Raw genomic sequence first — 41591 nt, 5'->3', positions numbered from 1 at the left:
TGGCGGACTGGAATGACACTACAATGATTCGTTGCGAGGAGCGACTTCCGAGGAGTGACCCTCCACGGCGGGCAGGCGCGGCAATGACCAAAGGGAATGCTGAAAGCTCGCCTCGGAGAGGTGCGACCAAAGGGAGTGGTGGAACCGTAACCATCTCAGTTCTCTTCGCTCCAGTGCGCAACAGAGACGTCCCGCACGAAGAGCTCGGGTGGACCGGCATTTAAGGTAGGTTTTTAACTTATTATTCTGTTCGCTTGATACGGATGCGGCCATCGAAGATAAGCGGCACACCGGAGCTGTTCGAATAATAGCCGGAAAATTTGCCGAAAAGATTTTTTGCAGTCAGAGAGTCAATGACCATCAAACCCGAGTCAGCCAAAAAGAGTTTGTCTTCTGTCGGCTGGTCAAACCGTCCGAGCAATTGAGCGAAGGAGCTGTCAAGAAGGCCATATTGACCGGGCGCGGGTTCAGGAGGGAGTTGAACAAATAAGCGGCATTGAAGGTTTTCATCGAATCCAAAAAGCATTGCCACATTTGAATCGGCGCGCTCGCCGCGTGTCGAGACAAGCATCATCATCACGGTTCCGATTCCCGTTTCCAATTTTGTCTCTGTGCGCAGCTCGAGTACGGCATCACGAATATATTGCGTCCCTTCAACTTTGACTTTGCGCCGCCATTCTTCGGTCTGCATGAATAAGTCGAGTCGATACCGGCTTGTGCACGAAAGGGCGCACAAGACCGCGATTCCTATGAGAGAGCATACTGCAAGCCTGAATGGTGTTCTGTCGAATTTCTTTTTCATAATTCCTTACAGAGGCATCTGGAGTATGCGATAGCGTTTGTAGATAACAGAGCCGAAAGCCTCAAGTCCGCGGCAAATTAAGTCGTTGCTTTCCAGAACCCAGGAAAGCTCACCCCATTTGTAACCGTTGTTGTGCACGGCATCGGCAGTGGCAACATAGAGAATTGAATCAAGCCCCTTCTTCTGGTGCTCCGGCGAAACTCCCAAGGTGATGACGCGCACGGTGTCGACTTTGTTTCGGATTTTCGTATGCCACAGAAGTTTGAGCAGACCGAAAGGGAAGAGCTTGCCTCGCATAAAAATGAGCGCCCGATTGATATTCGGCAGTGAGAGGGCAAAAGCAACAGGTTTTCCGTCAATCTCGGCAATGATAACAAGTTTTGGATCGACAATTTGTTTGAGATTCTTGGCCGAATAAGCAAACTCGGCCTCGTCCATCGGAACAAATCCCCAATTTTTAGACCAGCATTCGTTGTAGAGTCGATTGATGAGCGCAACTTCGTTATCAAAATCGTGCATATTCATATTCCGAAGCGTGACACCGAGCCTTTTTTGGGAGCGTTCAATAATCGGAGCCACCCGAGTTCGATCCATCTCCGGCGGACTATGCTTGTATGCGAGCAGATCCATCACTTTTTTCATGCCAAACTTTTCCGCAAGAAGGGGCTGGTATGGTTTGTTGTATGTCATCATGACCATAGGCGGCGAATCGAAACCTTCGACCAGAAAACCGCATTCATGATTGGTCGAGAAATTCATTGGCCCCCTCATACGCTCCATGCCCTCTTTTTTGAGCGTAATCATGGCAACCTTCAGAAGCTTGGCGGCAATATCGGCGTCATCAGGTGTGTCAAGAAATCCGAAAAATCCGGTTTTCTCATCGTGAAAATCATTGTGGCGGTAGTTAACACAGGTCGCAATTCGCCCGACAACTGTTCCGTTATCCATTGCAAGAAAAAGCTTAACTTTAGCTGCGCGATAAAACGGATTTTTCTTGAAGTCAAAAAATTCCTTACGCTCGACATTGAGTGGAGCGACATAATTTGGGTCATCGCGATAGAGATGATTAGGGTAGGCAATAAACTTTTTGAGCTGGGCCGATGACTCGACTTCGACCACTTCGACACTGGACATAAAATTAATCTGTCAGCGGTTTCAAATGATGCCCTTCTCGCGTCCGACTTTGGCAAGCACTTCTATGACTTTATCTATCTGGGCATCGGTATGAGTTGCGGTATAGGAGGTGCGGATCATTGCCTGTCCGGGCGGCACAGCGGGCGAGATGACTGGATTGGTGAAGACACCGTTGTCAAATAGCGCTTTCCAGAAGGCAAAGCATTCCATATCTCCGCCGACGACAATAGGCACTACCGGCGTTTGTGAGTGGCCGATGTTGAAGCCGAGGGTTTTGTATTCTCTCTGCACGCGGCGGGCGTTGCGCCACAGATGCTCGCGCCGTTCCGGCTCGGTCTCCATTATATCCAACGCGGCCAAAACGGCGGCGGCGGATGATGGTGTTATGGAAGCTGAGAATATGAGAGAACGGGCGTGGTGTTTTATATAATCTATCACTTTGGCATCGCCAACAACAAAGCCTCCGAGCGAGGCAAATGATTTTGAGAATGTTCCCATTGTCAGGTCAACTCTATCAATAAGTCCAAAATGCTCCGCTGTTCCTGCGCCGGTTTTTCCGAGCACACCGATCGAATGGGCATCGTCGACCATCACCTTCGCATTATACCTTTCGGCAATTTCGACAAGCGAAGGGAGGTTGATAATATCCCCTTCCATCGAAAAGACGCCGTCGACTGCCACAAGAATCCCGCCGCGGGAATTGATATTTCGTACATTTTTGAGCACCCGCTCAAAATCTTCCATATCATTATGGGCAAATTTGTAGGTCTTGCCGTATGAGAGGCGGCAGGCATCGACTATACAGGCATGGACCTGACGGTCGATAATTACTGCGTCATTTTTGCCAACCATACAGGAGATGACGCCAAGATTGGTCTGGAAACCAGTTGAGAACACAAGCGCGGCTTCTTTTTGCATGAACTTGGCAAGTCGGCGTTCAAGTTCCAGGTGCAGGTCAAGCGTGCCGTTGAGGAAACGTGAGCCGGTACATCCTGAGCCGTATTTGTGGACAGCCGCAGCTGACGCCTCTTTGACTTTAGGGTGATTGACGAGGCCCAGGTAATTATTTGAACCGACCATGATACATTCCTGGCCATCGACAATAACGGAATCGCCGGGTGCGGATTGTATGGGATGAAAGTAAGGATAAATCCCAGCCGCCTTGATTTCATCGGCGGTAGTAAATTCATAACACTTATCAAAGAGATCGAGATAGCCTATCTCGGTTTTTTCCTCAGCCTGCACAGATGGCTCCTTCCCTACGGTTCAACTGATAAACAGCCATGTACGAAAGTGATTTATGACTGGTTTGTCAAGATAATAGCCTGACAAGGCCGAACCGGCTTTTAGAGCCAGTTTTGGCGAATCTATCAGTGTGATTTGCGAAAAGTCTTCATAAACTCGGCCAATTGGAGCGCGGAGTCGAGTGTAAGGGCATTATAGAGCGAGACCCGGATGCCGCCGACATCGCGGTGTCCTTTCAGGCCGATAAATCCGGCGGTTTTGCTTTCTTTGAGAAAGAGCTCCTCTAGTTGTTCGTTGGGCAATCGCATGGTAAGGTTCATCCACGACCGACTGTCTTTTTGAACGGTTCCGCGGTAGAAGTCGTCGTGTTTGTCCATCAGACCATAAATTGTGGCTTGTTTGTCGTGGTTTATTTTCTCAATTCCACTCAAACCGCCATTCGTCTTGATCCATTCCAAAACCAGTCTCATCATATAAATGGCAAAAACCGGCGGGGTATTGTAAAGCGAGTCGTTTTTGACATGGGTGCGGTAATCAAACATGGTCGGGTTGCCGTCTTTGCATTTAGCAAGCAGGTGATCGCGAATGATGACGACTGTGACACCGGCCGGGCCGATATTTTTCTGCGCGCCCGCATATATAAGAGAAAACTTTGAGTAATCAAGAGTACGTGAACAGAAATCCGATGACATATCGCACACAAGCGGCACTTGTTCGGTCTCGGGCCACCAGTGCCACTGTGTGCCGAAAATGGTGTTGTTCGATGTCATGTGAAAATAGGATGAATCCGATGGGATTTTGAATTCTTCAATTTGTGGGATATAGGTGTATGATTGCTCTTTCGACGATGCCACAACAGAGACATTACCAAGCAGTTTCGCTTCTTTGATTGCTTTGTTGGCCCAGACACCGGTGTCGGTATAGGCCGCACTTTTTCCAGCGGGGAGGAAATTCATCGGTATCATTGAAAATTGTGTCGATGCCCCGCCGCCCAGAAAAATAACATGATATTCTTTTCCCAATCCGAGCAGTTCACGCAGAAGATTCATTGTTGCGCTGTTTATCTCCTCGAATTCTTCCGTGCGGTGCGATGTTTCCATTATAGACATCCCGGTTCCGCGATAATCCAACAATTCATGCTGGACAGTCTGGAGAACTTCGAGGGGAAGGGTCGAAGGGCCGGGGTTGAAATTATGTACACGGTTTATTTTGGGCGGTCTGGTCGTTGTGGTTGTATGCATGTGTATTACCCTTTTCTAATATGAGCGACATATTCATCTATCAGCCGGTCGATAACTGTGCCGATACGGAGAAGATTTTCTTTGGTCGATGCGCCTATGTGCGGAGCCAATATAGTATTCGGCGCGTCAAAAAGCGGACTGTTTTCTGGCGGTTCTTTGTGCCAGACATCGTTGGCAAATCCGCCAAGTTTGCCGCTTTTGAGGGCATCGGCGACATCCTGCTCGACAATACATTCCCCCCGCCCGGTATTAATCAAATACGCGCCAGTTTTAAAAAGCGCGAGTGTTTTCTTGTTTATGAGTCCACGCGTTGATTCCACCAGCGGCGTATGGAGTGAGACATAATCCGATTCAGGCAAAACGTCCTCCAAATGTGTGCGAATCTCGGCGAAATCTGAAAAACGAACATCGGGATGCCAGGCCAGAAGCTTCATCCGGAACGCCCGTGCGCGGATGGCAAGTGCGGTTCCGATACGCCCCATACCCAGAATGCCGAGCGTTTTGCCGCCCAACTCAGTTCGGGTCAGTTCGGTTTTGAGCCATTTCCCTTCGCGGATCGATCTGTCGGCCTTTGTGATATTGTTCGGGAGGGCGATCATGAAGGCAAAGGCCAATTCTGCCACAGCGACAGTAGAGGCATCGGCTGTATTATGGGTTATTATATTCTTTTGATGGGCGTAGTCAATGTCGATAGTATCCATTCCTACACCGCCGCGAATGACCATTTTCAATTTTTCGGCTTTGTCAATAAAGTCGCGGGTGACTTTGGTTTTGCTTCGAACCAGCGCGATCTCGGCTTCGGGTAACTTGTTCTTGTCGTCTGTGACTTCTCCATATTTTTTCAACAGGGATGGCAGGCTTGAATCGAAGGCATCGGCGATAAAAATGAGCATCATATTCCTTTGGTAGTCATTCGGCCAGCAGGTGGACAATGAGTCCTGAGCGCAGTTTCGGTTCGAACCATGTTGATTTTGGGGGCATGACTTCGCCAGCATCGGCCACCCGAAGCAGTTGTTCGATGCTTGTCGGGTAGAGAGAAAAGGCCAAAGAAAAATCTCCCGAATCGACTAGTCGCACAAGTTCCGCGGTTCCCCGTATGCCACCCACAAAATCAATCCGTTTATCGGTGCGCTGGTTGTGTATTCCCAAAACAGGGCTGATAAGGTTGTCAGCCAGAATTGCGGCATCGATTGACTTGGTGTGATGGTTGGCATCGAAACTACCTTCCTTGGCGTTGAGAAGGTACCATTGCTTTTCGCAATAAAGCCCGAACTGGTGCGGTTTTGTGGGGGCGACAGCGACTGATGAAAGTTTCAGGTCAAATTTTTCCTTCACTCTTTCCAATAATGCTTCAGGTGTCAGACCATTCGTATCCCGAATCACCCGGTTATATGGCATGATATGCAGACCGCTGTCCGCAAAGAGGCCATTGAGAAAATAATTATAGGGCTCGTCCCCTGTGTGCCGAGGATTCTCGTCTCTCATCTGCCGCGCGACATCCGATGCGGCCTCGCATCGGTGGTGGCCATCGGCTATATAAAGTAATGGCAGTTTAGCGAATGCTTCAATGAGCGCTTTGATTGTTTCTATATCATTCACAACCCAAAATTCGTGGTTGACATCATCATCGCTTCTAAAATCCACAACAGACTTGGACGCACTAATTTTCCTGAAGATCTCAGCTATGGTTGGGTCTTGCTTGAATGTGGACAGAACTGGTGAGACCTGTGCCCGGCAGGCGATAATATGGTTGGCGCGGTCTTTCACTTTTTCAGGACGGGTGTGCTCGTGCTTTTTGACGATGCCGTTATCATATTCCTCAACCGATGTCAGCGCTACGAGTCCGGTCTGTTTCCGGCCGTTCATGGTCAGGCGGTAGAGATAAAAACAGGGCTGAGAGTCCTGGATAAATGTCTTATTGCCCATGAATCGGTCGAGGTTTTCCCGCCCGAGAGTATAGACTGTTTCATCATATGGGTCATAATTGTCAGGAAATTCAATATCGGGACGGTCGATGAGCAGAAATGAATAGGGTTTGCCTTCGGCAAGTTCGCGTGCTTCGGTTCCCGACAGAGTATCATATGGCGGTGTGGCCACACGCGGCGCAAGCGCTGGAGCAACTCGAAGTCCTTTAAATGGCCGAATAGTCGCCACGCATCTCCTCTTGTCAGACTAGTTACAAACTTATCAAATCTCTATATCAGAATGGGCAAGGAGCGAAATTTCAGTGGCAATATCAATAGGTTTTTTTTGTGGGAGATGGTGGAGGTGGAATCCTCTGGCCACCCGCCACAACTGGCAGGCACGTCGGACTGCACGAAGATGCAATGTGATGTCGGTTGGCTCTGCCCAACAGGTCAATATCTCTTCGTGATTGCCCCCTCCCACTTTTCAACTGTTGACAGCCAATACCCCCCTCGCTATATAAGCCTCATGAAAATTCTTCAACTCATAGAAGATTTTGGCGTTATCGGGGGCGCCGAGAATGTCATGTTGAATTTGCTCACCCATCTTAACAAAGACGAATTTGAGAGCCATGTTGCCATCGTCACTCCCAAATCAATACCTCCCCTTGCCGTAGCCACAGGCGCGACAGTTCATCTGATACAGGGTGACGGACAAATGAACCTTGAGGTGTTGCGTCAGCTTCGGGGCATTGTTCGACAAAACCAGATTGACCTTGTTCACAGCCATCTGCTGAAAATGAACAGCTACAACGGGCCTCTCTCGCGTTGGTGCGGCGTCCCCGGAGTCGGATCAGTTCATGGCATATTACCGCATGAGACCACTCCGCGCGCAAGGTTGTTCGCCAAATTTGCCGGGGCGCTTAATACCAGAACAGTTGTGGTGTCCAGATCGCTTGCTGACCAATATGTCTCAACATATGGGGTGAATCAGTCCAAGCTGGTTGTGATTAATAACGGATTTGACAAATCACGCATCGCGCCGCCATCAAGTGAAGCGATCGAAGAGTTTCGCAGACAGCACAATCTTCAGCCTTCGGCGCCGGTCGTCGTTGCCGTCGGAAATGTTAAAGAAGTGAAGGGATATAGTTTTCTCATCGCGGCTTTCGCCCGTGTTTTAAAATCAGTGCCGGATGCGAGACTTTTTATTGCCGGCGAAGACAGCCAGAACAAAAATCTTGGCCTGCTATCACTCGTGACTGATTTGGGAGTAAAGGACAGAGTCATCTTCCTCGGTTCGTTTGACAATATCGCGCTTCTCTTTTCGGTGGCGTCCCTCTATGTCTGTTCGTCGCTTCACGAAGGATTTTCTCTCACCACGGTTGAAGCGATGGCATCACAGTTATCGGTGGTCGTAACCGACTGTGGCGGTCCGGCAGACATTGTCCGAGACAAAGCCGATGGACTGATTGTACCGATTGCTGATTCTGAATCCCTCGCAAATGCCATGATCCGTCTACTGACTGATAGCGCGTCTGCAAAAAAAATGGGAATTTCCGGACGGGATCGCGCCGAGCGCAATTTCTCAATGGACAAGTTTATTGCTGAACACGAAATGCTCTATAAGGCCCTGATTGCCTCAGGGCGTTCGAAGTTTCTGGATTTTCTAAAATAAACTATCCGTAGACACTCTCGCGGGCTTTGGTCAAAGCTTCTTCCCGCCAAGTTTTATCGTGAAGGGACTGTTTAAAGAGCGCCAACTGCATGAGTGGTTCAAGACGCCAGCCGCGACTGACCACCTCTTTAGGCATCATATTGACTGTGTTAAACCCGAGCGTGCTGAGTGTAACGAGAAGACTGTTTGCAGACAGAATCGAAAGTAGTCGCGGGGCGGCAAAAATCTCCTTAGCGGCGGCTCCATACAGATGTCTCTTGCGAATCGACCCGTATTGTTTTGGAAGCGGCCGTGTGAATGGGCGGCTGAATTCATCGGGGCTGACTCGGATAAAAGGATAGTGTGAAGTCGGGATTCGTTTCATAAGATCGGCTCGCTCGAAGCGAAGGATTTCGTCCTGATAATTCCTGTCGAGTTTCAGAGACGGAGAAAGACTCATACAAAAATCGGCGAGATCATTGTCAAAGTAAGGACAGACGGACTCAACTTTCATGCTGAGCAATGTTTGCCCGAACAGCGAAGTACGCCGGCGTGTCCAATTGCTAAATTGGAAAGTCGTGAAGCGGTTGGCATTCTGCGGCAAATTGTCCAGCATGGCTGCTACACGCTCTATCAGTGGCGGGCCTGAAGGCGCTTTGCGAAGATAGAGACGTATCGGCGCTCCAAACATATCGAGAATCGTGGATGCCAATTTGTTGCTGTTGTGACATTCCTGGTTTATTTCGGGAGTTACATGATCGTCGTAGACGAGCATGTCGCCGCCCAGGCCGTCAAAGTTGACTCCGGCATTTTGTGGTATTTTGGACAGTAAAGGTAACAGCCAGCGATGCTGACTCGTTTCATAATCAAGCAAATGAAAGGCATGCCGGGCAAGTTCTCCTTCGAGTTCGGCGGGATAAATATCAACCAAGGTCTGTTTGAGTGAAAACTCACGGCACAATTCCTGAGTGACAATAGAGTCGGTGTCATAGTGGGCTCCGGCCAGCTGAAGCGCAGTCGTGAAGATTTCAGGCTGTTTGCCTGTTCTCGTCAATTCAAGCATAATCCGGCGGGAATCAAGTCCCGAACTGAGCAGACAGATAGGTTTATCGCTGAGTTCGTCTAACCGTCCAATCGACTGTTTGAGCAGGCGGATATTTTCGCTGATATAATCCTGGGGAGTCAGAGTCGAGTCGACTTTCCACTGGTCGTACCACCAGTAGCGAGTGGTGGAAGGACCCTCGCTTCTGAAACGGATAAAGCTTCCCGAGGGCACTCGCTTGGCGTCTTTGAGAAGTGTGTTATCGCCAAGCGGGAATCCCAAAACAAGGATTTCTTCGGCTGTCAAGTCATCGATTTCATAGCTGTCGCCGCTGTTGTAAATGGCTTTCATCTCCGAGGCAAAGACCAAATGTCCTGCAAACTGTCGATAATATAGAGGACGTATCCCATGACGGTCGGTACCAAGAATCAGCTCGTTACGCGAAGGCCGCCACAGCGCGAATGAAAAAATGCCGTTGAGGCGCTCCATCCCTTTTCCCTGTTGAACAATATGGATATAGGCCAGAATGTCAGCCGCAGAAGTCACTTTGACTTCTCCGCCACTGTCTCGGCTGATTTCGTCAGTCCATTGCGCAATATTGGTGATGTAGCCAGACACAAAACAGATTTCATCGTCGATCAAATTCCGCGAGGCGCTGCAAAAATTATCACGAGTATCAAAGAAGACGCGCGCCAAACCGGCATCATCAAGAATCTTTTTTTCGATGGTGAACGCCTGCGAATGCCAAAGAGGCGCAATCAGACACTTGAGTTCAGCGTCAATAGCCAAACCTCTACGTGAATAATCTACTATACCACAGATTGCTGACATATAAAACAATATACCTAATTCGCTTCCAATTAGCGTAAGGTTTGATTGATTTTTTGATGAATCTATGCCACTGCGCTCTCCGGGCAATGGATTACTTGTCTCTGCTGAGCAACTTTTATACGCCACAGGGGTACCGAAGTTGGACGGGATCAGTTTTTCAGCAGAATTTTGTCAAAGAGCTGGAGATATTGCTTACCCGTCGTTTCGAGGTTGAAATCGCTGATAACCCGTCTATATCCATTTTCTCCCATTATGCGGCATTCTTCCTCATGCTCAAGACAAAAGCTCATCCTGTCGGCAAGTGAATCAACGTCTTCAGACTCAATAAGAAAGCCGTTATAACCGTCTTTTATTGATTCCGGTAATCCACCAACAGACGTTGCTATTACCGTTTTTTTCATCAACTGCATTTCCAATACAACCAAGGGAAAACCTTCGCGTCTTGATGAAACCACCCCAAAAGAGGCCCCGCTAAAAAGCGAAGGTACATCCTGATTAGCTACTTCGCCGAGAATATGTATTTTACTCGCGGCAGATGAGCCATTTATTAACTTTTGGCGATCTTTTTCGGTGGACCGTCCTCCGAGTAGGACGAGAGAGACATCGGGAAACGTGTCGGATATCTTCTCGAAAGCTTTTAACAGTATATCCGTTCCCTTTACATCCACAGGGAAGGCATTGGCTATGATATACCGACCGTTAATTGCATAACTTCGGGACGGAACATTTTCCGCCCATCGTGAATCTACTCCGATATAAATGGCTTTACTGGTGGTGGGAATCGCTTGAAGCGCCCGTCTGGCTTCCTCGAGCATGAATTCGGAACATGCGATCAATGCATCGGCATTTCTGACGACTGAATTCACTACCGTCTTAACCGCCGGATGCTCGCGGATATTTGTGTGTATATCGCTTCCGTGGACGCACACAACATATTTGACCGAAAAAAGACGTTTGAGCGCAGGGAAATAGCTGTTGGCAATGCCCGGAAAATGGAGAACAACAATGTCAATATTATGCAGTTTAATGAAACGCCTTAGCTTCAAAAGCGTTGGCAGAAAATAGACTGCCCAGGCAATGGCCGCCTTTATTGTTTTTGTCTTTTGGTACATAGGGCGTTGGAAGAGTGAATAGACCGACACCAAACCATCATCATATTTCTTTTCAATTGAATCAGAATCGCCATCGATAAGGATCAGACACTGATGTCCGTTCTGGGATAGCTGATGACAAATTCTCTCTACTGCCACGACGACACCTCCAACGTAGGGCTTGTACCATGGAACGACGGTAAGAATATTCAGGCGGCTGCTCCTCTTGTAATGACCAGTAAGACAAAAAGTTACTACTTTTTATACTTTTTTGAGTAGAACAAAATATGACTTTAAATGGAGCGAAAATTGGGTCATAGAGAACTAATTACCCTGCGAAGCTGGACAGAGGGACAGCAATCCCCGAATCGATGATACCAGTATGACCTCACAGTCTCGTGAAATACGTAATCTCACTCTACGAAAGAAAATCTGATTTTGATTTCTTGCGATTTTCATCAAGAGAAATGGCATGGCCGTAAATTGACTTAAGTGTCTGCGACATTGTAAAGGCCGGGTCATCAAGCTTTCTCTTTGCCTCTCTGCTTAGTGAACGGGCATGCTCGGGGTTGGCCAGAGATGCATGATAGCTGCTTTAACACCTTGTGCATCGCCTGCATCGACAACCAAACCGTCCACGCCGTCGCTGATATATCCTTGGGCGCTCCTTCGATCGGCTAGAGCGCTTCATCTCTGTATTTGGATATCGTGCTCCCGGTGTTTTTTGGACGAAGTTCGAACATTTTTTGAAGAAAACACGGAATACTAATTTGGACTCGGCAGGGCAAACTATTTTTCTGGGGAATGCCTGTCCGCCTTTGGAGGAGAATTGTCCTGCCTCGGTTTCCGTCCCGCCCGCAGGAGGGGTCTGGGAAGGAATGCGGGCGGGTTTTTGAACCTTTCCTTTTTCGTTTCCGAATTTCGTGCCAGCGAAACTGGCGCGCCGCCTTTTTTAGTTTCCTGATTTTCTTCGGTTACAATCTTTACATAACATCTGGCAATTTTTTGAAACAGTTTTTCCGCCTTCGTGCCAAGGTTTTATGTGATCGGCCTCCATTTCTTCTATTTCAAAATGCTTTTTGCATTTTACGCAGATGCCTTTTTGCCTTTCGTACGCTTCTCTCTTTTGCTTTTCGGTAAAGGCGCGAATGTTTAGATATTTTTCATTTCTGGTCAAAACATATTCATAGATACCAGACTTTTTGGTCACATCTTCATCTTGCATTAATTCGGTTATTTCTTTTTCCAGTTTCTTTGAATCACATTTTTTATTTTTGAATTGGTTATACAAATCACCCCACGGCACATTACTCATTTCTCGGCGATAGTTCGTAAAAATCTCCCGCGTCCATGCGATCACTTTTTGAAAATATTCCCACAATTCGTCAGCACTTTTGTCGTGCTGATGTTTGGCCATATAGTCCTCAATATTGCCGCCATTGATCCACGAAAGCGCGGTTTCCAAATACTCTTGCCTAATTGGTGAACCGCTCACTAACTGCCCGCCATCATTTGCTAAGAGATAGGCTGCACAATTTGTTTTGCTAAATTTGAGTTTGGCGTCTGATAGCCATGGCCCAGTATAAACCGCGTTGCGAATTTCTTGATCAGTTAATTTTTCTCCAGCAATATTGATAATCCTAAACCAGTCCAGCCGTTCTTTGTCTGTACCTTCGCAGAAGTAAATCATCAGTTCATAATCCAAAATTTCATACTGTTCTTCTTTTGTTAGATTATGGAAAAAGCGATCATTGAGAGAAAAATCACCAGTAACATATTGCCCAATGCTGATAGTGCGCTGTTGGCCGTCCAGCACTTCGTAGCCACCATCTTCTCTAATCATCCAATACATCACATTCAGCGGAAAGCTGTTTTTGATAGTTTCTATCACGGCATTGCGCTGCTTTTCCTTGTACACAAATTCGCGCTGATATTTTGGCCGAATATCCAGTTTGCCGCTATAAGCTACCACGCCCTCCTCGGCACTATCTTTGTAGCCGACAATCACTTCGCGAATTGGTATTTTATGTAGATCAATTTTCATACTATTTTTTTACTTTCTTATTTTTAATTAAAATGCGTTTAAATAATTTTTTACTATTAAGATAAATCGCATTCGCAAACGAATACACACCGTCTGCACCAACGGACCCCACATGTCCGATAATCTGAAACTGATCAGGATTATATTTATCAACAAAAGTCACTGGCACACCCATCACTCCAGTATAATTCTCTGGGATTTCAGCCACTTTTGAAACTTCAATCGCATCATAATTATCGTACTTCGGATATTCTTCCGGAGTATATTTTTTATATAAAGTCAGTTCTTCGTGTCTTTTTGTGGTGTCTAAATTTGTGAACCACATAATCCGCCCCATGCTAAAATACTTCACGCCGTTTACAATTTTTTTTCTCGATTCTGTTGGTATATCGTAATCCATTGGGACTTGGAACCATTTTGTCCCGTTGTTGTCATAACCAAGCCACAATCTGTTTTCTTTTATCAGTTTAAAAAATTCTTTATATGTAATTGCGTTCTGATCACCAAGAATTATAAACTTCCTTTTATACTCGACCAACTGCTCCACATATTCGCGGAAGAGCGAGAATGGCGGGTTAGTTACAACAATATCTGCTTGTTTGAGTAGTTCTATACACTCCTCACTGCGAAAATCACCGTCACCCTTAAGTGGGGTGGCGATATTGGCATCATTTTTCAAGAGCCACTTCACATCAGCAAGCCCCACCGCGCCGTCTGCGTCGGAATCTGTCACTTCATTGAGCTCGATCTTGAACGGCTCTTTGCCTTTCGGTTTTAAGCCTTTGACTTCAAAGAGCGGCAACTGTCCTCCGGCAATCGGTGAGTTTGTATAACTGGTGGAGATTAACTTTTTAAGACCAAGAGCGTTAAAATTGGCGGCGAAATATTTGAAAAAATTACTTTCAAATGGATCATCACAATTGCAATAAACAATTTTACCTCGAAACTGTCCTTTGTAATGCTTCAATTCTTTTTCAATATCAATAAGCTGAGTATAAAACTCATCTTTTTTCGCCTTGTTGGCTTTGTGTAAATTACTATTTAATGATTTCTTTACCATAATTATTTTCTGGTTATCAGATCATACGCCAAACTTGCGAGCAATCCGATGGCATGATTCTTTAACCGCTTAAGTAATGTCTTCGAGTGAAATTTTATAGACATCGCAGCCGATGGCTTAAGCATCGATTCCAGACCTCCAATACTGTCATCAGGAGATTTTATCATGAGTCGGGCAAGCCGGTAAGGTCTATTGAGAGGTTCGGCAAGGCCATAGTACGATGTACATAAGAACGAATATCCGGCGTCCCGCGCTATATCCTGCAAACAGAACGGATATCCGCCCATCGGAACAGCAAATGCGGAAACGCGAGACTCAAGATTTTCCTCGATACACTTCTTTGATTCAGACAGTTCATTTCCAATCTCTGATCTCGACAATCGATTGAGCAGGCGGTGGGTCAGGCCGTGTGATTGCGAACTGATTCCCGCTCGGTTTAGTATAGCAAGCTCTTCCCATGTCAGATACCCCGTCTTGCCGACACGGGTTGGAATTACAAATAACTCCGCAGGCCAATCATGTTGTTTCAGCAGAGGCGCGGCGATCTCCAACACGCTCTTGTGGCCGTCATCAATGGTCAGAATAACTGGCCCTGCTGGCAGCGCCCCCGCGCCCTTGCCATACTGTTCAATTTGGGAAAATGAAACAGCCGTGCACCCATTGACTTTAAGAAACTTCAGATGCTCCTCAAATAGCGCCTGTGTTGTGATATAGGCCCTGTCCTCATCCTTAATCCCCGGTTGAGTCGACTGGTCTATGCCGAAATAATGGTAACACAAGATCGGAATCCTGATTTTGTGCTCGTCGCTTTTGGGTTTGTTCATGAGCGCGATTCGCTCCATGTGGTCTGTTTGCTCTTGGTGAAAAATTGATACCACGATGAAATCAGAGCGAGATTCGATGAAGTAAAAAAGTAGATGAGCTTGATAATTTTATGGTTCGATTGCTGCCTCCGTTGAAGGTATCCAATGTATGCGACTGTATAAAACAGAATCTGGACAATTAGTATTGCTATCCATACACTCGACGAGCTTTTCAAGGCAAGGAGGGCTGTACTTATAAACGCGGCGATCATGAAAAACGGAATGAACCAACGAAGCAATTTATGGCTCAGTAACTGCACACTATAAAAGCCAAACCTAAACGGATTGAGAAGATGATATTTGTACGCCAGCGCATTTATTCCCCCAAGCGTCATACGCGCTCTCCGGGTAAACTCGCGCTCGGCCGAGGGAATCATCGGGACCAGCGAACGGGCCTCGCGTATGTGTACACCCCTACTTCCGCGCTCCACTACTGTCATCGGGATGACTATATCATCAATTAGATGATCCGGAATGGCTTCGAAGTATTCTTTTCGCACCGCGTAAAAACAGCCGCTCGCCGAGACTATGCTGCTCACCGCGGATTCGGTGTCTCTCAGCCACATTTCATATCGTACATACGCCCCTTGCGCTGATTCCGTCCGTGCGCCATCGGGGCTGACCCATAGATCCTCGCTTGAGGCTAACCCGATCCTTGTGTCATAAAGAGCAGAAACAAGATTTTTCACTGAATCTGGTTCGAGCATTGTCGTCAGGTCGGTGAAAATAACAATGTCATATTTCGCCGCTGCAATTCCCCTCTTTTGAGCCGCAGTCTTGCCCATTCGCGGTATTTGCCGTATTAACGATACCCGGTTATCCGGATACGACTCAACAACTGCATCGGTCCCGTCCTGCGAGCCGTCGGATATTACTATCACCTGGAGCTTGTCCGCTGGATAATTGGAGGCGAAAGTATTATCAAGTTTCTGTGTTATTGCCGAAGCCCCTTGGTAGGCGGCAATGATAATTGACACTGGCGGCGCGAAATTGCCATTCGACGGCTTAAGAATCGGCTTTTCTTTGGGCATTAGCCGCAGCAGGATCGGATAGCCGATATACGTATAGAAAATGAGTCCAATGGAAACGAAAAAGATAACTTCAGCCATGTATTCGTCCGGTACGAAGTGTTGTTCCCTTTGGTTTCGGCTTTACCTCACATGCCGCGCGCCAAACCTGCACCTGCAATTTTGCGACCCTATCCCAATCATATTTTTCTAAGACCATCGCTCGCCCGTTTTCCCCAAGTCTTTCACACGTGGCCGGGTTGTCAAAGAGCGCGAATATTTCTTTGGCGAATGATTCAGGCGAATCGGCTATGATTATATCGCGTCCAGCAGTCACATCCAAACCTTCGGCCCCGATAGTAGTCGAGACGACAGCTTTTTTCATCGAAAGCGCCTCGAGTATTTTCAACCGGCTGCCGCCACCTATACGGAGCGGCACAATGTAGACTGCGGCTTTGGCAATATACCCGCGTACGTCGTCGACAGTCCCGGTGACCGTAATTCTATTATCGGCTTTCGCCAATGCAATTATTTTTTCAGGCGGTTTTCGTCCGACAATCCAAAGCCTTGTCCGGGGACGCTGCTCTAAAATCCGCGGCCAAATATCCTCATGAAACCATACTATTGCGTCCTGATTTGGCCGCCAGTCCATTGAACCGGTAAAAACAAGTGTCTCCGGCTCTATCGCAAGGGACGATGGCGTAAAAAAGTCGGTCTGGACGCCATTCGGGACAACCACGACATTTCGGGCATTATAGCTCTCTGCGAGGCGGCCTTTATCTTCTTCCGAAACTGCGATGACCATATCAAATAGACGACACAGGCCTTCTTCGAATGAGCGCACTTTGTCATACTGCAATCCAATATAAAAACGCTTGAGCGGATGTTTCTCTTCCTCATGATACCTCTGCCAAATGACCGCTTCCATATTGTGCTCGGTGAGGACCAGGGGCAAGCCCGATTGGTCAGGCACTGAGGTGGCAAGGGAAATTGAATCGCAATGAATCAGGTCGAATTTTCCGGTCGATGCCAGCTCGGCCACCATATCGACATACGGTCGAAAAACATGTTTATCGACTATAAACGGTCTACTGGAAAAGAGATTTTTGAATATCCCACCATAGAACCCGGCGCGGGATCCCGGAGGATGAGACACATATTCCACCCCGGCGCAATGACGGCGCATTTCAGCAAGCCTCGCAGAATAGTTCTCATCATGAACCATTGTCGCAAGTGTTATGTGGACGTCTTCATCCGTTGACGCATGCTTTATAAGATTAAACGTTCGAAGCCGCGCGCCAGTATTGGTCGGATAGGGAATGTCACCTGTGAGAAAGAGTACGTTCATTCGTTGACAATCCGATTGTTTCCTGATAGGCATGCAGAAACGCCTGCGCGTATCGATCAAGACTATAGTATTCGCTGACACGGTTGCGAGCCGCAACGCCTAATCGTTTTCTGAGATTGGAATCGATAAGAAGTTTCCGAACTGCAGCCGTTAGCGAGTCAGATGTCCCCGGTTTGACCAGTAGTCCCGACCGGCCGTCTTCGATTGCATCAGGACATCCGCCCACAGAACTTGCGATGACCGGCAATCCGTACGACATCGCCTCAAGTAGCGCCATTGGAAGTCCTTCAGTCAGCGACGGTAGCGCAAATATATCCAAGCCTTTATATACAGCGGCCATATCTTTTTTCCAGCCTGGGAAAAAAACAATATCATGGATACGGAGTTGAAGAGCCAGCCGTTTTAGCTCCCCCATCAGCGGTCCATCTCCAATTATGACGTAGCGCGCCTCAGGATGACTTGTGCGAAGCCGCGCCGCGGTATCGAGCAGGAAATAATGTCCCTTCTCCACACTCAGACGCCCGACGGCTCCGATGAGAATTTCATCCGATTCAAGGTAAAGTTCGTCGCGGAGTTGAATATCCCTACCTATCGCGCTCACCGGTGGTATCTCCACGCCGTTTTCAATAAGGAGGAGCTTTTCTTTGGGGATTCCTAACCTCATCAGCTCGGCCAATTTAGGTTTTGAAACGGCAACCACTTTCTCGACGTATTTCAATAATCTGCTCTCAAGGTATTCATAGCATTTGACGCGAAAAGTGTGCGAAGTCCAGCCGTGGGCAACCGACAATATCGGAATCTTGCGTCCGCGTCGTGCCAGAAGGCCGATTACCAGAGCGCGGTAATCATGGACTACAAGGAGCGCAGCTTTCGTTTCTTTGATTATCTGCCGCAGTGACTGTATGGCCGACAAGTCAAATGAACCGCTGATGGATATCGGCCGGATCGGGATTTTCATTTCGGCAGTAGTCTCAAGGAGCTGGTTCTCGGTCGATTTGAGGACAAACGAAGAGAGCACAAACTGAAATTCGGAGCTTGTGATTTGTTCGATACCGGAAAGTATCAGCTTTTCGGGGCCGCCGACCAAAAACCCGCTTCGGACATGGAGAATTGTCTGCACCATTGTCTTTTTCTCTTCAGCTCTCTTGCTATAACTCGTGCTTCAATCTACGAATAATGACCTCTTGGTCTACTTTAGTAACGTACGAATGTGTCGGCAGGGTTAAAAGTCTTTTTGCAATCGATTCGGCATTTACCGCGCTTTCAGGATGAATATCCTCCGCAAAGAGGCTTTTGTCTCGGATAACTGCAAGCGGCTCTTTATACATACGGCTCACCCCATATCCCTGAAGCTCCTCAAAGAGCTGGTTCCGCTTTGCATCATCGCTGACCAATAGTGGAAAACGCAAAAACAGCGATTCCGTAGGCTCCGAGCCGTGAGGCATGGCAAACAAAGCCGTATCTTTATCCTGTAGCTCTGTGATATAATTCATAGCCAGATTGGCCCGGTCACGGTTTATTGTGTGAAGCCGCTTCAGCATTTTTTCTGCCAAGACTACCGCCGCGCGGGGCATTTGGGCTGGTGTAAACGACGGATCATAGACCGTCTCACCGAGTGTGACAAATGGAAGTTTCCCTATTATCCAAAATAAGGACGGACGGAGCATCAGGCTTATCGCAACCGCCTCAAGAAACACTTTTATATTGGCTTTCACCGAAGCCCTTCGAATCGAATCAACTATATGTTCAAACCTCTGTGCCAAGGCTTTATCCTTTGTAATTATTATACCGCCGCGAATGGAAGTGATCGCTTTTCCTTTACTGAGGCTGAAAAAACCGACATCTCCAATCGTTCCTGCGTACCGATTATTCAACTTAAGACCCATTGACTGCGCGGCGTCTTCGATAAGAAAAATCTTATGCCGCTTTGCAAGACCCTGAATCTTATCCACATCCGCGCTCAGGCTAAAAGGATAGACCAGAAGAATCGCAAGCGTTTTCGGGGTTATTGACTGCTCAAGCTTGGTCAGATCGTATTCAAAACTATTCACATGAAAATCAGCAATCCTAATCTTCAGTCCGGCCTGTTTTACCGCTGACGGAACCGAGAAACAGGTATAGCCCGGGACGATGAGTTCGTTTCGCGCATCAGCAGTAGCCGCCTGAAGTCCTTTGAGAATTACCGTTAACGCCGAACGCCCAGAATTAGTCAGAAGGCAATAATCAGTCTCGAAATACCGCTTGATCTTTTCCTGAAAATCGTGATGCACATTCTTAAACGTAAATAGACTTAAACCGACCAACAGCACATCGCCAAATGATATTTTCGTCCCAGCAGGGGCGACAGTGCGATGCCTGGCCTTTGGGATTGAAGCGCTGTCGTGTTTTGCGTGTGTGATAGTCTCGACCGGCACGGCTATGGGAGATTTTTAGAGATTGACGGCCCAATCAGACGGGTCAGCGGCAAAGGCATTTTTTTCCATAGCGCTATCGCCGTCTGGTACTTTTTATTGTTTGGATTCAAAGCCGGGAGTTTACCCGAGGCAAGATAGGGATATTCCCAGTACAACTGCTGTTCTTGACAATTGAAATGACGTTTAAAATCGGCCGGGCCCGATTCCTTGTTTGACCGCCCAAAATCGCACAGCGCAAGTCCGCCCCTGATGGCATCCTGTGTCGCTTCCCACGACAATAAATAGTTGGCCAGAAGCGCGCGATACGCTTTGGGATACCCGCCCCAGATCTGAAATAACGTATCCTTCCAGCTTATCGTCAGTTTGCATCCGGCGATATTATTATCTTTGAACGCAACATACATCGCGGCCTTCTCGCCAAATGCCTTGAGCACTTCTTCAAAAAAACTCTTGGGCAGGACCGGTGTCCCATGTTCTTTCATGGCTATGGCAAAGCCACGGTAAAAATCATTCAAAATATTCTGGCCGCGCTCCACTCTCAATCCATGCTCGTCTACTTTACGAATTCTGTTTCGAGTCGCTTTACGAAAGGCTGCGAACGTGGCCTCTTCGGTTTCAGCCAGCGGAAGCAGAAAGGTGCATTTTTCCAGCTTCACCGGGTGACTATCCCGAACAGGCAGACAATTGCGGAATTCAAGATGGTTGACTTTCAGTTCTTTCGCCAGAGCGATGGCATTGTCGTATAAGACATCGGCGGCGCCTTGTGAATTAGCTGACACTCCGCCATAGTTGAGAAATGGCATCGAGATGAGAGAATCGCCGAAGATTCTGCTTCGACAATGAGTCAAAGGCAAAATGCCGACAATTTCACCGTTTTGTGTGACAGCAAGGTTGCGCGTTGTATGCCCAAGGGATTTTTCTAAAATATCCCGCCAGACAAAGAGATGATACAACGTCGCGGTTTCGGATTGTATCACAAAAGCATCCCATCTTTGCGCGTCCGTCCAGTGAGGGTGAAACTCTAACGTCTGGTTGCACTCGCCTGAGATTCTTTGCGATGTTTCCGGTGTGGATTTTTCTATAGTCATATTGTACTCTTATACCCTAAAATAAGCCTGCTGTGGCAATCTCCGGAGCGGCTAATGTTGAATCGGGCTGACCAAGAAGCGCTTCGGCTTTTTTCTTTTCTACTTTTTCTCTGACAATAATACTGCATGTCCGCGCCAGAAGGCCCATCAAATAGAGATGTGGGTAATATGTGCTTGTAATAAAACAGCCTGAGACAATATATCCCACAAGCCCGATATCCACCGCATGGATGTACGAAGCGAGAAAGCTCTTGTCCTCGCCAAGGTCTCGCAAGCTCTTCAGACTTTTCTTGTTTTCCCTAAAGGTCACAACCATGATATAAATAAATGCCGCGAGTCCCAATAGCCCCATCTCGGTGCCAGCTTGGACGAAAATATTATGGGGCTCCCACCAGATATTAGCCGATGCCTCGGTGCGGTAGGTGCCCCCGTATGCAGTGGAAAAATTGCCAACGCCCATACCAAGGATGGGCCTGTCGATAATCATATGAAGCCCTGCGGTCCAGAGAGTAAGCCGTATGTTTGCTGATTCATCCTCCTCATAATTGGCTGTCGATACAATTCGGTCGATATACTCATCCGGTAACAATGGTATAAGACCCGCAAAAAAAATCAAGCCGGAGAGCGCAATAAGCAACTTGTGTTTGCTGCGCCAGAAAATCATTCCGAAGACAGCAATAACACCCACGAACGCCCCGCGCGCGCCGCAGATTACCAAGGAGACAACAAAGAGGGCGCAGAGTGAACCCAATATGAATTTGTGCCAAACCGTTTTTACAGCGGCTATTAAATAGTATGCGAAAGGGAAAAGCACCAAAACACCGAGGCCAAGCTCTGAGGCATTAGCAAGAAAGCCGGATGAAAACCCGCCGACACCGTGAACGTTATCATCGGAACCGGTCATGATGGGCCGTGATGACTCCAAATGCAGCGGGCCGATATGAATCCCGTATCCACCAAGTCCCGTGGATACATTTTTCCCTATAGTCAAATACGTCCAGATCTGAATAACGCAGACGAAAGCGACGCAGCCCAATACCACATAGGTAAACGTTTTCAGATTCTTTTCAGACCGTATCATCTGAGAGGCAAGAACATAGAATATTACAAATTTACTGAACTCGGTAAAGAGATTGACTGACTCGCTGAGATATATCGATGTGAAAATGGACAAACCCATTACCCCTAAAAATCCAAAAATAGCCCTATCTATTTTTTCAATCGCGTATCCACGCCGTGTGAACACAAAACTGTTCAGTATCCATAAGACGATAAGAAGAGCCAAGAGCCCGGCCTGGAGACGAATCGCTCCCAAGGCGTGGATAACGTCGGCTGGCCGGAGATAGACCATGATGACATAGAGTATAAAACCCCAGTAGGGCTTTTTGAGCATGACTATCACAAATAATACCGCGAGCACGGTCCCGATAGAAAGCAGAAAATCTACATATAATCCCACAGCGGTCAGCAAAAGCGTTGCCGCGGCCAGCACACCGTACCAGATGAATTCCTTCGTTACAAGCGCTTTATTGTCCATAAATGTCACTGCCTAAAAGTCATCTTTACGTTTAAATAGCGATCTCCGATGGCTCCAAAACCATTGACCAGTCGTCACACAAGCCGTTCAAAACATTTAACCAGTTTGCCAGTGAGATATTTACGGTCATATTGCTTGATATACTCCCAGTTGGCGCTCACTGCAAGCTCTCCGCTTTCTTTTTTACGCAGATATTGACGCAGTGCCTCGACTATGCCGTCAATATTATCCGATGCCGCAAAAGTGCCTGATCCGCTTTCGACGATAATATCGGCCGTCTCCCCCGGCCAGCCAACCAAAAGAATCGGTCTTCCGCTCCGGAGGAACTCAAATAGTTTACCTGGAATTATCTTATCGCTGGTTCCCTCGCCTCCCCCCGATGGCATGAGTAAAAGTAAATCCGCCGCCATCATTGCCCGCACTGTCTCCTTGTGCGGTTTGAAGCCGACAAGCTCGACATGGCTCGCAAACGGCTCACGGCTCAAGGCATGCTTCCACATCGGCAACAGGTCGCCTATAAAAGTTACACGGAGCTTCTGATGGTACCGTTTATCTTTAAGAAGCGCCTCCAGAGCTTTTAGAAATTGTTCAAATCCGGAATTGTCATACAGCGTCCCGATATTGACAATGTTCAGATATTCCTTTTTCGAATCGTGGTATATCTCTTCAGCATTGTGCGCGCAATAGTCTGACTCATCATAACCGTTCGTGATTACTTCATGCTTGGTCACCGGAATCTTCGGAAACGATTCTTGAGACAATCCTGAAAAGCGGCTGCCCACATTGACAATCAACGAGGCCCGGGTGAGAACTTTTTCCTCCATCTTCCTCTCCCGAAACTGTCTCCGAGGGGTGGAACTATCACGAATAAAATTGTCCGTCCAGGGATCGCGGAAGTCAACAACCCAGGGTTTCTTAGTCAGCCTTGCAAGCCAGCCCCCGACAAGATGATTGGTTTCGGGTGGGGATGTGCTAAAAATCAGATCAACCGACTCTTGTCGTATCGCATGTAATCCGGTCTTGACCGCGAATGGAACCCAGCCGATTCGCTCATCGGGAACATACATCCGGCTATGTGTCATATGGCTCAGGGGTGACAACACAAGCCGCTTCAGTAGCGCTCTGGCCGAAAACCTAACCGGTTCATGGCGGCCTCCATTCTTTGGAGCCGGTGAGACCGATGAACCATTGGAGCTTTGATTACCGTACGCCCGGTCAAAAATCATCTTTTCAAATCTTTTCGGTTCGAGGGAGTAGGCTCTGTAAATCGGTGTGTTCTGGCCAAGCTCTGCGAGCAGCGATTCGTCGAATGAACCTTTCGGGGGATTTTTCACAGTCAGGATAATCGGCTGCCAGCCAAAATCGGGGAGGTACTTGGCAAATTTCAACGGGCGATAGACCCCGCTGGTTCGAGCCGGCGGAAAATCGTAGGCTATAATCAGGACTTTCTTCATATACGGACACTTTGCTCCCTTGCCAGAGCCCGCCATTGTCCCTTTGCCGAAGACCGGCTAAAGCACAACTTTGCGTGCGTAGAAAGCCTCGGCGTAGTGAAAAGGTGACGCCGACTCAAGTCCTCTAAGTCGCAGCAGGGCATAAAATGTCTCTGAGGTAAACCAGTGTTTTCCACTCTGGCTTTTGAACGCTTGCAGTAAATACTGTACCTTCCTTTGACAGATATCATGATCAAGTCCCACAAACAGATTGGGCGAACCAAGATCGGCATCGTATTTAGGAATCTCGTATTCAAAGATAGTATGATCCCGAAATGTGTTCCACGTCAGGTTGGCAATTTCCCTATGGTCCTGATGCAGATCAGCTCTGGTGTGAGTGAAGATCAGATCGGGTTGAAAGCCGCTCTTAATCCTCTCAAAGTAGTCTTTTATCTCACTTCCATTATACGGGAAATGGCCGTCTCTATACCCCTCCACGCGAACCTCTTTTTTCTTCACATCAGCCAGAAAAAGCTCAGCGCTAACCCGGGCCTCGGACTCTCTTTCATCCGTGCCGCTGAAGACGATCCAGCAGACTTCAAGCTTCGGATATTCCTGCGTAAGACGAAGTATCGTCCCGCCACAGCCGATTTCGATATCATCGCTGTGCGCCCCCAGACAAAGTAGCCGGAATGGCTCAGATTTGGGAGCCTGAAAGGAGAATCTATTCATCTCTTTTCTTAATACTGCCGTTTTTGGGAGATGATTTCCATGCCTCCCACGGCGTGTAGCCTTTCGAATACATGTCATCGAACATCTGCTTATCTTTGAATGTATCCATACATGCCCAGAAACCGGTATGGGTATATGAAATCAACTGCTGGTCGCCGATAAGACGTTGAAACGGCTCATTGACCAAATCTTCGCCGGGACGTAGATAATCGAAGATGTCTTTTCTCAAAATAAAATAGCCGCCGTTTATCCATAATCCGGACATCCCGATCTGATGAATCTTGGATACCAAACCATTTTCCCCCATTGCCACAACATGAAAGCTCTGCGATGGTTGTACCGAAAGAAAACTGGCGATTTTATCGTGCTTATGGAAATGATCAAGCAGGTCACTCAGCCGGATATCAGAAAGTCCGTCTGCATAGTTTGCCAGAAAGGCCTCTTCCCCTTCAAGATAGGGCTTTACCGCCAGCAGACGTTGCCCAATATTGGACTGCAATCCGGTATCGACAAAAGTGATATTCCAGTCTTCAATATCGCTGTTTATCAGGCTAAGTTCTTTGCCGCCATGGGTCATCGTAAAATCATTCGAAAGACATTCGTTATAATTCAGAAAGTATTCCTTAATAGTATCCCCTCGATAGCCAAGACAGAGGATGAAGTCCTTATGGCCATAATGGGCGTAATATTTCATGATATGCCAAATAATCGGTCGATAGCCGATGGTAACCATTGGTTTTGGAATTGTATCGGAAAACTCACGGAGGCGGGTACCAAGCCCGCCACAGAACAGAACAACCTTCATAAACCCTCGTTTATCTATCTTGCGCCAATCTATACAAACCGTCTTAGTTTCTCAAGTCCATAAAATGGCTGGGTCCAAACCGGTCGGAGTGGACTTTTTCGCTCGGACGGATATTTACGGTATATATCGGCAGAATATGGAAGAGTTCAATTGTGCTTGCGGAAAACAGGTTTCACCGGCCGGCCATGCAAATACTTCTCGATTCCCTCGTCGAGCGCCTTTTTATACACAAATAGCGCGTCCCCCATTCGCTCAAGGGTCTTATCAATAATCTCGTCGGTATGGGAAAAACTGACAACCAGCGAAGGCGCCAGAATACCCCGGGCAATCGTCTCCTGCAAAAAAAGAGTCCGAAATGCCTGCGAAGGCCGTTTCTGTTCATCTCTGGTGGCATAAGTGAGATTCGATGGCTTGCCTATGACTTCAAAACAACCATCCAGTTTCAGTTCTCTAATGATTGCATTGATACCGGCTGTAAGCCGCGTTCCGACTCCATGGAGATGGTCAATAACATTCTCGGTTTCGTATACTCGGAAGACTTCCAAGGCCGCCGCGAGGGCGGTGTGTTCGGCCCCATGGGTTGTTGAAAGGAGAAAAACCCGCTCTTTATCATGGCCGATTCCACCCAAATCCATAATTTCCCGCTTGCCAGTCAAAGCCGCAATGGCAAAACCGTTCCCCATCCCTTTACCCCATGTAGACAAATCAGGCTGAATACCATAGACTTTTTGTGCGCCGCCTAAAGACCAGCGAAAGCCGGTTATTATCTCATCAAGAATAAAAACAGCCCCGTTTTTCTGGCAGAGGCGCTGAACGACCTGGAGGAAATTATTCTGAGGCGGTGTTGTCGTTTCGGCTTCGAGTATAACACAGGCAATCTTCCCCGGATAAAGCGCGAACAGCTTCTCCAGTGACTCAGGATCATTGTACCTGAAAGAGTGCGTCAGGTCCCTTACCGACTGTGGTATTCCCGAATTCATCGGAGTACTGCCAATAAACCAATCGTTGGTAGCAAAGAATGGATGATCCGCGCAGACGGCAACCATGTCCCTGCCGGTATAGGCACGGGAGAGCTTAACAGCCCCGGTGGTCACATCGGAGCCATTCTTGGAAAACTTAATCATTTCCGCGCCCTCAAAGAGCGACAAAGCCTTTTCGGCGCACTGAAGTTCGATTGTCCCCGGGCGCGAAAAGTTACTTCCCAACTGCATCTGGCGGTGTGCCGCTTCGATTACGGATGGATACGCGTGGCCAAGTGTGACAGTTCTCAGTCCCATCCCATATTCGATGTATTCGTTGCCATCGGCGTCCCAGACATGACAGCCCAGACCCTTTGTCAGATAGATTGGAGAGTCGACTGGATACTGATCGTCAGCTTTGGCATAGGTATGCCCTCCGCCGGGTATGAGCCAGTGAAATTTTTCCTGCAACCCCAATGACGCGTCGAAACAGAGTTTATCTGAATTGATGGCAGGAAGATTAATCTGAAGTTCCGGTTTTGACATAAACGCCTATTGAACAGCGGAGATTTTTCTTGAAGTTGCCAATGATTGCAGTTGTCTCGGTTTCGTATTGAACCGGTCTATTATCTCCTGCGGGATATGTCCCAAATCGGAGCCGCGAAGATAATCCATCATCGTCGTTCCCGTGCATGAGGAATCAATATTATGCGCCCCGTGCGAACCGAGAGCATCAGGATGATGAATGAACTTCGGTTTCAAATCCGCAAGCACAGCGGCATATTCCTCGACCGGCATTTTAAACTGGGCCGTGCGCGGATCCAGCGGCGCAAACGCCGCTTCGGCCATATTGCGGCCTAATTCGCACAGAGCCGTTGCCACCCCACGAGGAGAATAGACAAGAATTTGGCCGTTGTACAATTGTTTGCGGCGCTCGTCGTCGTTAAATGCGGCATCAAAGTAAATCGTGTTCATAATAACTCAGCCTTCTATTTCCATGCTTTTTCAATCGGCAGATTTGTCTATTTTTTTTGTGAGCAGTCCATGTTCTATCAATCTATCGGCAACGCCTCGAATTAGCTGATACGGCAAATTCGACCTTTCGGCAATATCCAAAAGCGAATGACAGCCATCGGATAGGTTAAGCACCCAGAGCATAGCAAGCTCCTCGGTTTTGGCCTCGGTCAGACCGCCCATAGATCGATACAGACCCCGTTTACCCAATTGCGGTTCGCAGAATGGATTGGTATTGAGATAGGTATAGTTGCTCTCAAGTAGATCAATAACTTCAATATACTTGTCGAGAGAATCGGCAAGAGCTTCGGCTGTAACAAATCCAGGATTATCATCCGATGTATGGTACTCCGGATAGCGTCCATGCGGTGTCCGAGTCAATGAACCTACCGCGAGATTGAATCCGGGCGAACAATATTGCCGTTCGTCATACCCATAGGGCGAAAAATCATGTACCTCATACTGCTGACCGCTGTGACTGAGCGTATGCATGACTGCGCGATCTATTTCGGCCTTACCCTGACGGCTTTTCTTGTAATGCATTTTCCCGTTATCCCCCACACATGCAACAACCAACCCATGTTTGATTTTTTTTGTGTGCTCTTTTCGAAGTGCAAGCCAGGTAATTGCCCCGATGGTGCCCGGAGCAAAGAGAAACCGACATGAATACCGCCGACTGTGTCTTTTGCTGATTATACCAGCCAATTCAGTCAGAAGAGCGAGACCCGAAAGATTATCGTTGCACAGCGAAGGATGGCAAATATGTGCGGAGAAGAGCGCTTCCTCGTCTGAATCCCCTTGGATAAACAACTCGCCAAATGTAAGATGTCCCGGCTCAAGTGTCGAATCAATGACCACTTCGTAGTCTCCTTCGGACAATAACTCAAGCTGTCTATGTGGAAGACAGAAACCCCAGGTTGGCTGGTAATACGATGTCCGGTATGGTATCGCATTCGGCTTGTTTGGCAGAGTATGGCAGTGCTTTTTTAATTCAGCGAGAGAAATGATTTTATTGACCGGTATGCTGTAGCTTACTACATGAAGGTTGTTAATTTTGAAATCGACTATCTTATTTCCGTCCGGCGCTTTGATATAGGCATCGCGGATATTCCATTCAAGCGGCACCGTCCAATCGAAAACCTGCTGACCGGTTGGGATCTCATGAATTTCAATCGGAATTCGGCCTTTGAGAATATTCAGGCTTTCTCTTACCCCATTGCCAGTGATGCTTCTGCAAATGGGATACAGTTCTTTTATCAGAGCGTGCATCCGCTCTCCCGTTGTACCTGTACCTAAGGAAGTAAATGTGGATTTTGTACTCAGCGACATACTCATTGTCTAACGATCGAAATCAGGATAACTATTGTCCCGTTCTGATATAATGTTAACTGTCTCAGGCCATGTAATGGCAAAGGCCGGATCATTCCATCTCAGACCACGCTGGCATTCCGGATGATAAAACTCCGACATCTGATACTGCAATTCCGTGTTATCCGATAAGGTGAAAAATCCATGCGCAAATCCAACCGGAATATACAACATCGTCCTGTTTTCGGAAGTAAGATTTATTCCAAAATGTTCTTTATATGTCGGCGAGTTTTCTCTCAAGTCGATGATGACATCAAAAATCGAACCCATCGTACACCTGACAATTTTCGCCTCGGCGAATGGTTCGTTCTGCCAGTGCATCCCCCGCAAAGTGCCTCGTTTGGCATTGAATGAAATACTGCTCTGAACCAAATTCGGATTCAGGCCATTATCTTTGAATTCATTGGTGCACCAGACACGAGCGAAAAAGCCGCGTTCGTCCGCTCGAAGTTCGAGAGTGACCACATATGCCCCGGCCAGCTTAGTCTGTGTAAAGTTCATAATATTGGGCACGTGCAGGGCATGGACTCGTAACCAAAGAAAAGATGGATTCCAGCTTTCGGGGCTGTTGCAAAACCCTCTCCAAAAATTTCCTGCCCGTCATTGTGAGGAGCGAATTCCGATGAGCGACGTGGCAATCTCATATTTGTCTTCTCTTTTTTCTGGCGTACGTTCCACCAAGGCGGACTTGAAAGACTCGTGCACCAGCCTCTTTCCCTCTCATCCCCTAATATACCGTGACACTCGGAATTGGTATAACAAATTTACCGCCCCACTCTCTGATAAAGGCATTCTGCTTCATAATCTCATCCTTGAAATTCCAAGGCAGAATAAACAGATAATTCGGGCGGCTCTCCTTAATTTTGTCAGGATGAAGTATGGGAATATGCGTCCCCGGCAGAAACTTCCCCTGCTTATAGGGATTGCGGTCCACGGTAAAATCAATAAAATCTGTCCGGATTCCGCAAAAATTCAGCAGTGTATTCCCCTTGCCGGGCGCTCCATAACCTGCAATCGTTTTCCCTTCGCGTTTCGCCGTAATAAGAAACTCAAGAAGTCTCCTCTTTGTCTCTTTAACCTGTTCGGCAAAAATCGAATAGCAGTTCATGGTCATAAAACCGGCCATCTCTTCACGCCCTAACAATTGCGTTACTCGATATTCGACAGCCTTGCTGGAATCGTCGGTATGACAGGCATAGATGCGCAGTGAACCGCCATGTGTGGAAAGCTCTTCGACATCAAACAATCGCAGTCCGTGGGTTGCCAGAATTTTATCGACGGTGATAAGTGAAAAATATGAGAAATGTTCATGATAGATCGTGTCAAATTGATTCTCTTCCATCAGACGCATCAGGTGCGGAAATTCCATCGTCAGCACGCCCTGGGGTTTGAGCAAAATCTTTATGCCTCGGACAAAATCATTGAGGTCCGGCACCTGGGCAAAAACATTGTTGCCTAAAATCAGATCGGCATGAAGCCCTTCTTGTGCTAGTGCCTTCGCAGTCTGTTCGCCGAAAAAGAGAACTCTGGTATCCACACCCCGCTCGACGGCGGCTTTGGCAACGTTGGCAGCCGGCTCTATCCCCAAAATAGGAATGCCCAGTGGGAGAAAGTGCTGTAACAGATAACCGTCGTTGCTTGCAAGTTCCACAACATGACTTGATGTGGTCAATCCAAGCCGTTTGGTTATCATCTCGACATACGTCTTGGCATGCTGCACCCAGCTTTCGGCATACGATGAAAAATAGGCATATTCGGTAAAGATATGTTCACGCGGGACATAGTCATCGAGTTGAACCAGAAAACATTTTTCACAGACGTAAGCATGGAGGGGATAAAACAATTCCTGCTTATTGAGGTCCTCTGCTTTGACATAGCTTTCGCACAACGGCGACATACCCAGATCAACAAACGTATGACGGAGCGGAGCCGCGCAGAAGCGGCAATTCATTATTTCATCGACCGTGTGATTTATTTTCGTGGTTGACTGCACAAGTTCTTTCACTGGTGTCCCCTTTTCCCATCTTTTATATTTCTCTTACCTGCTATGTGTGAGCCGCGGCGGTGACTTTTATTCCCTCGGGCTGGCTCCAGCGAAGCGAGGCATCGAGGTGGCCATCGCTCATCAATGATTTAATTTGATCGATACGTTTATATGTCGGCCCCTCAAAATCATCGACTGTCAGCTGAATCGATTTGAAGGCGTCATAGAGTTGTTTGGCTCCGGCGCGGGCTGTCCATTGCGGACGAAACTCCGGCATAAGCTTTGCAATTTTTGTGGCGTCCACCCTATAGTTGCGGCTGTCCGGTCCGGCGTCCTTTGCAAATTCCACTTCGCAATCCGGCACCGTTTCTTTGACAATTTGAGCGATTTCAGAAATGCGGTAATTCTCATCCGAGCGGCCGACATTAAAAGCCTGATTGTGAACGACATCGCGGGGCGCATGCAGCGCGGCTATAAATCCGCGGGATATATCTTCAATATGAACAATCGGCCTCCAAGGGCTGCCATCGCTCTTGATATGAATTTTGCCTGATGCAACCGCCCATGCCGTCAGATTATTGAGCACAATGTCAAAACGAAGCCGCGGTGAAACACCATAGGCAGTCGCGCTTCTCATGAATACCGGACTAAATGTTTCGCCGGCCAGCCGTCGCAGGTCAAGTTCCGCTCTGACTTTCGAAATACCATAGGGCGTGACCGGATTAAATGCCGCCGATTCATCCAACAGACGGTCATCCGATGCCCCATAGTTGCTGCACGATGATGAGAAAAGAAAGCGTCCCACTCCGGCTTCCTTGGCCATAGTGGCCAAACGAAGCGTACCGAGGTGATTTATATCATAGGTAATATCAGGGTTGAGGTCTCCGAGCGGATCATTCGATAGCGCGGCCAAATGGATAACAGCATCAACACCGTCAAAATCCTCTACCTGAGCATCGCGAATATCTCGGGTGATCGATGGAACATCAACTATCCCATCGCTGAAAGTGCAACGGCGATAAAAATCGCTGTCCATACCAACGACTGTGTGTCCCGCTTTAATGAGCATTGGAACCATTGCCGAGCCGATATATCCCTTATGTCCAGTAACAAGAACTTTCATAATTACCCTCGCCGCCTTTACTGTCTTACCAAAAGAGTTGGTCACTTTTCGATTTTGGAATTATTTTTTTTTCGATGGCTTCACACTCATTTACCCTGGCCAGATGACCAGCGTAACCGTATTCACATCTGCTTGAGAACTGTCAGGAGTTCCGTCGCCAGCTTTTGTCTGTCCCAGAACACATGTTTGGTCAAAAAGAAAAAGAGTTTAAGCTTCTCCTTGGAATCCATGGACACCCGAGCGACTGAGTGAAAGTGCTCCCAATTGAGCCGCCAATAAATAAGCGCGATACGCTTTTTGGAAAGGGGATCGTAAAACTTTTTTAATTCTTCCAGACTTTTATTAAGCGTGGAAGACTGTTTCCCCACCCGCCGGAAAAATAAGAACTCCGGCAATTCAAAATATTTTCCTCGCAGAGCCAGTTCACCCATAAGCGTTATATCGGAAGCAATATGATTTCCCAAAAATCGGGTTTGTCTGAGTTGATCGATCCGGATAAGTCCGGCCAGGGCATTTGCCAGTCGGACATTCAGCATGAATTTTATAAAGCGCTCGCTGGATGAGGAATCGCGAAGGTCAAGCCGGTCATCATATTCCTGAAAGATAATTCCCTGCTCGTCCATCAGTTTTGTCCTACCGTAGACGAGCACAACATCGGGCTGGCTTTCCAAAACCTCGATACAACGCTCGAGAAGTTCCGGAGCGCAGACATCGTTTGCCGTGGCAAATTTGAAATATTTCCCGCGCACCTTTTCAAAGGCACAAATATAATTATTGACCGAACCGATATTTTGTTCGTTGCGAGAATACCGTACGCGAGAGTCCTTTTCTGCATAGGCCAGGCAAACGGCATCTGTCCCATCGGTTGAAGCATTGTCTGTAATGATAAGTTCGAAATCTTTGAATGATTGAGAGAGAATCGACTCGATGGCTTCGCCGATAAAGGGCACGCCATTGAAAACAGGGAGCGCAATACTGACTACGGGCAGCATCACTCCTGCATCAGGTTGATCGGACATTGAAGAACTCATCGAAGAGAATTCTTTTCCCTTATTCTCGCTATCAGCATATTCACGATCGGACATCAGTTATCTATCCTAAGGTATTGAAATTTCTCTAAAGAATGGCAATTATATCTCAGTTCCTCAAATCGCTTATGCGCATTATAATGCATATTGCCGTTTTCCGTTAGCGCTTTCATCTCATTCGTATTCTTTTTCTATTCCCACAGTTCTAATTGTCGACGTATCTTCACATTTTCTGTAACGGTTCAGAGTCACTCTTCGGGCTTTTCAACCTTAGCGCTGAAATCCATCGCCTGTCTTCACAGATTAAAACAACTTATGTGCCGCCTAACGCAGGTGGCGCAGGGCAAAGAAACCTAAACCTGAACTCGAAGAGCCTTCAAGATTTTGTACCCGTATGCTCTTGCTTTGGTTGGGAGAACAGAGAGGAAATCTTTTAATGCCGGCGGACGCCAAACAAGTATCAATCCGGTATATACAAGAATCCCGAAGGGGACCACAACCAGAATTTCTATAAGTGGCGCAACCTCCACCAGTCTGAGCGCCAGTCGGGCGCCATAGATTGCCACAGCCATCGCAAAAGTGCAGACACTGTACGGCGCAAGAGCCTTTATAAGCCCCAGGGTCTTTAACTCTATCAGGCGAAAAGCCATAACAAATCGAGCCCCGGTCAGAGGAATGGTGACTAATGAATAGGCAATCGAGATTCCGATTATTCCCCACTGTAATCCAATCGCCAGGGCGGTGATTGTCGCAATCCCGGACACTATAGAAAATTTAAACAGCCACGAAGTCCGCCCTTTTGAGAGTATGACGTACGTTGCTGGAGTAACAATCGCATTAAATATCCCTACCGGCGATAACCAGATGATGATAGACACTGCGGGAAGCCATTTCTCTCCCAAAACAACATGGACGAACGGCGTCGCAATCACCATCAATCCAACAATCATCGGCAGTGTAATAAATGCTATCCCGCCCACAGCTCGCAGAAAAATATTTTGCGCTTGTTGATTGTCATCCTGCACGCGCGAAAAGGTAGGAAAGAGAACACGGTTGATGATTGGCGAGATTGACATGGGTGGATAGAGACAGAATCTATAGGCCATTGTGTAATACCCAAGGCTTGCTTCTCCAAGCCATTTTCCAATTATAAACTTATCCGAGTCGCGGGAAAAATATTCTATAAGATGAAACCCCGTCATATTGAGGCAGAAAGCCGCAACCTGTTTAACTTCTGACCATGTGAATGTAAAATTGGGTTGCCATCCCGACACTTTCCACATAAAAACCGATGTCGCGGCTGTGCTTATAACATTTGAAATGACCAATGCCCAGACCTCATAGCCCATATACGCCATAACAATGGCAATGACTCCCTGAACCAACGCCCCAATAAACGCGGCTTGGGCAACCAGGTCAAAGCGCATATCCCGGTTGAGCAAAGAGCCAGGGATAGTTCCAGCGACGGTAATTACAAATGATAGACCCATTACCTGGATAATTGGTATCAACGTCGGCTCACCGTATATCGACGCCAGTAATGGGGCCGCAAAAATCAAACCGAGGGAAAGCACGAGAGAAAACAGAACATTGAGGATAAAGAGCGAGTTAACTAATGCGCGAGAGAGCATCTTCTGCCGAATTATGACGGCCGATGTCCCAAGGTATTGGAATATCATGATAAAACTTGTAGCCACAGAAGCCATTGAGAGCAGACCAAAATCACCAGGGGAGAGCAGATTTGCCAGTACGATGGAAACAAGCATACGCACACCCTCAGTCGTGACTTGCCCGGCTCCGGTCCATCTCAACCCCGAGAAAATTTCTTTACTCTTTAGCTCATCGGTGATCGATGAATGATATTCAGACAAATCAGGTGGCTTCGTCATATCCCCTTTGGAACTGGTGTTCATAACTCAGAACTCATCTTATCTATCCTCACTGGCCGGGGCTGTCAAAAATTTCCCGGACATCCCTCACTGTTCAAGTTGCCGCCAATAATCAAAGCAAATGGCCAGCCAGCTACGAGATTATACAAGCAATAGTTGACTGACAAGCTCAATAAAAATAACCAATTCCAATAAGATAATCGCCTTGCGCGATGCAGATTATATGACCTCGGCTCTTTCCGCCGGTTCATGATTAGTCGCCAGAAGATCAAGACACAGCTCGCGGCCAAGAATCGCGGTTGAGGTGGAATTTGATAATGTAACTCGCCGAAGCAAATAGCGGTGCGCATCCGGGGTGTTATTGCCATGGGCAGCTGTGACTGCGTAACTGAACTGATGCTTGGCAAGCAGAGAATACAGCCCTTTGTACGCCATGAGGTCAACCCCGTACGGATAGGCAAAACCCCTGACGGGCTGGTCAATGCGATTTTCTATGTCCTCTTTTGATTTCACTATCTCTGTCTCAGCCTCGTCCGGAGTAGAGTGGCTGAGGTTGGGGTGGGAGGCAGTATGCGCACCAAATGTTATTCCTCCCGCTCTCATTTCCTGTACCTGGACCCATGAAAGCGAAGGTCTCAGAGAGCAGGTATCTGGAGGCGATTTTGATACCAATGACCCTAATTTCGATAAAATGGTTCGACATTGGCTGCTTTCTTTCATTCTCAGATACTGCTCTGCTACTCTAAAAAACCATTTTCTCCAGTTCGGGGTATTTGTTCGGGCAGGGCATACCAAACTTCTGTCAAACTCAAAGATTTCCAACAATTCTTGTGGCTGAACACCCCTGAAATCAGACTCGGCGCACAATTCGGCCAGTGTTAACCACCAGGGTCTTGAAAGATCATTGATCCAGTCCGTCATGAGGTATATTGTGGCCGGAATCTGGTATTCTTTGAGTAACGGATAGGCAACGGTATAGGCCGACGCATAGCCGTCATCTATGGTTATCGCAACCGAATCTTCTCTAAGCCCCCCCTCGTGATCAATTTCCCTCATGGCGTCCTCAACCGTTATCACGCGATAATAGCGCTTGATCACTCGCAAATGGGCTGCAAATTGCTTTTTTGAAGGGCACTCAAGGCTCAGCCGGGAGAAAATTTCATTCTTTGTCCCGTTGTAAAAATCATGATACATAAGAATAAGTAATCGCTTCTCGTTTGTCCCACGGATTACCTTGTGGAGGGCATAGTACCCTCCAAAAAACAGAATATTTTTCACAAGACGCTTTACCAATTGACATCCTCTAAGAATTATAGACCTTCAAAGATTAGCTTCTGAAACCTGCTCCAGAATGGAAACTTACCCCTCTTTTTACCCTTTTACCATCATTAAATGGTATTTTGTCACCAAAATAATGGTTTCTCACATTACCCTTGGTTCAATCCAAAGAAAGGTCATGTAACTCAATCAAACCTCGCTCAATAGGACGTTTTTTTGCACTTTCCACGTCCGCGACTGCTTCTTAATTTCTAAACAGCCGTCGAATTTGTTATAAGTTGACGCAGCGCAATGACCAGCACAGACACGAAGCAGCGATTCTTCATGCGAAATGCCGAGGTGAAAGACAAAAAACAATGGAACAGACCGCCAACCCGATGAAAATCAGTAAACAAAATGCCGCGACAGCACCGGCTCTGATAGCAGGAACGGGATTATCCGCGCTCGGCCTTTTGCGCTCACTCAGCCAGGCAAACATTCCCTGTTTCTGCCTCTCGCCTGATTTGGGAATTGTGAGATATTCACGCTGGAGCCGGCCCTTGCCTTCTCAGGTTGGCCATCTCAACGAGGATATGCCCCTTGCTCAGTATCTTGAGCATTTCCCTGCTGACCAAGCCGTGCTGTTCCCCTGTAGCGACCATTGGACAGCCGAGGCCGCGCGGCTACCGCTCCACATCCGTGAACGCTTCAAAACCATTGTTCCGGAACAGGACTCAGTAAATATCTTCCTCGACAAGGGTCTTCTCGCCACAATGATGCAGGACCAAGGCTTGGCTCACCCCAGAACTTTTATTATCACAAGTGAACGGGATTTTTCTGACATCCCCGAAACTATCTTTGAGCAATCCTTCCTTAAACCGCGCGATTCACAATCATTCTTCAGACATTTCGCCAGAAAAGGATTTTTTGTGCGATCAAAAGATGACGCCCTCAAACGATATTCCACCTTCGCTGATGATGGTTTCGAGATGATACTTCAGGAGTACATTCCCGGCCCGGCCCACTCCCATTATTTTATCGATGGCTATATCGGACGCGATGGCCTGGTCAAAGGTCGTTTGGCCCGACGTCGGCTTCGTATGTTTCCTCTCGATTTCGGCAATAGCACCTATCTGCGAAGTATCTCTCTGACCGATATTAGCCCAGCAATAGAATCTCTTGATCGACTCTTCGCCGCCGTTAATTATAAAGGAATATTTTCCGCCGAGTTTAAATTTGACGAGCGCGACCAAACCTTCAAACTAATAGAAGTCAATATCCGCCCATGGTGGTACATCCAATTCGCTTCAGCCTGTGGAGTAAACGTCGCTCTCATGGCCTATAATGACGCCCTTGGAAGAAACATTAAAACTGTTTCGGGGTACAAAATAGGAGAGGGATTAATTCACTCCTATTACGATATACACGCTGCACGAGCGCTGTATAAGCGCGGCGAACTGACTCTCATCGAATGGATACGTTCATGGCTCACGTCAACCCAGTCCGATTTTAGCTGGAGTGATCCGCTTCCAACAGCTGCCTTCTGGAGTGACAAACTCGCATCGAAATTTTGGCGTCTTATAGATACAAATGGAACCTCGTGAAAAACCAAAACCGTCCCCCTCGCGCACACAGGTGCCTTCCGCTGCGGCCAGTGAAAAAAAAGCCACACCTTTCGCCTGATGATCGGAATTAAAAATAGATGACAAAAAAGCGCTTTGGCGCGCAGATAATTTGCGCGACCCTCGAAGAGTTAGGCGTTTCCACTCTCTTTTGCATGGCCGGAACACAAAGCTTGCCTCTCCTCGAAGCTCTGCGAACCTCAGGTCTGAGAACCATCCAGGCTACAAATGAGCTCGCGGCCTCTTTCATGGCCAATGGCTATTTTCGCGCTTCGGGAAAAGTAGGTGTGCTCACAACAATCCCTGGACCCGGATTCACCTATGCCATCAGCGGTTTGGCCGAAGCCAGAATGGATTCTTCCGCCTTGCTCTATATTGCAATCAAATCCCTCGATGACACGACAGACAAATTCCAGAGCCAACATCTCGATCAAAAAGCCATCGCCGCACATCTGGCCAAATCTGTTATCGAAATTACAACGATCGACACCTTGCGCGAATCGCTTCAGACCGCTTACGCCCTTTCTCTATCAGGCGAGCCGGGACCGGTGATGGTCGAAATTGACGCACAGCTCTTTTCACAATCATTCCCGTTTTCTCATCTTGACACAATCGAAGAAACATTCTTGTCAATCGACAACGATGCCGTTGATGGTCTGACTAAAGCATTGAGCGCAAGCCGCAAGACGATAATCTTTGCCGGACAAGGGTGCGCCAATGCCTCACTGGCGCTGCTGGAACTTGCTGAGCTTCTCCAAGCCCCGGTTCTCATGACCTCATCGGGTCGCGGGGTGATCTCAGAAAATCACTGGCTATCGCTTGGCTATGACTGTTCCTCTGGAGCCACCAAAACCATTAATCGACTTTTGGACGAATGCGATCTGATTCTCGCCCTTGGATGTAAATTCAGTCACAACGGAACCGGCGGCTTCTCACTTGAGATTCCCCCGGAAAAGCTTGTGCATATCGATGCTTCAGCCAAAGTTTTAGGCGCGCATTATCCCGCCAGCCTCTACGTTCAGGCGGATATCCCCACCCTGCTCCCGAAACTTCTTTCCAAACTCAACAACTTTGTTATTGCTCCGTCAGGATGGACGAATAGTCAAATTGCGGCCTGTAAAGCGGAAATCGAAGACGAGCAAATCTCGACAATGAAACATGCCCCACTGCTTTTTAACATAACGCCAAATAAGACGCAGGATTTTTTTCTCGCCCTCAACCGCCTCTTACCTGACGATGCCATTTTAGTTACAGACTCGGGACTGCATCAGAATTTAGCTCGAACTTTTTTCTCGGTGCGTTCTGCGCGCGGGTTAGTGATACCATCGGACTTCCAATCCATGGGCTTTGGCCTCCCCGCCGCCCTCGGAGCCAAGCTGGCCGCTCCGCACCGTCAGGTCGTACTTGTTCTTGGCGATGGCGGACTGGTCATGTCGGCAATGGAACTCATTACCGCCGTACGGGAGAGAATATCAATAACTGTTATTGTTTTCAATGACAGCAGCCTTGGAATTATCCGAATGCAGCAGATTGAACAGTACGGAAGTGAATTTGCCACAGCAAACGACGGCTGTAATTTCAGACAATTAGCCGAATCGATGGGCGTGTCATATATGAAGCTCGAAGGAAAGTTGGAATCCAATCTTCGTTCCGCTCTCGCGAATCCGGGTGTTACAATGCTCGAAGTCCCGCTTGTGGATTCTCCGCATCTGGCTGGAGTCGGCCGCAAAGCCCTCGCAATGCAAACAATAAAAAATGTCCTCGGCCCGAACATTCTTCATCGAATCAAATCAGCCCTCAGACGATAAGCTGCTCTATCTTGTAGCGATTCCGCCACGGGCGGACTGTGGTTCAGCGATTCTCCATTCCCCGCCTCCACCACCCTCAATTATTTATCCGCATTAAATTTCCGCCAAAAAAAATAAACCTACCGCACCACAATTATCTTCCCCTTCAACCCATTCTCGGCGATAGACCACAAATAGACACCGCTTCCGACATTCACACCCGATTCATCTGTGCCATCCCATTGAATTTCGCTTTGACCGACATCACTCCATACCCTGACCGGTTCACCCGAGATTGAACTGAGCACCAAAGTCGTGCCCAACGGAATCTCGTTAAAGACAACATGCGATGACTTCGCAAAATGAAACGGATTCGGATACGCAAATGTCAACGGCTGGACCGTGAATGTTGCAGTCGCGCTGTACTGATAATCATTTGCGCGGCTTCGCCAGAAATAATTTGTGTTAGAGGCCAAAGCCGTTTCAACTTTCCATTCGGTCATGCCACCGTCTCCCTGTCCCACAACAGAGCTTGCGACCAGACCAAAAAAGTTTGAGTCGGTAGCAAGATCAAACTGGTAAAGATTATTCAAACTCTGATCGATATTGTTCACCCGAAAATGCGGCTGGGATGTATTGACCACAGAACTTGGCTCTGGTGACAGAAGTGCAACCTGCTGGTCTTTATTATCCAGAATAATATTAAACGAGGCCAAAGCCGATGAAACATTCGAGACAGACGACGCATTGGCCAGCTCATCATACACCTTCACCGCCGTGAAATATTTCATTCCTGGCTGCAGTCCTTGGATGATTAACCCCTGTTGAGTCCCCGACGCCAATGGCGCCGGGGGATTGGGGAGCAGACTTGCCGAAGTAAAATTTACTGGAGTTATCGTATCGCGGGAATATCGAATCTGATAGGCGCTCGCCTGACCGTTCAGACCATCATCGCCGACTGTTGTCCAGCCAAGCAATATCTCGCCGACCAGGCTTCCGCTGGAGGCGGTAAGGTCGTTAATTCCTGCTGGGGGAGTCTGGTCGCCTGTAGTCGCGCCGCTGATTACATTCGACAGACCGGAAATATTTGGGACTTCATCTGAAACTTTAATCGCAAAATAATATGTAGTTGATCCGGTGAGACCAGTAACAACAAATGTCTCGGCGCTTCCCGCCGCTTTCGGAACAGCCTCCCCGGTAACCTGAGTGGCCGTCGCCCAATTGGCGTCTGTAATTGGCGATGTTGAACGGCGGATGTCGTACGATGTTGCTGTGCCCGTCGTGCCATCGTCACCGACAGCCGTCCAATTTAACTGTATGCTTGTCTGGGTCGCATTCGATAGCGAAAGATTGTCAATGGCCGAAGGGGCAATTGTCTCCACAGTGGTTGCCTTTGTGACAACATTTGAGAGAACAGACCAGTTGGGGACTTCGTCGGCCGTCTTGATCGCAAAATAATATGTTGTCGATGGATTCAGTCCAGTCACCGTGAATGTTTCCGCGAGTCCAACGGATTTTGGAGTAGGTTCGCCGGAAACCTGTGATGCCGATGTCCAATTGGCAACAGTGATAGTCGCCGTTGAGTAGCGAATGTCATAGAAAGCGGCCTGACCGCTTGCGCCGTCATCACCCGGAGCCGTCCAATTGAGCGTCACCGAATTAGGCGCCGAGCTTGAGGCTGTAAGAGCGGCATCGGCATCAGACGCGCTCATCGCAAGAAAAACAAAGGCAAATGCAAGAAGCATGACCAGCTTGCGACAGAACCGGTGCATCAGTGAAGGATGATTTGTAGAAGTATCAGAGTTTTGGATCATAAATTGACTCCTTAGAAGAGTTTCAAGGTGGATTCTTGGATACAATCCATGTATGTCAAATTTCAGGCCAACATTTCGCCCATGTTCCAATTGCCTGTCGGGTAACGGATTGACGGAAAAAAATTTCACTTGGCCGATTTTACGCCACAATATCACTGTTCAATTTTTGAGTGATTGGTCATTCGAAATGCAGACTCAGGCAGAATCAACTACTCTCCGACCACGTCGTTGCGGGCATAATGATCAGAAAGTAGGGCGGGTCCGTCCGCGAACCCGCTAATTCCTCCATATTCGTTCCAGTCCGCCGAAGGCGGAGAATCCATCTTCATCTTCGTGCGGGCCGTCCTCCATTGGCGGATTCGAAAATCTCTAGCCTGCACAGATTTCCAGACGTGCAGTCAGGCGCCCCCGCCTGACTGTCTTCTTTGTGTCGGGCGAGGGATAGCATCCCCAGCATGGGGCGCCCGACAC

The 41591-nt window shown here is 47.8% G+C and carries 34 protein-coding genes; 4 read left to right on the top strand and 30 right to left on the bottom strand.

Features of this window, described 5'->3' with window-relative positions:
* The coding region (locus tag SGI97_01125; protein ID MDZ4722506.1) for a hypothetical protein at nt 1-224 on the top strand (224 nt) is incomplete at its 5' end.
* A gap of 17 nt (nt 225-241) precedes the next feature.
* Here the strand turns inward: SGI97_01125 and SGI97_01120 are convergent.
* The 6 genes from SGI97_01120 to SGI97_01095 all read right to left on the bottom strand — a co-directional run bounded on the left by SGI97_01120 (nt 242) and on the right by SGI97_01095 (nt 6576).
* A complete protein-coding gene (locus tag SGI97_01120) occupies nt 242-802 on the bottom strand; it encodes a hypothetical protein (protein MDZ4722505.1) in 561 nt (186 codons plus the stop codon).
* Between the two features lie 6 nt (nt 803-808).
* Nucleotides 809-1936, bottom strand: a complete 1128-nt coding sequence (locus SGI97_01115; GenBank protein MDZ4722504.1) for a GNAT family N-acetyltransferase — start codon at nt 1934-1936, stop codon at nt 809-811.
* 21 nt (nt 1937-1957) lie between these two features.
* Nucleotides 1958-3181: a pyridoxal phosphate-dependent aminotransferase family protein gene (locus SGI97_01110; protein ID MDZ4722503.1), complete on the bottom strand. Its 1224-nt coding sequence runs from the start codon at nt 3179-3181 to the stop codon at nt 1958-1960.
* 125 nt (nt 3182-3306) lie between these two features.
* Nucleotides 3307-4422: a 3-phosphoserine/phosphohydroxythreonine transaminase gene (serC, locus tag SGI97_01105; protein ID MDZ4722502.1), complete on the bottom strand. Its 1116-nt coding sequence runs from the start codon at nt 4420-4422 to the stop codon at nt 3307-3309.
* A gap of 5 nt (nt 4423-4427) precedes the next feature.
* Nucleotides 4428-5318: a hydroxyacid dehydrogenase gene (locus SGI97_01100; GenBank protein MDZ4722501.1), complete on the bottom strand. Its 891-nt coding sequence runs from the start codon at nt 5316-5318 to the stop codon at nt 4428-4430.
* Between the two features lie 13 nt (nt 5319-5331).
* Nucleotides 5332-6576: a DUF1015 family protein gene (locus tag SGI97_01095; protein ID MDZ4722500.1), complete on the bottom strand. Its 1245-nt coding sequence runs from the start codon at nt 6574-6576 to the stop codon at nt 5332-5334.
* Nucleotides 6577-6855: 279 nt separating this feature from the next.
* On the opposite strand from SGI97_01095, the gene SGI97_01090 reads away from it, so the two are divergent.
* Nucleotides 6856-8001, top strand: a complete 1146-nt coding sequence (locus SGI97_01090) for a glycosyltransferase family 4 protein (GenBank protein ID MDZ4722499.1) — start codon at nt 6856-6858, stop codon at nt 7999-8001.
* A gap of 1 nt (nt 8002) precedes the next feature.
* Here the strand turns inward: SGI97_01090 and SGI97_01085 are convergent, their stop codons facing one another.
* From SGI97_01085 to SGI97_00975, 23 genes are all read right to left on the bottom strand, one after another.
* Complete coding sequence (locus SGI97_01085; GenBank protein MDZ4722498.1) at nt 8003-9853, bottom strand: asparagine synthase-related protein; 1851 nt, start codon at nt 9851-9853, stop codon at nt 8003-8005.
* Between the two features lie 149 nt (nt 9854-10002).
* A complete protein-coding gene (locus SGI97_01080) occupies nt 10003-11151 on the bottom strand; it encodes a glycosyltransferase family 4 protein (protein ID MDZ4722497.1) in 1149 nt (382 codons plus the stop codon).
* A 745-nt stretch (nt 11152-11896) separates the two neighbouring features.
* Complete coding sequence (locus SGI97_01075) at nt 11897-12988, bottom strand: DUF262 domain-containing protein (protein ID MDZ4722496.1); 1092 nt, start codon at nt 12986-12988, stop codon at nt 11897-11899.
* Nucleotide 12989: 1 nt separating this feature from the next.
* Nucleotides 12990-14048 carry an adenine-specific methyltransferase EcoRI family protein gene (locus tag SGI97_01070; protein MDZ4722495.1) on the bottom strand — a complete coding sequence of 353 codons (1059 nt, stop codon included), beginning with the start codon at nt 14046-14048 and terminating at the stop codon, nt 12990-12992.
* A 2-nt stretch (nt 14049-14050) separates the two neighbouring features.
* Nucleotides 14051-14872 (bottom strand): polysaccharide deacetylase family protein, encoded by an 822-nt coding sequence (locus SGI97_01065; protein ID MDZ4722494.1) that lies wholly within the window; start codon nt 14870-14872, stop codon nt 14051-14053.
* Entirely contained in the window at nt 14869-16020 is a 1152-nt protein-coding gene (locus SGI97_01060) for a glycosyltransferase (GenBank protein MDZ4722493.1), read from the bottom strand. The genes SGI97_01065 and SGI97_01060 overlap by 4 nt, the downstream gene beginning before the upstream one ends.
* Nucleotides 16013-17266, bottom strand: coding sequence for a glycosyltransferase (locus SGI97_01055; protein MDZ4722492.1), 1254 nt, complete (start codon nt 17264-17266; stop codon nt 16013-16015). Before SGI97_01055 ends, SGI97_01060 begins: the two co-directional genes overlap by 8 nt.
* The gene (locus SGI97_01050; GenBank protein ID MDZ4722491.1) at nt 17241-18389 is read right to left on the bottom strand and encodes a glycosyltransferase; all 1149 of its coding nucleotides are present in this window, start codon (nt 18387-18389) and stop codon (nt 17241-17243) included. Before SGI97_01050 ends, SGI97_01055 begins: the two co-directional genes overlap by 26 nt.
* A 25-nt stretch (nt 18390-18414) precedes the next feature.
* Complete coding sequence (locus SGI97_01045) at nt 18415-19536, bottom strand: DegT/DnrJ/EryC1/StrS family aminotransferase (GenBank protein ID MDZ4722490.1); 1122 nt, start codon at nt 19534-19536, stop codon at nt 18415-18417.
* Nucleotides 19537-19682: 146 nt separating this feature from the next.
* Nucleotides 19683-20768, bottom strand: coding sequence for a FemAB family PEP-CTERM system-associated protein (locus SGI97_01040; GenBank protein ID MDZ4722489.1), 1086 nt, complete (start codon nt 20766-20768; stop codon nt 19683-19685).
* A 16-nt stretch (nt 20769-20784) separates the two neighbouring features.
* Nucleotides 20785-22305: an O-antigen ligase family protein gene (locus tag SGI97_01035; GenBank protein MDZ4722488.1), complete on the bottom strand. Its 1521-nt coding sequence runs from the start codon at nt 22303-22305 to the stop codon at nt 20785-20787.
* A gap of 74 nt (nt 22306-22379) precedes the next feature.
* On the bottom strand, nt 22380-23759 hold the full coding sequence (locus tag SGI97_01030; protein MDZ4722487.1) for a glycosyltransferase: 1380 nt from the start codon (nt 23757-23759) through the stop codon (nt 22380-22382).
* A gap of 57 nt (nt 23760-23816) precedes the next feature.
* Nucleotides 23817-24470, bottom strand: coding sequence for a PIG-L deacetylase family protein (locus tag SGI97_01025; protein ID MDZ4722486.1), 654 nt, complete (start codon nt 24468-24470; stop codon nt 23817-23819).
* Nucleotides 24463-25275: a glucose-1-phosphate cytidylyltransferase gene (locus SGI97_01020; protein ID MDZ4722485.1), complete on the bottom strand. Its 813-nt coding sequence runs from the start codon at nt 25273-25275 to the stop codon at nt 24463-24465. Before SGI97_01020 ends, SGI97_01025 begins: the two co-directional genes overlap by 8 nt.
* 146 nt (nt 25276-25421) lie before the next feature.
* On the bottom strand, nt 25422-26780 hold the full coding sequence (locus SGI97_01015; protein MDZ4722484.1) for a glutamate-1-semialdehyde 2,1-aminomutase: 1359 nt from the start codon (nt 26778-26780) through the stop codon (nt 25422-25424).
* Nucleotides 26781-26786: 6 nt separating this feature from the next.
* Nucleotides 26787-27209, bottom strand: coding sequence for a hypothetical protein (locus tag SGI97_01010; GenBank protein ID MDZ4722483.1), 423 nt, complete (start codon nt 27207-27209; stop codon nt 26787-26789).
* A 30-nt stretch (nt 27210-27239) separates the two neighbouring features.
* A complete protein-coding gene (locus tag SGI97_01005; GenBank protein MDZ4722482.1) occupies nt 27240-28517 on the bottom strand; it encodes a DUF4910 domain-containing protein in 1278 nt (425 codons plus the stop codon).
* 69 nt (nt 28518-28586) lie between these two features.
* The gene (gene rfbC, locus SGI97_01000) at nt 28587-29117 is read right to left on the bottom strand and encodes a dTDP-4-dehydrorhamnose 3,5-epimerase (protein MDZ4722481.1); all 531 of its coding nucleotides are present in this window, start codon (nt 29115-29117) and stop codon (nt 28587-28589) included.
* Nucleotides 29118-29343: 226 nt separating this feature from the next.
* The gene (locus tag SGI97_00995) at nt 29344-30567 is read right to left on the bottom strand and encodes a class I SAM-dependent methyltransferase (GenBank protein MDZ4722480.1); all 1224 of its coding nucleotides are present in this window, start codon (nt 30565-30567) and stop codon (nt 29344-29346) included.
* Nucleotides 30568-30661: 94 nt separating this feature from the next.
* Complete coding sequence (locus tag SGI97_00990; GenBank protein MDZ4722479.1) at nt 30662-31723, bottom strand: SDR family oxidoreductase; 1062 nt, start codon at nt 31721-31723, stop codon at nt 30662-30664.
* Nucleotides 31724-31845: 122 nt separating this feature from the next.
* On the bottom strand, nt 31846-32808 hold the full coding sequence (locus tag SGI97_00985; GenBank protein ID MDZ4722478.1) for a glycosyltransferase family 2 protein: 963 nt from the start codon (nt 32806-32808) through the stop codon (nt 31846-31848).
* Nucleotides 32809-33104: 296 nt separating this feature from the next.
* Nucleotides 33105-34664, bottom strand: a complete 1560-nt coding sequence (locus SGI97_00980) for an MOP flippase family protein (protein ID MDZ4722477.1) — start codon at nt 34662-34664, stop codon at nt 33105-33107.
* 195 nt (nt 34665-34859) lie between these two features.
* Nucleotides 34860-35933: a polysaccharide deacetylase family protein gene (locus tag SGI97_00975; protein MDZ4722476.1), complete on the bottom strand. Its 1074-nt coding sequence runs from the start codon at nt 35931-35933 to the stop codon at nt 34860-34862.
* A gap of 341 nt (nt 35934-36274) precedes the next feature.
* Between SGI97_00975 and SGI97_00970 the strand changes: the two genes are divergently transcribed.
* Nucleotides 36275-37501, top strand: a complete 1227-nt coding sequence (locus tag SGI97_00970; protein ID MDZ4722475.1) for a hypothetical protein — start codon at nt 36275-36277, stop codon at nt 37499-37501.
* Between the two features lie 98 nt (nt 37502-37599).
* Nucleotides 37600-39327: a thiamine pyrophosphate-binding protein gene (locus tag SGI97_00965; protein ID MDZ4722474.1), complete on the top strand. Its 1728-nt coding sequence runs from the start codon at nt 37600-37602 to the stop codon at nt 39325-39327.
* 119 nt (nt 39328-39446) lie between these two features.
* On the opposite strand, the gene SGI97_00960 is transcribed toward SGI97_00965, so the two are convergent.
* Nucleotides 39447-41120 (bottom strand): fibronectin type III domain-containing protein, encoded by a 1674-nt coding sequence (locus SGI97_00960; protein ID MDZ4722473.1) that lies wholly within the window; start codon nt 41118-41120, stop codon nt 39447-39449.
* Between the last annotated feature and the right edge of the window lie 471 nt (nt 41121-41591).

It is taken from the genome of Candidatus Zixiibacteriota bacterium (assembly GCA_034439475.1).
In the GTDB taxonomy this organism is placed as follows: domain Bacteria; phylum Zixibacteria; class MSB-5A5; order GN15; family FEB-12; genus JAWXAN01.
Note: the sequence above shows the minus strand (reverse complement) of the source record. Positions and strands in the feature narration are given on the sequence as shown.

Bases quoted from the DNA above. Each gene is read 5' to 3' on its own strand.
- SGI97_01090 (MDZ4722499.1), top strand. From the start codon at position 6,856: ATGAAAATTCTTCAACTCATAGAAGATTTTGGCGTTATCGGGGGCGCC.
- SGI97_01005 (MDZ4722482.1), bottom strand. From the start codon at position 28,517: ATGCACGCTCTGATAAAAGAACTGTATCCCATTTGCAGAAGCATCACT.
- SGI97_01075 (MDZ4722496.1), bottom strand. From the start codon at position 12,988: ATGAAAATTGATCTACATAAAATACCAATTCGCGAAGTGATTGTCGGC.
- SGI97_00970 (MDZ4722475.1), top strand. From the start codon at position 36,275: ATGGAACAGACCGCCAACCCGATGAAAATCAGTAAACAAAATGCCGCG.
- SGI97_00965 (MDZ4722474.1), top strand. From the start codon at position 37,600: ATGACAAAAAAGCGCTTTGGCGCGCAGATAATTTGCGCGACCCTCGAA.
- SGI97_01065 (MDZ4722494.1), bottom strand. From the start codon at position 14,872: ATGAACAAACCCAAAAGCGACGAGCACAAAATCAGGATTCCGATCTTG.
- serC (MDZ4722502.1), bottom strand. From the start codon at position 4,422: ATGCATACAACCACAACGACCAGACCGCCCAAAATAAACCGTGTACAT.
- SGI97_01050 (MDZ4722491.1), bottom strand. From the start codon at position 18,389: ATGGTGCAGACAATTCTCCATGTCCGAAGCGGGTTTTTGGTCGGCGGC.
- SGI97_00990 (MDZ4722479.1), bottom strand. From the start codon at position 31,723: ATGAAAGTTCTTGTTACTGGACATAAGGGATATATCGGCTCGGCAATG.
- SGI97_01030 (MDZ4722487.1), bottom strand. From the start codon at position 23,759: ATGAAGAAAGTCCTGATTATAGCCTACGATTTTCCGCCGGCTCGAACC.
- SGI97_01040 (MDZ4722489.1), bottom strand. From the start codon at position 20,768: ATGACTATAGAAAAATCCACACCGGAAACATCGCAAAGAATCTCAGGC.
- SGI97_01120 (MDZ4722505.1), bottom strand. From the start codon at position 802: ATGAAAAAGAAATTCGACAGAACACCATTCAGGCTTGCAGTATGCTCT.
- SGI97_01060 (MDZ4722493.1), bottom strand. From the start codon at position 16,020: ATGGCTGAAGTTATCTTTTTCGTTTCCATTGGACTCATTTTCTATACG.
- SGI97_00980 (MDZ4722477.1), bottom strand. From the start codon at position 34,664: ATGAACACCAGTTCCAAAGGGGATATGACGAAGCCACCTGATTTGTCT.
- SGI97_01055 (MDZ4722492.1), bottom strand. From the start codon at position 17,266: ATGAACGTACTCTTTCTCACAGGTGACATTCCCTATCCGACCAATACT.
- SGI97_01085 (MDZ4722498.1), bottom strand. From the start codon at position 9,853: ATGTCAGCAATCTGTGGTATAGTAGATTATTCACGTAGAGGTTTGGCT.
- SGI97_01070 (MDZ4722495.1), bottom strand. From the start codon at position 14,048: ATGGTAAAGAAATCATTAAATAGTAATTTACACAAAGCCAACAAGGCG.
- SGI97_01015 (MDZ4722484.1), bottom strand. From the start codon at position 26,780: ATGTCAAAACCGGAACTTCAGATTAATCTTCCTGCCATCAATTCAGAT.
- SGI97_00995 (MDZ4722480.1), bottom strand. From the start codon at position 30,567: ATGAATTGCCGCTTCTGCGCGGCTCCGCTCCGTCATACGTTTGTTGAT.
- SGI97_01115 (MDZ4722504.1), bottom strand. From the start codon at position 1,936: ATGTCCAGTGTCGAAGTGGTCGAAGTCGAGTCATCGGCCCAGCTCAAA.
- SGI97_00960 (MDZ4722473.1), bottom strand. From the start codon at position 41,120: ATGATCCAAAACTCTGATACTTCTACAAATCATCCTTCACTGATGCAC.
- SGI97_01035 (MDZ4722488.1), bottom strand. From the start codon at position 22,305: ATGGACAATAAAGCGCTTGTAACGAAGGAATTCATCTGGTACGGTGTG.
- SGI97_01020 (MDZ4722485.1), bottom strand. From the start codon at position 25,275: ATGAAGGTTGTTCTGTTCTGTGGCGGGCTTGGTACCCGCCTCCGTGAG.
- SGI97_01010 (MDZ4722483.1), bottom strand. From the start codon at position 27,209: ATGAACACGATTTACTTTGATGCCGCATTTAACGACGACGAGCGCCGC.
- SGI97_01025 (MDZ4722486.1), bottom strand. From the start codon at position 24,470: ATGAATAGATTCTCCTTTCAGGCTCCCAAATCTGAGCCATTCCGGCTA.
- SGI97_01100 (MDZ4722501.1), bottom strand. From the start codon at position 5,318: ATGATGCTCATTTTTATCGCCGATGCCTTCGATTCAAGCCTGCCATCC.
- rfbC (MDZ4722481.1), bottom strand. From the start codon at position 29,117: ATGAACTTTACACAGACTAAGCTGGCCGGGGCATATGTGGTCACTCTC.
- SGI97_00985 (MDZ4722478.1), bottom strand. From the start codon at position 32,808: ATGTCCGATCGTGAATATGCTGATAGCGAGAATAAGGGAAAAGAATTC.